The following is a 55,531-nucleotide window of genomic DNA, read 5'->3' on the forward strand; positions in this document are numbered from 1 at the left end:
GAACACGGAAGTTAAGCTCTCTAGCGCCGATGGTAGTTGGGACCTTGTCCCTGTGAGAGTAGGACGTCGCCAAGCAACTAAACACGAGTCAAATGACTCGTGTTTTTTCGTGTTTTTTTTTATAATCCATAGTAATTAAAAATGTATTTAAATAATTATTATTTTGATTAAATACAGGAAAATGTGGCTAGGATAGTAAATAAGCAAAAGAGTTGCAAATTTTATTAATACGTATATAATTAAAGTCAAAGATAGTCAAAGTCAATAAAGGTGGCGGATAAATGAGAAATATATCTGATATCATTGAGCAATATCTAAAGCAAGTTATTGACTTAAGTAATAATAATGTGATTGAAATCAAAAGAAATGAGATTGCGGATCGATTCGAGTGCGTACCATCTCAAATCAATTATGTAATCAATACCCGTTTTACGTTAGAAAGAGGATTTGTAGTAGAAAGTAAACGTGGTGGAGGAGGTTACATTCGCATTATAAAAGTCAAACTGCATGATGATATAGACATTATTGATCAAATGCTTCATATGATTGATCATAGCGTTGCGCAAGGAAATGCAGAGAGTATGATTATACGTTTAATAGAAGAGGGAATCATAACGAATCGTGAAGCTAAACTTATGTTAAGCGTACTAGATCGTTCTGTATTATCAATGGATGTTCCTTCTCAAGATGAACTTAGGGCTCGAATATTATGCGCAATGTTAAGAACACTGAAATATAAATAAATACAGCTTTTGTAAAAGAATAATAACTAAGAGATAAAGCAGTTAAATATTGTAGAAGTTTTGAAAAAAACAACACGCACTTTTATGTAAACGAATAAAGGAAAGTGAACAGTCTAGTAATGTATGAAAAGTACTATGAGATAGATCATTCCTGTTATAAAGGTGGGGATAGTGATGACTTGTCAAAACTGTAATATAAGACCAGCAACTTTACATTATACAAAAGTAATTAACGAAAAGAAGGCGGAAGTTCATCTTTGTGAGCAATGTGCAGAACAAAGTGGCTATACGTCTTTCTTTCAATCATCGCAGTCTAACTTTTCATTCCATGATTTATTTGCTGGGTTATTACACGGTGAATCAACAATGTTTGAAGAAGGAAAAAGCGGATTTTCGAACACAAATATATTAAGATGTCCAGATTGTAAAATGACATATGAGCAACTTACAAAGGTAGGACGCTTTGGATGTGCTTCTTGTTACGATACATTTAAGGAACATTTAAAGCCGTTATTAAAACGTCTTCACGGCGGGCATACAGATCATTGCGGAAAAATTCCGGAGCGTATAGAAGGAAATATTCACTTAAAGAAAGAATTAGATGAACTAAAACTCATTCTGAAACAATACGTACAGAAAGAGGAATTTGAGAAAGCTGCTGAAGTAAGGGATAAAATTAGAAACCTTGAAAATCAGCTTAGTGAGCATAGAGAGGGGGAATAGTTCTATGTCACTGGACAAAATTATGAATGAAGCGATTAGTCCATGGATGAAGGGGGATGGCCCTGATTCTGATATTGTTTTAAGTAGTCGAATTCGTTTGGCTCGTAATTTTAAAAAATATCAATTCTCTACTATGCAAAATGAAGAAGAAGCTAAACTGATTCAAGAATTATTTAAAAAGGAATTTATAAATAAAACGGTAGAACCTTTTGGAGAGTTTGAGCTATTACAAATGAATGAATTGACGCCTCTTCAAAGGAGAGTATTAGTTGAAAAGCATTTAATTAGTCCCAACCTTGCAGGAACAGAATATGGAGCATGTCTATTGTCAGAAAGCGAACATATTAGTGTTATGCTGAATGAAGAAGACCATATTCGGATTCAGTGCTTATTTTCAGGATTGCAGTTATCAGAGGCTCTTCAAAGTGCCAATCAAATAGATAATTGGATTGAGAAAGAGGTTGAATATGCTTTTGATGAATCACTTGGATATATTACAAGCTGCCCTACTAATGTTGGTACAGGATTGAGGGCTTCCGTAATGATTCATTTACCGGGACTCGTTTTAACGAAAAGAATTAGCCGTATTATACAAGTAATTCAAAAATTAGGGTTAGTAGTAAGAGGAATATACGGTGAAGGTAGCGAAGCGTTAGGTAATATATTTCAAGTGTCAAACCAAATGACGCTAGGAAAATCTGAAGAAGATATTATTGCAGATTTAAAGAGTGTCATTCAACAAATCATACAGCAAGAAAAGATGGCTAGAGAATTAATTGTACAAAATTCAAGTATTGAGCTTGAAGATAAAGTTTATCGCTCTTATGGCATACTAGCCAACAGTCGTTTAATTCAATCTGCGGAAGCAGCCAATTGCTTATCAGATTTACGACTTGGTATTGATTTAGGATATATAAAAGGTATATCGAGAAATATTTTGACTGAGCTAATGGTCCTTACACAACCAGGCATTTTACAACAATATGCAGGAGGACCTTTAGGACCAGAAGAAAGAGATTATCGAAGAGCAACCTTAATCCGTGAGCGATTACGTATTGAAAAAAACTAAGCGCAAGTAGGAGGCGATTTCTATGATGTTTGGAAGATTTACAGAAAGAGCACAGAAAGTATTAGCTTTATCTCAAGAGGAAGCGATTCGTATTGGGCATAACAATATTGGAACAGAACATATTTTACTTGGGCTTGTACGCGAAGGTGAAGGAATTGCAGCAAAAGCGTTGATTGCTCTTGGATTAAGCCCGGAGAAAGTTCAAAAAGAGGTAGAAGCGTTAATTGGGCGCGGAACAGAAGCTTCTCAAACTGTACATTATACACCGCGTGCTAAAAAGGTTATTGAGTTGTCTATGGATGAAGCTCGCAAATTAGGCCATTCTTATGTTGGAACAGAACATATCTTACTTGGTTTAATCCGCGAAGGTGAAGGGGTAGCAGCACGTGTTTTAAATAATTTAGGTGTTAGCTTAAATAAGGCAAGACAACAAGTATTGCAACTTCTTGGAAGTAATGAAGCAAGTTCAGGTCATCAAGGTGGTTCTTCAACAAATGCAAATACACCAACACTTGATAGCTTAGCACGTGATTTAACAGTTGTTGCACGTGAAAATCGTTTAGATCCTGTTATTGGACGTGGTAAAGAAATTCAACGTGTAATTGAAGTTTTAAGTCGTAGAACAAAAAACAACCCTGTATTAATTGGGGAGCCTGGTGTAGGTAAAACGGCAATTGCAGAAGGATTAGCACAACAAATTGTAAATAATGAAGTTCCTGAAACTTTAAGAGATAAGCGTGTTATGACACTAGATATGGGTACGGTGGTAGCCGGAACGAAATACCGTGGTGAATTTGAAGACCGTTTGAAGAAAGTAATGGATGAAATCCGCCAAGCAGGAAATATCATTCTATTTATTGATGAACTTCATACATTAATTGGTGCAGGTGGCGCAGAAGGTGCTATTGACGCATCGAATATTTTAAAACCATCTTTAGCTCGTGGTGAATTACAATGTATTGGGGCGACAACGTTAGATGAATACCGCAAATATATTGAAAAAGACGCAGCTTTAGAGAGACGTTTCCAACCAATTCACGTTGATGAGCCAAGTTTAGATGAATCAACTCAAATTTTGAAAGGTTTACGCGATCGTTATGAGGCACATCACCGCGTATCTATTACGGATGATGCAATTGATGCAGCTGTAAAGCTTTCAGATCGTTATATTACAGATCGTTTCTTACCAGATAAAGCAATTGATTTAATTGATGAAGCTGCTTCAAAGGTTCGCTTACGCTCTTATACAACACCACCAAATCTAAAAGAGCTTGAAGTGAAGCTTGAGGAAATTAGAAAAGAGAAAGATGCAGCTGTACAAAGTCAAGAATTTGAAAAAGCTGCTTCGCTACGTGATATGGAACAACGCTTACGTGAGAAGTTAGAAGATACGAAGCGTCAATGGAAAGAGCAACAAGGAAAAGAAAACTCAGAAGTGACAGTAGAAGATATTGCAAATGTCGTTTCTACGTGGACTCGTATCCCGGTTTCTAAACTTGCACAAACAGAGACTGATAAATTATTAAACTTAGAATCGATTCTTCACGATCGTGTTATTGGTCAAGATGAAGCGGTAGTAGCTGTAGCGAAAGCTGTTCGTCGTGCTAGAGCAGGCTTGAAAGATCCGAAACGTCCGATTGGTTCATTTATTTTCTTAGGACCAACAGGTGTAGGTAAAACGGAGCTAGCAAGAGCGTTGGCAGAATCTATGTTCGGTGATGAGGATGCAATGATTCGCATCGATATGTCTGAGTACATGGAGAAGCATTCTACTTCTCGTTTAGTTGGATCTCCTCCAGGATATGTTGGATATGAAGAAGGTGGACAATTAACAGAAAAGGTTCGCCGTAAGCCATATTCAGTTGTCTTATTAGATGAAGTAGAGAAAGCTCATCCTGATGTGTTTAACATTTTACTACAAGTATTAGAAGATGGTCGCTTAACAGATTCTAAAGGGCGTACAGTTGATTTCCGTAATACAATTGTTATTATGACATCTAACGTTGGTGCAGAAGCATTAAAACGTAATAAGCATCTTGGATTTAACGTACAAGATGAGAGCCGCGATTATTCAGATATGAAAGGTAAAGTAATGGATGAACTGAAAAAGGCATTCCGTCCAGAATTCTTAAACCGTATTGATGAAATTATCGTGTTCCATATGCTTGAGAAAAAACATATTCAAGAGATTGTAACACTTATGGTAAATCAGTTAGTAAATCGCTTAAAAGAGCAAGAAATTGAATTGCATTTAACAGAAGGAGCGATTTCGGCTATTGCTGATAAAGGGTTTGACCGAGAGTACGGTGCTCGTCCGCTTCGTAGAGCAATTCAGAAACATGTAGAAGATAGACTATCGGAAGAACTTTTAAAAGGTGCTATTGAGAAAGGACAAAAAGTTATCTTTGATGTTGAAGGAGAATCATTTGTCATTCATAGTGCTGAAAAGGTAAAATAAGTATAGACAAACTAAGAGGGCTACGAGATAGCCCTCTTTCTTGTACGACAAGGATAAATTGTTATAGATGAAAGTGAAGTGAGATATAAAACAATATGGCTAAAAAGAAAACAAAATTCACATGTCAAGAGTGTGGGTATCAGTCACCAAAATATATGGGGAAATGCCCTGGATGTGGTCAATGGAATACGCTTGTTGAAGAGATGGAACCAGTTGTATCATCAAGGCGCCTTAATTATGCCAATGCAATTCAAACAGAAGTAACAAAACCAAGACGTCTAACAGAAGTGGAAACAAAGTCTGAGGCGCGTATTGAAACAAAATTTCAAGAATTTAACCGTGTACTTGGTGGCGGGATTGTAGATGGATCCTTAGTACTGATTGGTGGAGACCCCGGGATTGGAAAATCAACGTTACTGTTACAAATATCATCGCAATTAGCAGATTCTTCATATGATGTCCTATATATATCGGGTGAAGAATCAGCAAAACAGATTAAACTGCGTGCGGATCGTTTACATGTAAATGGTAGTAATCTATTTGTTGTATCAGAGACGGATTTACAGCGAATTGCAACACATATTGAAGAGGTGAACCCAGCCTTTGTTGTTATTGATTCTATTCAAACAATACATCTACCTGAAGTAACATCAGCGCCGGGAAGTGTGGCACAAGTTCGTGAATGTACAGCGGAATTAATGAAACTTGCAAAAACGAAAGGGATCCCTATTTTTATCGTTGGACATGTGACAAAAGAGGGAGCGATTGCAGGACCTCGTATGTTAGAACATATGGTCGATGCAGTTCTTTACTTTGAAGGAGACCGTCATCATACATACCGCATTTTGCGAGCAGTAAAGAATCGTTTTGGTTCTACGAATGAAATGGGTATTTTTGAAATGAAAGAGCTTGGCCTTGCAGAAGTATTAAACCCTTCTGAAATTTTTCTTGAGGAAAGACCAGTTGGGGTTGCAGGATCAACAGTGGTTGCCTCAATGGAAGGAACAAGACCAGTTTTAGTAGAAATACAAGCATTAATCTCCCCTACTAGTTTTGGAAACCCTCGAAGAATGGCAACGGGAATTGATCATAACCGTGTATCGCTTATTATGGCAGTGCTAGAAAAAAGAACAGGCTTATTATTGCAAAATCAGGATGCATATTTAAAAGTAGCAGGTGGTTTGAAGTTAGATGAACCAGCAATTGATTTAGCTGTCGCTTTAAGTATAGCTTCAAGTTTTAGAGATAAATCTACGGCACCAACCGATGCAGTAATAGGAGAAGTAGGATTAACTGGAGAAATAAGAAGAGTATCAAGAATTGAACAACGTGTACAAGAAGCAGCTAAATTAGGATTTCAACGCGCTATTATTCCTAGAAAAAATTTGGGAGGATGGACAATTCCAGATGGGATTGAGGTAGTTGGTGTATCTAATTTAGGAGAAGCGCTTCGTTTGACATTAGGAGGCTAGGCTATGGAAGAAAACAAGCAACGTGTCAAAAGTATGATTAATATTTTACAACTTGTGGCCCCGGGAACACCACTGCGCGAAGGGATAGATAATGTACTTCGCGCACAAACAGGGGGATTAATTGTTCTTGGATATAATGAGCAGATTAAAAGTATTGTTGATGGAGGTTTTCATATTAATTGTGCATTTTCTCCGGCTAGTTTATACGAATTAGCAAAAATGGATGGGGCACTTATTTTAAATGAAACTGGAAGTAAAATTTTGATTGCGAACGCACAGTTAGTTCCAGAGTCATCTATCGACTCTATTGAGACAGGTATGCGCCACCGAACAGCGGAGCGTGTAGCAAAGCAGACTGGTAGCCTTGTTGTGGCTATTTCACAAAGACGTAACGTAATTACACTATACCAAGGGAATTTACGTTATACACTAAAAGATATAGGTGTTATTTTAACAAAGGCAAACCAGGCTATTCAGACGTTAGAAAAATATAAGGCTGTATGGAATGATGGGATTACGAATTTGGGCATTCTAGAATTTGAAGAGGTTGTTACAATGTCCGAGGTGGTTCATGTTTTACATAGTGTTGAAATGGTACTACGTATTAAAAATGAAATATTGAGCTATATTCATGAATTGGGAACAGAAGGTAGGTTAATTCGTTTACAACTTACGGAACTACTAGCCGACTTAGAAGCAGAGGCAGCGCTATTAATTAAAGATTACTATCAAGAAAAAACACAAGACCATCATCAAATTTTGAAAAAGTTACAAGAGCTTGCGAATACACAACTTCTAGAGGATAGTGATTTAGTTAAATTGCTCGGATATCCGGGACAAACGAGCTTAGAAGAAAGTGTGACGCCGAGAGGATACCGAATCACAAGCAAAATTTCGCGTGTTCCACCACTTATCATTGAAAATTTAATTAATCGATTTAAAACCTTGCAGGGTGTTTGTCGTGCAACTATTAATGAATTAGATGATGTGGAAGGAATTGGAGAAGTCAGGGCGAAGAAAATACGAGAAGGCCTAAAAAGAATTCAAGAGCATCTCTATATGAGTAGACACAATTAAGAATATTACATTGATTCCATAATATAACGACACTAGAACATTTTTGGTATATGATATGATATATTGGTAAATAAAACTATTTATAAAAAAACACGTCCGCTTTTGCATTCGGCGTTTTGATTAGCGAAACAATGGTTAATAATGAGTAGGAGGTGGTTGGATGTTAAAACGGATTGTACAGCTCTTCTTTTTAGTAATCGGGGGAGCGTTAGGGATTTACTTAATCCCAAAAGTTATTAATGTATTAGACATCGGTGCCGTTCCTTTATTGGAAGGATCGTATGTTCGTGCAATTATTGGTGCAATTATTTTATTTTTAACAACATTTTGGCTTGTAGATTATATTGTTCAACTTATTAAGCATATTGAAGAGGCTCTTGTAAAGGCGCCTGTAGCAGATGTTTTATTTGGTACATTAGGGTTAATCTCTGGGCTTATTGTTGCGTATTTAATTTTAATACCAATTCGTGAATTTACAATTCCAGTTATTAGTACAGTGTTGCAAGTGTTCTTTACTCTTTTACTAGGATATTTAGGATTCCAAGTAGGGTTTAAAAAGAGGAATGAATTGCTAGGATTATTTACATTACCACAACGTGGGAAGAAGAAAAATAATAATAGTGAGAATGAAGAACCAGAAAATGAGGTAGAAGAATCTTTAGCGCATTGGAAAATTCTTGATACAAGTGTAATTATCGATGGACGTATTGCTGATATTTGCCAAACAAAGTTTTTAGAAGGAACAATTGTCATTCCACAATTCGTGTTAGAAGAACTTCAGCACATTGCCGATTCTTCTGATGCTTTAAAACGTAATCGTGGTCGCAGAGGATTAGATATTTTAAATCGTATTCAAAAAGAGATGCCGATTCCGGTAGAAATTTATGAAGGCGATTTCGACGATATTCAAGAAGTGGATAGCAAACTTGTAAAGTTAGCGAAAATCACTGGTGGAACGGTAGTAACGAATGACTTCAACTTAAACAAGGTCTCTGAATTACAAGGGGTAACGGTGTTAAACATTAACGATTTAGCTAATGCAATTAAACCTGTTGTACTCCCAGGTGAAGAACTAAGTGTTTATGTTGTAAAAGATGGAAAAGAACAAAATCAAGGTGTGGCATATTTAGATGATGGCACAATGATTGTAGTAGAAGATGGTAGAGAATATGTGGGCTCACAACTCGATGTACTCGTTACGAGTGTGTTACAAACATCGGCGGGGCGTATGATTTTTGCCAAACGTAAATTATTAGAAAAAGCATTATAAGTAGAGGATTATTAATATGTATACATTAATTATTCCAGCAGCGGGTCAAGGAAAGCGGATGGGTGCTGGCAAAAATAAGTTGTTCTTACTTATTAATGAAGTACCGATTATTGTGCATACGTTACGTGCTTTTGAAAAGGATAAAGCATGTAAAAATATTATTATGGCAATTAATGAAGAAGAGCGCCCGTATTTTGAAGAGTTAATGCAGAAGTATCCGGTTAAAAAGCCAGTGCAATTTATTCAAGGTGGAGCTGAAAGACAAGATAGTGTATATAACGCGATTCAGCATACGAGTGATGTTGAGTATGTTCTTGTACATGACGGTGCGCGCCCGTTTGTAACGAATAAAGTGATTCAAGATGTATTAACTGCAGCAGAAAAATATGGAGCTTCCATTTGTGCGGTGCCAGTGAAAGATACTGTTAAGAAAGTAGAGCAGGGTGTTGTTGTAGAAACAGTAGAAAGATCTCAGCTGAAAGCTGTACAAACACCGCAAGGGTTCTCTGTTTCTCTTTTGTTAGAAGCTCATAGAAGTGCGAAACAGAGTTGTTTTCTTGGTACAGATGATGCAAGTCTGGTAGAACGTATCGGGAAGCAAGTAGGTGTAGTAGAGGGGAGTTACTATAATATTAAGGTGACGACTCCAGAGGATTTACTAATTGCTGAAAGTTTTCTTCACGTTCAAAAGAAATGATAGCAATGATTATAGCGAAGAAAAGCTCGGCAACAGCCGGGCTTTTCTTTATAAAGATAGCGATATAATATAGAATCATAAAGCTCAGTAGTTTAGCTTGAGGAGGATGTAAAAAATGTTTCGAATTGGACAAGGTTTTGATGTACATGAATTCGCAGAGGGTAGACCGTTAATTATTGGTGGGGTTACAATTCCTCATGAGAAAGGATTAATCGGTCACTCCGATGCAGATGTATTGTTACATACAATCGCGGACGCTTGTTTAGGTGCAATTGCAGCAGGAGATATCGGAAAACATTTCCCTGATACAGACCCTGCCTTTAAAGATGCTGATTCAGCTGTATTGTTGCAAAAGGTTTGGGAATTTGTGCGTGAACAAGGTTATGAATTAGGAAATTTAGATTGTACAATTATTGCTCAAAAGCCAAAAATGGCACCACATATTGAAAGTATGCGTAAACGCATTAGTGAACTATTAGAAACGTCTATTGATAATATCAATGTAAAGGCAACAACAACAGAAAAATTAGGATTTACAGGTAGAGAAGAAGGAATTGCTTCTCAAGCAGTTGTTTTATTACAGAAAAAATAATGGTTTTTAATTCGTAAGATGGATAATCACATTTTTTTGGTGTACAATTATAGAATGTGTTGACATTAAGAATGGAAGGTGTACCAATTATGGAAAAGCAAGTGAGAGTGCGCTATGCGCCAAGTCCAACAGGACACTTACATATCGGAAATGCGCGTACGGCATTATTTAATTATTTATTTGCTCGTCATCAAGATGGTAAGTTTATTATTCGTATTGAAGATACTGATGTAAAACGTAATGTTGCTGGTGGAGAAGAAAGCCAATTAAAATACTTGAAATGGCTCGGTATGGACTGGGATGAAGGTGTTGATGTTGGTGGTGAATTTGGACCATATCGTCAAACAGAGCGTTTAGATATTTATAAAAAGTTATATGAAGATTTATTAGAGCGTGGTTTAGCTTACAAATGTTATATGACAGAAGAAGAACTAGAAGCAGAACGCGAAGGGCAAATTGCTCGTGGTGAAACACCTCGTTACGCAGGTAACCACCGTGATTTAACTGAAGCGCAAGTGAAAGAATTTGAAGCTGAGGGACGTATTCCAAGTATTCGTTTCCGTGTACCAGCTGACCGTGATTACACATTTAAAGATATTGTAAAAGATGAAGTTGCATTCCATTCAAATGATTTCGGTGATTTCGTTATTGTGAAAAAAGATGGGATTCCAACTTATAACTTTGCAGTAGCAGTAGATGATCACTTAATGGAAATTACACACGTGCTTCGTGGTGATGACCATATTTCAAACACGCCAAAACAAATGATGATTTATGAAGCTTTCGGTTGGGATATTCCACAATTCGGTCATATGACTTTAATTGTAAATGAAAGCCGTAAAAAATTAAGTAAGCGTGATGAATCTATTATTCAATTTATTGAGCAATATAAAGAGCTTGGATATCTTCCAGAAGCAATCTTTAACTTTATTGCATTACTAGGTTGGTCGCCAGTAGGAGAAGAAGAAATCTTCTCTCAAGAAGAGTTTATCAAAATGTTCGATGCAGCTCGTTTATCAAAATCACCTGCATTATTTGATTCTCAAAAACTAAAATGGATGAACAACCAATATATGAAAAAGCAAGATTTAGATACGGTGGTAGAATTAAGCTTACCGCATTTAGTGAAGGCTGGACGTATAGGTGAAACTTTAAGTGAACAAGAACAAGCTTGGATTCGTGATGTAATTGCGTTATATCATGAACAAATGAGCTTTGGAGCTGAAATTGTAGAGCTTTCTGAAATGTTCTTCAAAGATCATGTTGATTATGAAGAAGAAGGACAAGAAGTATTAAAAGGTGAACAAGTACCAGAAGTACTTCGTGCATTTGCTGGTCAAGTAGAAGCACTAGAAGCTATGGAACCGGCAGCAATTAAGGCTGCTATTAAAGCAGTTCAAAAGGAAACAGGTCATAAAGGTAAAAACTTATTTATGCCAATCCGTGTTGCAACTACTGGTCAAACACACGGCCCAGAGCTTCCTAATGCTATTGCACTTCTTGGAAAAGAAAAAGTTTTAAATCGTCTTCAAAAAGTAATTGGTTAACATTTTCTAGGTTTAGAAATATAATAAGTATACTTAAAACCTAATAAGGAAAAGCGACGAGAAGGAGAAGTAGAAAATCAGGCTTTTTACAGAGAGAACCACCTTAGGCTGGAAGTGGTTTATAAGCGGGTTTTTGAAATGCCCCTTCGAGTCTTCTGCTGAACAGCAAATGGTTTTGCGAAACGTCTTAGGACGTAAAGTAAGCAGAAGCGGTGTACACCGTTATCAGAGATGAGTTTGAGGCTTTTTTAGCCTAAACAGAGTGGAACCGCGCTTATAAGGCGTCTCTGTCAATATGACAGAGGCGTCTTTTTTTATACCGTAAAACTGGGTGTGAGTATAAGCTTTATCCACGTGTATAAAGATTTAGGGGGATAAGTAGGGAGTTAGTTCACTCGAAAAAGCAGCCCATAAAGGGGAGGGAACGTCGATGTTTAAGAGGCTTCGGGAAGATATTGAAGTCGTTTTTGAACAGGATCCAGCGGCAAGAAGTTATTTCGAAGTCATTTTGACTTACTCTGGATTACATGCAGTTTGGGCCCATCGAATTGCACATGCTTTTTATAAAAAGAATTTCTTCTTTATTGCACGTTGGATCTCACAAGTTAGTCGTTTCTTTACTGGCATTGAGATTCATCCAGGAGCAACAATTGGTCGTCGTTTTTTCATTGACCATGGAATGGGGGTTGTAATTGGAGAAACGTGCGAAATTGGTGACAATGTAACGATCTATCAAGGAGTTACATTAGGTGGTACGGGTAAAGAAAAGGGAAAGAGGCACCCTACAATCCAGGATAATGTATTAATTGCAACGGGTGCTAAAGTACTAGGTTCTATTACAGTTGGAGAGAATTCTAAAATTGGAGCAGGTTCTGTCGTATTAAAAGAAGTCCCTGCACATTCTACAGTTGTAGGTATACCTGGCCGAGTCGTTATTCAAAATGGAGTAAAGATCGGTCAAGAATTAAATCATTCCGACCTTCCAGACCCAATTTTTGATAAATTAAAGGTCATGGAAGTAGAACTTGATAAATTGAAAAAACAACTTGAAGTAAAGGTAGAAAGGAAGGATAAAAATGACTATTCACATTTATAATACGTTAACACGTCAAAAGGAAGAGTTTATTCCATTAGAAGAAAATAAGGTGAAGATGTATGTATGCGGACCTACAGTTTATAACTATATTCACATCGGGAACGCAAGACCACCTATGGTATTTGATACAGTGCGCCGTTATTTAGAATATAAAGGGTACGATGTGCAGTATGTATCTAACTTTACTGACGTAGATGATAAATTAATTAAAGCAGCAAATGAGTTAGGCGAAGATGTGCCGACAATTGCGGACCGTTTCGTGGAAGCGTACTTTGAAGATGTAACAGCATTAGGTTGCAAACATGCAACAGTTCATCCGCGTGTAACAGAAAATATGGATATTATTATTGAATTTATTCAAGAACTTGTGAATAAAGGATATGCATATGAATCAGAAGGGGATGTGTACTTTAGAACGAAGGAATTCGAAGGGTACGGTAAGTTATCACATCAACCGATCGCGGACTTACGTCACGGTGCGCGTATTGAAGTAGGAGAAAAGAAACAAGACCCTCTTGATTTTGCACTATGGAAAGCTGCGAAAGAAGGAGAAATCTTCTGGGAAAGCCCTTGGGGTCAAGGTCGTCCAGGCTGGCATATCGAATGCTCGGCAATGGCGCGTAAATACTTAGGGGACACAATTGATATTCACGCCGGTGGTCAAGACTTGGCATTTCCTCATCATGAGAATGAAATTGCGCAGTCTGAGGCGCTAACAGGAAAAACATTTGCACGTTATTGGATGCACAATGGATATATTAATATTAATAATGAGAAAATGTCTAAGTCACTTGGGAACTTCATTTTAGTTCACGATATCATTAAGCAATATGATCCGCAGTTAATTAGATTCTTTATGCTATCAGTACATTATCGTCACCCAATTAATTTCAGTGAAGAGTTATTACAAAGCACAAATAACGGACTGGAAAGAATTAAAACAGCTTACGGTAATTTGAAACACCGTATGGAAAGTAGTACGGATTTAACAGATCATAATGAGAAATGGTTAGCTGATCTGGAAAAATTCCAAACTGCATTTGAAGAAGCGATGAATGATGATTTCAATACTGCTAATGCAATCACTGAGTTATATAATGTAGCAAATCATGCAAATCAATATTTACTGGAAGAACATACGTCTACAGTGGTAATTCAAGCATACGTAAAACAACTTGAAACATTATTTGATATTTTAGGGTTAGAATTAGCACAAGAAGAGTTACTAGATGAAGAAATTGAGGCGCTTATTCAAAAACGTATTGAAGCTCGTAAAAATCGTGATTTTGCATTATCAGATCAAATTCGCGATGATTTAAAAGATCGTAATATTATTTTAGAAGATACCGCTCAAGGTACAAGATGGAAAAGAGGATAAGAATGATTGATGCAAAGCAATTAAACAGCTTAGCGTTAGCATATATGGGTGATGCGGTATATGAACAATATATCCGCTATCACCTACTTCAAAAAGGGAAGGTTCGTCCTAATCAGTTGCATCGATTAGGGACAAGCTTTGTTTCGGCAAAAGCACAGGCGAAAGTTGTTTATCATTTATTAGAGACAGCATTTTTAACTGAGGAAGAAGAGGCAGTACTAAGAAGAGGGCGTAATGCAAATTCAGGTACTGTTCCGAAAAATACAGATGTACAAACATATCGACATAGTACAGCCTTTGAAGCGTTAATTGGCTATCATCACTTATTAAATAATCGTGAAAGATTAGACGAAATTGTATATAAGGCAATTGCTGTTCTAGAAGAAAAGGAAGGGGGCACATCATCATGAGTAGTGAATATATTATCGGACGTAACCCTGTAATTGAAGCGTTACGATCAGGGAGAGATATTAATAAAATTTGGATCGCAGAAGGTGCTGCCAAAGGACAAGTACAAATTGTACTAGCACTAGCGAAAGAAAATAAAATTATTTTGCAACATGCACCAAAAAAGAAGTTAGATCAATTAGTTGAGGGGAACCATCAAGGTGTAATTGCTCAAGTGGCCGCATATCAATATGCGGAGCTAGAAGATCTATTTAAAGTAGCAGAGAAGCGTAACGAAGATCCGTTCTTCTTAATTCTAGATGAAATTGAAGACCCGCATAACCTAGGTTCTATTATGCGTACTGCGGACGCAACAGGGGCTCATGGAATTATAATTCCGAAAAGAAGAGCTGTGGGACTTACTGCATCAGTTGCGAAAGCATCTACTGGGGCAATTGAATATATTCCTGTTGCACGCGTAACGAATTTATCTCGTACAATCGATGAATTAAAAGAACGTGGACTTTGGATTGCTGGTACAGATGCAAAAGGGAAAACGGATTATCGTAATTTAGATGGTAAAATGCCAATTGGATTAGTAATTGGAAGTGAAGGAAAAGGTATGAGTCGTATTATTGGTGAAAAATGTGATTTCTTAATTACTTTACCGATGGTTGGTAAAGTTACATCCTTAAATGCTTCAGTGGCCGCAAGTTTGTTAATGTATGAGGTATATCGTAAACGTAACGAAATTGGTAAATAAAAAATGAACGATATTTTAATCGTTGACGGTTACAACATTATTGGAGCTTGGGGAGACTTGAAGAAACTACGGGATGTAGATTTGCAGTCATCAAGAGATGCACTGATTGATAAGATGGCGGATTACCAAGGTTACACAGGGACAAAGGTAATGATAGTTTTTGATGCGTATACAGTCCACGGTATTGAAAAAAAGATGAAACAATCGCGTGTGGAAGTTATATTCACGAGGAAGAATCAAACGGCAGATGAAAAGATAGAGCAACTTGCGATTGAACTTAGAAATATAAATACGCAAATATATGTTGCAACTTCTGATTATACGGAACAATGGGTTATATTTGCTCAAGGTGCGCTCCGGAAATCTGCGCGGGAATTAGAGTTGGAAGTACAAGCGATGGAGCAACAAGTAAGAAGGCGTACACAAGACACAAAAGAAAAGCAACCCGCCATGCGAAAGATATTTAGTAAAGATATTACAGAAAAGTTAGAAAAATTAAGAAGAGGAGAGCGTTGAAGCATTGACGCTCTTTGTCTTTTTACTGTATAATATTGCTAAATAAATAGCGGTCGGAGGGATCAAAGTGGAAGCAGGCTTCGTAAGTGTAGGCGACGTTACATTTCGTGATTTAGAAGATGAGGCAATCGTTGAGTTAGTTCGAAAAGGTAATACTGACGCTCTAGAATATTTGATTCACAAATATAAGAACTTTGTTCGCGCGAAATCGAGATCTTATTTCTTAGTGGGTGCCGATCGAGAAGATATTGTTCAAGAAGGTATGATTGGATTGTTTAAAGCGATTCGTGATTATAAGGAGGACAAGCTGTCTTCATTCAAAGCATTTGCTGAACTGTGTATCACTCGACAAATTATTACCGCTATTAAAACAGCAACCAGGCAAAAGCATATTCCGTTAAATTCATATGTGTCTTTAGATAAACCGATTTATGACGAGGAATCTGATCGGACATTATTAGATGTTATTTCGGAAGCGAAGGTAACTGATCCTGAAGAAATGATTATAAGTCAGGAAGAATATACAGACATAGAATCTAAAATATCTGAATTATTAAGCGATTTAGAAAGAAAAGTGCTTTCTTTATATCTAGACGGCCGTTCTTATCAAGAGATTTCGGAACAGTTAAATAGACATGTGAAATCTATTGATAACGCTTTACAGAGGGTGAAGCGGAAATTGGAACGATATATGGAAATGCGAGAGAGTACCACTTTAAATTCATAACAAGTACTACAGGTGTAAAAATCACCTGTTTTCTTTTTGTAGGGAGTACAAAAGGCATGACATTGACATTGTCTTTTATTGTATGATACATTTTTAGGGACATAATGTTACAAGGTTGGTGTAACTAATGAGGAAAAAAGTTGTACTCTCATGTGAAGAGTGTAAAAATCGAAACTACTCTACGATGAAAGATACGAGCTCAGTAGAGCGACTTGAAATAAAGAAATTTTGTAAAACATGCAATCAGCATACAGTTCACAAGGAAACAAAATAAATAATTGAAATAATACACTGGAGGTCCCGTAGATGCGTTTAACGAACTTTTTCGGCGATGTAGGTCGCGAAATGAAAAAAGTAAGTTGGCCTAAAAAAGATGAATTACTCCGTTCAACAGCGACTGTTATCGCTACAGTTGTCTTCTTTGCGATTTTCTTCGCAGTTGTTGATATGGGCATTTCTTCTTTAATTCGGTTAATTCTTGGTTAATTCTTGAATAAGAAGCACTTATCCATGATATAATGTTATTTATAAGAACTGTGTAAAAGCCCGGTGAACGGGTTTTTTCATTTGCGCAAAAAAATGTACGTCAGGGAGGGAAGGACGCTCGTCCTAAATGAATGGAAAAAAGTTGGTATGTTGTCCATACTTATTCTGGATATGAAAATAAAGTAAAAGCAAACCTAGAGAAACGTGTAGAATCAATGGGTATGCAAGATAAAATTTTCCGTGTTGTTGTCCCGGAAGAAGTAGAAGTAGAAATGAAAAATGGTAAAGAAAAATTAATGAAAAGAAAAGTGTTCCCAGGTTATGTATTAGTAGAATTAATCATGACTGATGACTCTTGGTATGTTGTACGTAACACACCAGGTGTAACTGGATTCGTTGGTTCTTCTGGTTCTGGATCTAAACCATCACCTCTATTAGAAGAGGAAGTTGTTACCATTATGAAACATATGGGAATGGACAACGAGGTGGTTGATTTCGACTTTGAACTTCATGAGACAGTACGTGTAAATGAGGGGCCATTCGCAGATTATACAGGTGCTATCGAAGAAATTGATGTGGAGAAGAAGAAGGTTAGCGTGCTTGTGGACATGTTTGGTCGCGAGACTCCAGTTGAACTTGACTTCCATCAAATTGAAAAATTATAAAATGAAACTTGAAATGAATTGTAAAAAGTGATAATATCTTTTAAGTCAGTACGTCTTCGTTATCGGAGACGTTTTTTGAAAGATTTTATCCTTAGAGATAAAATATGACGTGGGAGGGCAAATCACTGTCCAATTGACCACATCACGGACTTAAGGAGGTGTGTCTCGTGGCTAAAAAGGTAATTAAAATGGTAAAGCTTCAAATTCCTGCAGGTAAAGCTAACCCAGCTCCACCAGTTGGTCCAGCATTAGGACAAGCAGGTGTTAACATCATGGGCTTCTGTAAAGAGTTTAACGCTCGTACAGCAGATCAAGCTGGTCTTATCATCCCTGTTGAAATTACGGTATTTGAGGACCGTTCATTCACTTTCATTACTAAAACTCCTCCTGCTGCTGTTCTTCTTAAGAAAGTAGCTGGTATTGAGTCTGGTTCTGGTGAACCAAACCGTAATAAAGTGGCAACTGTTAAGCGTGATAAAGTACGCGAAATCGCTGAAACTAAAATGCCTGACCTAAACGCTGCTAGCGTAGAAGCTGCAATGCGTATGGTTGAAGGTACTGCACGCAGTATGGGCATCGTTATCGAAGACTAATTCGATTTGTTTTTTAAAAAAAGGTTGCGGGTCTGGAATTCCAATTCGCAACCTTTATTATCGTAAATGATTATCGTTTTTAAATAAATGGGTGGCGCGCATCCTCAGGTTATACCTGAAAATAAGCGTAAACGTGGGAGGTTATTCCGCTAAAACCACATTCGAGGAGGAAATAAAAATGGCTAAAAGAGGTAAAAAGTACGTAGAAGCTGCAAAGCTTGTTGATCGTGCAGCTGCTTACTCTGCAACAGAAGCAGTAGAATTAGTAAAGAAAACAAACACAGCTAAATTTGATGCAACTGTAGAAGCTGCATTCCGTTTAGGTGTTGACCCTAAGAAAGCTGACCAACAAATCCGTGGTGCAGTTGTTCTTCCACACGGTACTGGTAAAGTACAACGTGTATTAGTATTCGCTAAAGGTGAAAAAGCTAAAGAAGCTGAAGCTGCTGGAGCTGACTTCGTAGGCGATGCTGATTACATCGGTAAAATCCAACAAGGTTGGTTCGATTTCGATGTAGTAGTAGCAACTCCTGACATGATGGGTGAAGTTGGTAAACTTGGTCGCGTATTAGGACCTAAAGGTTTAATGCCAAACCCTAAAACTGGAACAGTTACTTTCGATGTAACTAAAGCTGTTAACGAAATCAAAGCTGGTAAAGTTGAATACCGCGTTGATAAAGCTGGTAACATCCACGTTCCAATCGGTAAAGTATCTTTCGAAGATGCTAAATTAGTAGAAAACTTCAGAACAATCGCTGACACTTTACAAAAAGTTAAGCCAGCTGCTGCAAAAGGTACTTACATGAAGAACGTAACAGTTGCTTCTACAATGGGACCTGGCGTACGTGTAGACGTTTCTACATTAGCGTAAATTTTGGAAGTTGACTTCATAAAGAAGTTTTAATATAATCATTTATGTTGTGAATTTAATTAGTGTACCGTAGACAGTAGGTGTCAATAGACTTAATTTCCTACCTAGGTGTTAATATACGAAGCGGAATTTTTTTCTGTGACTATATGCCTCCATGTCTACAAGTTGGGCATGGAGGTTTTTAGTGCACTTTCGGTACATCTTCTATATAATCTACAGGAGGTGTAATAACATGAGCAAAGTAATCGAAACTAAACAACAAGTTGTAACTGAAATCGCGGACAAACTTCGCGCTAGTAAATCTACAATCGTTGTTGACTACCGTGGTTTAACAGTTTCTGAAGCAACAGAATTACGTAAGCAATTACGTGAAGCTGGCGTTGAGTTCAAAGTTTACAAAAACTCTCTAACTCGTCGTGCTGCAGAATCTGCTGAAATGGCTGAGTTAAATGAATTCTTAACAGGACCAAACGCAATCGCGTTCAGTAACGAGGATGTAGTTGCTCCTGCGAAAGTATTAAACGACTTCGCTAAAGATCATGAAGCTTTAGAAATTAAAGCGGGCGTAATCGAAGGTAAACTTGTAACACTTGATGAGGTTAAAGCTATCGCTACTCTTCCATCACGTGAAGGCTTACTTTCTATGCTTCTTAGCGTTCTTCAAGCTCCAATCCGTAACCTTGCACTTGCTACTAAAGCAGTTGCAGACCAAAAGGAAGAGCAAGGCGCTTAATTTTTTAAAAGATAATTACGTATTATCGATAAAACAATACAAACCTATTTAAGGGAGGATATTTACAATGACTAAAGAACAAATCATTGAAGCAGTTAAATCTATGACTGTATTAGAACTTAACGACTTAGTAAAAGCTATCGAGGAAGAATTCGGCGTAACTGCTGCTGCTCCTGTAGCTGTTGCTGGTGGCGCTGGAGAAGCTGCTGCTGAGAAAACTGAATTTGATGTGGAACTAACTAGCGCTGGTGCACAAAAAATCAAAGTTATCAAAGTTGTTCGTGAAATCACTGGTCTTGGCTTAAAAGAAGCTAAAGAATTAGTTGACAACACTCCAAAAGTAATCAAAGAAGCTGCTGCTAAAGAAGAAGCTGAAGAAATCAAAGCTAAACTTGAAGAAGTTGGCGCTGCTGTAGAAGTTAAGTAATTAACTTTTGATGCTTTAAAAAAAGCTCGCTCTCATGCGAGCTTTTTTTTTAACTGTAAAGAAAAGAGGTGGCCATATGGCAGACCATTATTTTTCTAACGACCCTTCTAGTAAAAGTGATCGTAAGCGATGGGAATTTACGCTTCGTGGATCTCAATTTACTTTCTTATCTGACCGTGGGGTGTTCTCGAAAAACGAAGTGGACTTTGGTTCTCGTCTTTTAATTGAAGCGTTTCAAGTGCCAGATATTAAAGGTGACATATTAGACGTAGGTTGTGGATATGGACCAATTGGTTTATCGTTGGCGAAAGAGTTTCAAGACCGTAAAGTTCACATGGTGGATGTGAATGAAAGGGCACTTGAGCTTGCAAAAGAAAATGCCGCTAACAATAGAATTGGAAATGTGCACATTTTTCAAAGTAGCGTCTATGAAAATGTAGATGGTATGTATGCTGCTATTCTATCTAATCCTCCAATTCGTGCAGGTAAAGATATCGTGCATGAGATTTTAGAAAAAGCTGTAGAACATTTAGTTCCAGGTGGAGAGTTGTGGATTGTTATTCAAAAGAAACAAGGTGCACCATCTGCGCTGAAGAAACTAGAAGAAGTGTTTTCTGAAGTCGAAGTTGTAGAAAAGAAAAAAGGATATTATATCATAAAATCAAAAAAACGTTGACGGTTATTTTTGGCTATGTTAACATTATACAATGCCAATATATGATTTTCTGCGTTGAGAAAGATGTATATTTTTGTTTCTCTTGGAAAAGATAGTAAAATCAGCAGATTATGAAACAGAATGATGGTTTTCTTATAGAAGCCATTTTTCTTTTTTGAACAGGTAGAAAGACTCAACGTATTTATCTTTAAGAGAAAAAAGACTACGCTAAATAGCAGTAGTTGTATTTATTTGTGATTTTGCACAAATTTTTTTGTGCATTTATAATACTCATGATTTGAGGGGTGAAGCAGTTGACAGGTCAACTAGTTCAATACGGACGCCACCGCCAACGAAGAAGTTATGCCCGTATTAGTGAAGTATTAGAGTTACCAAATCTTATCGAAATTCAAACCTCTTCTTATCAGTGGTTTCTTGATGAGGGTTTGCGAGAAATGTTCCAAGACATTTCTCCGATTGAAGACTTTACGGGAAATCTATCGCTTGAATTTATCGACTACAGCTTAGGTGAACCTAAATACTCTGTAGACGAATGCAAAGAGCGTGATGTGACGTATGCAGCACCACTTCGTGTAAAAGTGCGTCTAATCAACAAGGAAACTGGTGAAGTAAAAGAACAAGATGTGTTCATGGGAGATTTCCCACTCATGACAGAGACTGGAACATTCGTAATTAACGGTGCAGAACGTGTTATCGTTTCCCAGTTAGTTCGCTCTCCAAGCGTATACTATAGTGGCAAAGTGGATAAAAACGGAAAACGTGGTTTTACTGCTACTGTAATTCCAAACCGCGGAGCTTGGTTAGAGTATGAGACAGATGCTAAGGATGTTGTATATGTGCGTATTGACCGTACGCGTAAACTTCCTGTAACTGTTTTGTTACGCGCATTAGGGTTTGGCTCTGATCAAGAAATCACCGAGCTTTTAGGTGATAACGAATACTTAAGCAACACATTAGAAAAAGACAACACAGATAGCACAGAAAAAGCATTGCTTGAAATTTATGAGCGCCTACGTCCTGGTGAACCACCAACAGTAGAAAATGCTAAGAGCTTACTTGTGTCTCGTTTCTTTGATCCAAAGCGCTACGATTTAGCAAATGTAGGTCGCTACAAGATCAACAAAAAGTTACACATTAAAAACAGATTGTTTAATCAACGTTTAGCTGAAACATTAGTGGATCCAGAAACTGGTGAAATTTTAGCGGCAGAAGGAACAATCTTAGATCGTCGTACACTTGATCGCATTTTACCTTACTTAGAGAAAAACATTGGATTCAAAACAGCGAAACCAATGGGTGGAGTGGTAGAAGGCGATGTTGAGCTGCAATCTATTAAGATTTATGCTCCTGAGTCAGAAGGCGAGCGCGTAATTAACGTAATTGGTAATGCAAATATTACTCGCGATGTAAAACACATCACACCAGGTGATATCCTTGCTTCTATCAGTTACTTCTTCAACCTACTATATAAAGTAGGGGATACAGATGATATCGACCACTTAGGAAACCGTCGTCTGCGTTCTGTTGGAGAACTATTACAAAATCAATTCCGCATCGGTCTTTCTCGTATGGAACGTGTTGTTCGTGAGAGAATGTCGATCCAAGATACAAATGCAATTACACCACAGGCATTAATTAATATTCGTCCTGTTATTGCATCTATTAAAGAGTTCTTCGGAAGTTCTCAGTTATCTCAGTTCATGGACCAAACAAATCCGTTAGCAGAGTTAACTCACAAACGAAGATTATCTGCATTAGGACCTGGTGGTTTAACGCGTGAGCGCGCAGGCTTTGAAGTACGTGACGTTCACTACTCTCACTATGGTCGTATGTGTCCGATTGAAACACCAGAGGGACCAAACATCGGTTTGATTAACTCATTATCTTCGTTCGCGAAAGTAAATGAGTTTGGTTTCATTGAAACACCATACCGTCGTGTTGACCCAGAAACTGGTCTTGTAACAGGGCATGTTGATTATTTAACAGCAGATGAAGAAGATAATTATGTTGTAGCCCAAGCGAATATGAAATTATCTGAAGAAGGAGAATTCCTTGATGAAGATATCGTAGCTCGTTTCCGTGGTGAAAACATTGTCACAAATAAAGAACGCATCGACTACATGGATGTATCACCAAAACAAGTAGTGTCGGCAGCGACAGCTTGTATTCCGTTCTTAGAAAACGATGACTCTAACCGCGCACTTATGGGAGCGAACATGCAACGTCAGGCGGTTCCGTTAATGAATCCGGAATCTCCGATTGTAGGTACAGGTATGGAGTACGTATCAGCAAAAGACTCAGGTGCTGCAGTAATCTGTAAACACCCTGGTATTGTTGAACGAGTAGAAGCACGTGAAGTTTGGGTACGTCGATATGTAGAAGTTGACGGTCAAACAGTAAAAGGCGACTTAGATCGCTACAAAATGCAAAAATTCATTCGTTCTAACCAAGGAACTTGCTACAACCAACGTCCAATCGTAAGTGTTGGAAATGAAGTTGTAAAAGGTGAAATCCTTGCGGATGGTCCTTCTATGGAATTAGGTGAACTAGCACTTGGACGTAACGTGCTTGTTGGTTTCATGACTTGGGACGGTTATAACTACGAGGATGCGATCATTATGAGTGAGCGCCTTGTAAAAGATGATGTGTACACTTCTATTCATATTGAAGAATATGAGTCAGAAGCTCGTGATACGAAGCTTGGACCAGAAGAAATTACACGTGACATTCCAAACGTTGGGGAAGATGCATTACGCAACCTTGACGAGCGCGGTATCATTCGCGTTGGTGCGGAAGTAAAAGATGGAGATTTACTTGTTGGTAAAGTAACACCTAAAGGTGTAACAGAATTAACAGCTGAAGAACGTCTATTACATGCTATCTTTGGAGAAAAAGCGCGTGAAGTACGTGATACATCACTACGTGTACCACACGGTGGTGGCGGTATTATCTTAGACGTAAAAGTATTCAACCGTGAAGATGGCGACGAATTGCCACCAGGCGTGAATCAACTTGTGCGTGCATATATCGTTCAAAAACGTAAAATTTCTGAAGGTGACAAGATGGCCGGACGTCACGGTAACAAAGGTGTTATCTCTCGTATTTTACCAGAAGAAGATATGCCTTACTTACCAGACGGTACGCCAATCGATATCATGTTAAACCCATTAGGGGTACCATCTCGTATGAATATCGGTCAGGTATTAGAGCTTCATCTTGGTATGGCAGCAAGATACCTTGGCATTCACATTGCAACACCAGTATTCGATGGTGCTCGTGAGGAAGATGTTTGGGGCACAATTGAAGAAGCTGGTATGGCAAATGACGCGAAAACAATCCTGTATGACGGACGTACTGGTGAACCATTCGATAACCGTGTATCTGTTGGTGTCATGTATATGATCAAACTTGCGCACATGGTTGACGATAAACTTCATGCTCGTTCTACTGGACCATACTCACTTGTAACGCAGCAGCCTCTTGGAGGTAAAGCTCAGTTCGGTGGACAGCGTTTCGGTGAGATGGAGGTTTGGGCACTTGAAGCTTATGGTGCTGCTTATACTCTTCAAGAAATCTTAACAGTGAAGTCTGATGATGTTGTTGGACGTGTTAAGACGTATGAAGCAATTGTTAAAGGCGAAAATGTTCCAGAACCAGGCGTTCCTGAATCATTCAAAGTATTGATTAAAGAGCTGCAAAGTTTAGGTATGGACGTTAAAATGATGTCTAGCGACGATACAGAAATTGAAATGCGTGATACGGAAGATGACGATGATCATCAATCAGCAGACAAATTGAATGTCGAAGTTGAGACAACTAAGGAATAATTGGGATAACCTGTAGACTAAAAGGGAGGTAGGCCCCTTGATAGATGTAAATAACTTTGAATATATGAAGATTGGACTTGCTTCACCTGACAAGATTCGTTCTTGGTCATACGGTGAAGTTAAGAAACCAGAAACAATTAACTATCGTACGTTAAAGCCTGAAAAAGATGGCTTGTTCTGTGAGCGTATTTTCGGACCACAAAAGGACTGGGAATGTCATTGCGGAAAATACAAACGTGTACGTTATAAAGGTGTAGTTTGTGATCGATGTGGCGTTGAAGTAACGCGTGCGAAAGTGCGTCGTGAACGTATGGGTCATATCGAATTAGCTGCTCCTGTATCTCATATTTGGTATTTCAAAGGTATCCCGAGCCGCATGGGACTTGTCTTAGACATGTCCCCTCGCGCGCTTGAAGAAGTAATTTATTTCGCTTCTTATGTTGTAACAGAAAGTGGAGATACACCACTTGATAAGAAGCAATTACTTTCTGAAAAAGAATACCGTGCATATCGTGATCGATATGGTAGCACATTCCAAGCTGCTATGGGTGCAGAAGCGATTAAAAAGCTATTACAAGACATCGATTTAGATAAAGAAGTAGACTTCTTAAAAGAAGAATTAAAAACAGCACAAGGACAACGCCGTACTCGTGCTATTAAACGTCTAGAAGTATTAGAAGCATTCCGTAACTCTGGAAATGAGCCATCTTGGATGATCTTAGATGTTCTACCAGTAATCCCACCAGAACTACGCCCAATGGTACAGTTAGATGGTGGACGTTTTGCTACTTCTGACTTAAACGACTTATACCGTCGTGTAATTAACCGTAACAACCGTTTAAAACGTCTATTGGACTTAGGTGCACCAAGCATTATCGTTCAGAACGAAAAACGTATGTTACAAGAAGCTGTAGACGCATTAATCGATAATGGTCGTCGTGGCCGTCCAGTTACTGGACCAGGTAACCGTCCATTAAAATCACTATCTCACATGCTTAAAGGTAAACAAGGACGCTTCCGTCAAAACTTATTAGGTAAACGTGTTGACTACTCTGGTCGTTCTGTAATCGTTGTAGGACCGAACTTAAAGATGTACCAATGTGGATTACCAAAAGAGATGGCGCTTGAACTGTTCAAACCTTTCGTAATGAAAGAGTTAGTTGAAAAAGGATTAGCACACAACATTAAGAGTGCGAAACGTAAAATCGAGCGTGTACAACCTGAAGTTTGGGACGTTTTAGAATCTGTGATTAAAGAACATCCAGTACTTCTAAACCGCGCACCAACACTTCACCGTCTTGGTATTCAGGCGTTTGAACCTACATTAGTAGAAGGTCGCGCAATCCGTCTTCACCCACTTGTATGTACTGCATACAACGCGGACTTTGACGGTGACCAAATGGCCGTTCACGTACCTTTATCATCAGAAGCACAAGCAGAAGCTCGTCTTCTTATGTTAGCGGCACAAAACATCTTGAACCCGAAAGACGGTAAACCAGTTGTTACTCCATCTCAGGATATGGTATTAGGTAACTACTACTTAACACTTGAGCGTGAAGGTGCAATCGGTGAAGGTATGGTCTTCAAAGATGCGAACGAGGCATTACTTGCATACCAAAATGGATATGTACATCTTCATACACGTGTTGCAGTAGCTGCAAGCGCAGTAAACAACGCAACATTTACTGAAGAGCAAAAGAGTATGCTTCTATTAACAACAGTTGGTAAATTAATATTTAACGAAATCTTACCAGAGTCGTTCCCTTATATTAATGAACCAACAAATTCAAACCTTGAAAAAGAAACACCAGCGAAATATTTCGTTGAAAAAGGTGCGAACATTAAAGAGATTATTGCTAGTCGCGAAGAAGTGGCGCCATTCAGCAAGAAAATCCTTGGTAACATCATTGCGGAAGTGTTTAAACGTTTCAAAATTACAGAAACGTCTCGCATGCTTGACCGTATGAAAAACTTAGGATTCAAGTACTCTACAAAAGCTGGTATTACAGTTGGGGTATCTGACATTCTTGTATTAGGTGAAAAAGATGAAATTCTCCACGAAGCACAAGCAAAAGTAGATAATGTAATTAAACAATTCCGTCGCGGTTTAATCACGGAAGAAGAACGTTACGATCGCGTTATCTCTATTTGGAGTAATGCAAAAGATGTTATCCAAGGAAAACTGATGAAATCCTTGAATAAACGCAACCCAATCTTCATGATGAGTGATTCCGGTGCCCGTGGTAACGCATCGAACTTTACTCAGCTTGCTGGTATGCGTGGTCTGATGGCCAATCCATCTGGTCGTATCATCGAACTTCCAATCAAATCAAGTTTCCGTGAAGGTTTAACAGTACTTGAGTACTTCATCTCTACGCATGGTGCGCGTAAAGGTCTTGCCGATACAGCACTGAAAACTGCCGATTCTGGCTACTTAACACGTCGTCTTGTTGACGTTGCACAAGATGTAATCGTTCGTGAAGATGATTGTGGAACAGATCGTGGTTTATTAATTGGTGCGATTAAAGAGGGTAATGAAGTTATCGAGTCATTATATGATCGTCTTGTTGGACGTTTTGCAAGAAAAACTGTAAAACATCCTGAAACAGGTGAAGTATTAGTTGCTGAAAATCAATTAATTACTGAAGATATCGCTCATATCGTTGAAAATTCGGGTGTTGAAACTGTAAACATTCGTTCAGCGTTCACGTGTAACACTCGCCACGGTGTATGTAAGAAGTGTTACGGTCGTAACTTAGCAACTGGAACAGACGTAGAGGTAGGGGAAGCGGTAGGTATTATCGCAGCTCAATCTATCGGTGAGCCAGGTACACAGTTAACGATGCGTACGTTCCATACAGGTGGGGTTGCCGGAGATGATATCACTCAAGGTTTACCTCGTATCCAAGAGATCTTCGAAGCTCGTAATCCGAAAGGTCAGGCAGTTATCAGTGAAATCGACGGTGTTATCGCAGCGATCAACGATGTTAAAGATCGCCAAGAAGTAGTTGTACAGGGTGAAGTTGAAACTCGTACGTATGCTATTCCTTACGGTGCTCGTCTGAAAGTAATTCCAGGACAGCAAATTAGCCACGGTAAAGAGTTAACAGAAGGTTCTATTGATCCGAAAGAATTACTAAAAGTAACGGACATTACGGCAGTTCAAGAATACTTATTACGTGAAGTTCAAAAAGTATACCGTATGCAAGGGGTAGAAATTGGTGACAAACACGTAGAAGTAATGGTACGCCAAATGTTACGCAAAGTTCGTGTAAGTGATGCAGGTGAAACAGATGTATTACCAGGAACATTACTAGATATCCATCAGTTTACTGATGCAAATGCGAAGGTGTTACTACAAGGTAAACAACCAGCAACAGCTAGACCTGTTCTACTTGGTATTACAAAAGCTTCACTTGAAACAGATTCATTCTTATCTGCAGCATCGTTCCAAGAAACAACTCGTGTCTTAACTGATGCAGCAATTAAGGGTAAACGTGATGAGCTTCTAGGATTGAAAGAAAATGTTATTATCGGTAAACTTGTTCCTGCTGGAACAGGTATGAATCGTTATCGCAAAGTGGATCTTGTTAAAACAACACAAGATGACATGAATGTAGAAAACGATGAAGTTTATGTGGAACAGTAAAATTTTCCGTCGTAAATTTTGTATAAAAACAGTTAATCCTAGTTGACATTGTATGAGTCAAAATGTTACTATAAGCAAGGTTGCTCCTGAACGATGCTTTGGAGGATATTTATATGTCTTATCAAAAAGTGTCAAATGCTGAAAATGTGGTCGTTGGTCATAAACGTACATTGGAAGCAATCAAAAATGGTATAGTTAAAGAAGTTGTCATTGCAGAAGATGCTGATATGCGGTTAACCCATGTTATCATTCGTACTGCATTGCAACATAACATACCCATAACAAAAGTTGAATCAGTTCGTAAACTTGGAAAAGTTGCGGGGATTCAAGTGGGAGCTTCAGCAATAGGAATAATAAGTTAAAACTGTTTTTGTGAGGAGAGAGCATTTGCTCTCCCTTGCAAAAACTTTGTTTTCAACTAATAATGAACCACCTGGATATGTGGTCATACAAACATGCGAAGGGAGGATAATCAAATGCCTACTATTAACCAATTAGTGAGAAATGGTCGTACTGATAAAGTATGGAAATCTAAATCACCTGCGTTAAACAAAGGTTTTAACTCTTTAAAGAAAAAATCAACTGATATCTCTGCACCTCAAAAACGTGGTGTATGTACTCGTGTTGGTACAATGACTCCAAAGAAACCAAACTCAGCGTTACGTAAATATGCTCGTGTTCGTTTAACAAATGGTATTGAGGTAACAGCATACATCCCAGGTATCGGTCACAACTTACAAGAGCACAGCGTAGTATTAATTCGCGGTGGTCGTGTAAAAGACTTACCAGGGGTACGTTACCACATCGTTCGTGGTGCGCTTGATACAGCTGGTGTTGACAAGCGTATGCAAGGCCGTTCTAAATACGGTACTAAAAAGCCAAAAGCGGCTAAGAAATAATAACTTTTTAATGAAAGGAGGAACTCAATATGCCTCGTAAAGGACCTGTTGCAAAACGTGACGTGTTACCAGATCCAATGTACAATTCAAAGCTAGTAACACGCCTTATCAACAAAATGATGGTTGACGGTAAAAAAGGTAAATCTCAAACAATTCTTTATAATGCGTTCGATATCGTAAGCGAACGTACTGGTAAAGAGCCAATGGAAGTATTCGAGCAAGCTCTTAAGAACATTATGCCTGTTCTTGAAGTACGCGCTCGTCGTGTTGGTGGTGCTAACTACCAAGTTCCAGTTGAGGTTCGTCCAGAACGCCGTACAACTTTAGGTCTTCGTTGGTTAGTAAACTACGCTCGTCTTCGTGGTGAAAAAACTATGGAAGAGCGTCTTGCTAACGAAATCTTAGATGCAGCTAACAACGCTGGTGCATCTGTTAAGAAACGTGAAGACACTCATAAAATGGCAGAAGCTAACAAAGCATTTGCTCATTACCGTTGGTAGGATACAACGTAAAATAAATGTAAGCATAGACCGCTTTATTTGTCGCTTATGGAAGTGTGGAGAGGGAGAATGCCTCTCCCTTTCAATGGCGCTCGTTTTACATAATGAGAGTACTGGACATACTGACATATGTAACAATATAAAGTGGCTTTTTTGCTACTTAAAATAAAAAATCCAATCCATATATGGAAGGAGCAAGACACCAAATGGGAAGAGAGTTCTCTTTAGAAAACACTCGTAATATTGGTATCATGGCTCACATCGATGCTGGTAAAACAACAGCTACTGAGCGTATTCTGTACTACACAGGACGTATTCATAAAATCGGTGAAACTCACGAAGGTGCATCTCAGATGGACTGGATGGAGCAAGAGCAAGAGCGTGGTATCACAATTACTTCTGCTGCAACTACAGCACAATGGAAAGGTCACCGTGTAAACATCATTGACACTCCAGGTCACGTAGACTTCACAGTAGAAGTAGAACGTTCTTTACGCGTACTTGATGGCGCGGTAGCAGTACTTGATGCACAATCTGGTGTTGAACCACAAACAGAAACTGTTTGGCGTCAGGCTACTACTTATGGCGTACCTCGTATCGTATTCGTTAACAAAATGGATAAGATTGGTGCGGACTTCTTATACTCTGTAGGAACAATCCACGATCGTTTACAAGCAAACGCACATCCAATTCAGTTACCAATCGGTGCTGAAGATGAGTTCAATGGTATCATTGACCTTGTTGAAGAATGTGCTTACATGTACGGTAACGATTTAGGAACAGACATTCAACGTGTTGAGATTCCTGAAGAGCACAAAGAACTAGCTGAAGAATACCGTGGAAAACTTATCGAAGCGGTAGCTGAGCTAGATGAAGAAATGATGATGAAGTACCTAGAAGGTGAAGAAATCACTGTAGAAGAGCTTAAAGCTGGTATCCGTAAGGCTACAACTTCTGTAGAATTCTTCCCAGTAATCTGTGGTTCTGCATTCAAAAACAAAGGTGTTCAAATTCTGTTAGACGCAGTTATCGACTACCTACCATCTCCATTAGACGTACCTGCTATTAAAGGTATCGTTCCTGATACAGATGAAGAAGTAGAACGTAAGTCTAGCGATGAAGAGCCTTTCTCAGCATTAGCATTCAAAATCATGACTGACCCTTATGTTGGTAAGTTAACGTTCTTCCGTGTGTACTCTGGTGTGTTAAACTCTGGATCATACGTGAAAAACTCAACTAAAGGTAAGCGTGAGCGTGTAGGTCGTATCCTACAAATGCACGCTAACAGCCGTGAAGAGATCTCAACAGTTTACGCTGGTGACATCGCTGCTGCTGTAGGTTTAAAAGATACTACTACTGGTGATACTCTTTGTGACGAGAAGAGCCTTGTTATCCTTGAGTCTATGGAATTCCCAGAGCCAGTTATCTCTGTAGCTATCGAACCAAAATCTAAAGCTGACCAAGATAAAATGGGTACAGCATTAGCTAAGCTTTCTGAAGAAGATCCAACATTCCGTGCTCACACTGACCAAGAAACTGGCCAAACAATCATCGCTGGTATGGGTGAACTTCACCTTGATATCATCGTTGACCGTATGCGCCGTGAGTTCAAAGTTGAAGCAAACGTTGGTGCTCCTCAGGTAGCATACCGTGAGACTTTCCGCTCTGCTGCGAAAGTTGAAGGTAAGTTCGCTCGTCAATCTGGTGGACGTGGACAATTCGGACACGTTTGGATTGAGTTTGAACCTAACGAAGAAGGTAAAGGATTCGAATTCGAAAACAAGATCGTCGGTGGTGTTGTTCCACGTGAATACATCCCAGCTGTAGGCGCAGGTCTTGAAGATGCACTTAAAAATGGTGTACTTGCTGGATATCCAGTAGTAGACATTAAAGCTGCATTAGTTGACGGATCTTACCATGATGTCGATTCATCTGAGATGGCGTTCAAAATCGCTGCATCTATGGCACTTAAAGCTGCGGTTTCTAAATGTAACCCAGTAATCCTTGAGCCAATGATGAAAGTTGAAGTTGTAATTCCTGAAGAGTACATGGGTGACATTATGGGTGACGTAACATCTCGTCGTGGACGTGTAGAAGGTATGGAAGCTCGCGGTAACGCTCAAGTTGTTCGCGCTATGGTTCCACTTTCTGAAATGTTCGGTTATGCAACGTCATTACGTTCTAACACTCAAGGACGCGGAACATTCTCTATGGTGTTTGACCACTATGAAGAAGTACCAAAGTCTGTTTCTGAAGAAATTATCAAAAAAAATAAAGGTGAATAATTGATTTTTATCGATTGTTCAAGTATAACTACTTATGTAAGCTTAGAAAGTGGGACGCAAGTTTCGCCTTCTAGACTAAATATAAAATAACCTATATAAACTAAGGAGGAATTTAGAATGGCTAAAGCTAAATTCGAACGTTCTAAACCCCATGTTAACATCGGTACAATCGGCCACGTTGACCATGGTAAAACTACATTAACTGCTGCGATCACTACAGTTCTTGCAAAAGCTGGTGGTGCTGAAGCACGCGGATACGATCAAATCGATGCTGCTCCAGAAGAAAGAGAGCGCGGTATCACAATCTCAACTGCACACGTTGAGTACGAAACTGAAACTCGTCACTATGCACACGTTGACTGCCCAGGTCACGCTGACTATGTTAAAAACATGATCACTGGTGCTGCTCAAATGGACGGCGGTATCTTAGTAGTATCTGCTGCTGATGGCCCAATGCCTCAAACTCGTGAGCACATCCTTCTTTCTCGTCAAGTAGGTGTACCTTACATCGTTGTATTCTTAAACAAATGCGACATGGTAGACGACGAAGAATTATTAGAATTAGTAGAAATGGAAGTTCGCGACCTATTATCTGAATACGGATTCCCAGGCGACGACATTCCTGTAATCAAAGGTTCTGCTCTTAAAGCTCTTCAAGGAGAAGCTGATTGGGAAGCAAAAATCATTGAATTAATGGCTGAAGTTGATGCTTACATCCCAACTCCAGAACGTGAAACTGACAAACCATTCTTAATGCCTGTAGAGGATGTATTCTCTATCACAGGTCGTGGTACAGTTGCTACTGGTCGTGTTGAGCGCGGTATCGTTAAAGTTGGTGACGTTGTAGAAATCATCGGTCTTGCTGAAGAAAATGCTTCTACAACTGTAACTGGTGTAGAAATGTTCCGTAAACTTCTTGACCAAGCTCAAGCTGGTGACAACATCGGTGCTTTACTTCGTGGGGTTGCTCGTGAAGACATCCAACGTGGACAAGTACTTGCAAAAAGCGGTTCTGTAAAAGCTCACGCTAAATTCAAAGCTGAAGTTTTCGTATTATCTAAAGAAGAAGGTGGACGTCACACTCCATTCTTCGCTAACTACCGTCCACAGTTCTACTTCCGTACAACTGACGTAACTGGTATCATCCAATTACCAGAAGGTACTGAAATGGTAATGCCTGGTGACAACGTAGAAATGACTATCGAACTTATCGCTCCAATCGCTATCGAAGAGGGAACTAAATTCTCTATTCGTGAAGGTGGACGTACAGTAGGTTACGGCGTAGTTGCTACTATCGTTGAGTAATCTTAACTGATATAAAAAACCCCGAGGGATTTTCCCTTGGGGTTTTTGTTTGCATTTATATAATGAACAAAATGATTGTTTCATATTTTGACGAGTTTCTTCTATAGTAATGTAAAATCATCAAAACCGAAATCCAGAAACTGTAAAATGAATTCTGCTAGATGAAAACTTGAAATTCTTTAAAGTGCCATGTATAATAGCAAAAGTAGAGAAAAGCAGATGCAAACAAAAAGATGCTTGCATCTAGACGAATAACATTGTATAATAGACAATGTTGGTCTTTGACTGCGATGAAGTGGAAGGTTGCTGACACACCCGGCCGCTTTGCCATGGCATGGTGTGAGGAAATTTCCATGGAGAAGGTCTATTTTAGAAATAGGCGAACGAAGGAGGGAAAATAATGGCAAAAGAAAAAATTCGTATCCGTTTAAAAGCTTACGATCACCGTATTCTTGATCAGTCAGCTGAGAAAATTGTAGAAACAGCTAAGCGTTCTGGGGCAACAGTTTCTGGTCCGATCCCATTACCAACTGAAAAAACTGTTTACACAATTCTTCGTGCTGTTCATAAGTACAAAGATTCTCGTGAGCAATTCGAAATGCGCACGCACAAACGTCTAATCGACATCGTGAGTCCTACTCCACAAACAGTAGATTCATTAATGCGTTTAGACTTACCATCTGGTGTAGATATCGAAATCAAACTATAATTTATATAACTTAAAAATGTAGGAGGTGTAACTCATGACCAAAGGAATCTTAGGAAGAAAGATCGGTATGACTCAAGTATTTGCTGAGAACGGTGAGTTAATCCCAGTAACAGTTATCGCTGTTAATCCAAACGTTGTTCTTCAAAAGAAAACAACTGAAACTGATGGCTACAACGCAATTCAGTTAGGATTTGAAGATAAGCGTGAAAAGTTAACTAACAAACCTGAACAAGGCCACACTGCTAAAGCATCTACAACTCCTAAGCGCTTCATTCGCGAAATCCGCGATGCAGACGTGGACGGATTAGAGGTTGGTCAAGAGGTAAAAGTTGACGTATTCGCTGCAGGTGAAATCGTTGATGTAACAGGAATTTCTAAAGGTAAAGGTTTCCAAGGTGTTATCAAACGCCACGGACAATCTCGCGGACCTATGTCTCATGGTTCTCGCTATCACCGTCGTCCAGGTTCAATGGGCCCAGTTGCTCCGAACCGTGTATTCAAAGGCAAAAAACTTGCTGGACGTATGGGTGGAGACCAAGTTACTATCCAAAACTTAGAAATCGTTCAAGTTGACACTGAGCGCAACTTATTACTAGTAAAAGGTAACGTTCCAGGTGCTAAGAAATCTCTTGTAGTTGTTCAAGGCGCTGTGAAGGTTAGCAAATAATTCACAATAGGAAGGAGGAATTCCAATGCCAAAAGTTACTGTATATAACCAAACTGGTTCACAGGTTGGTGAAATCGAATTAGCTGAAGCTATTTTCGGTATCGAACCAAATGAAGCTGTACTTTTCGAAGCTGTAATGATGCAACGTGCATCTTTACGTCAAGGTACACACAAAGTAAAAACTCGCTCTGAAGTTCGCGGTGGTGGTCGTAAACCATGGCGTCAAAAAGGAACTGGACGTGCTCGTCAAGGGTCTATCCGCTCTCCTCAATGGCGTGGTGGTGGTACGGTATTCGGACCTACACCAAGAAGCTATGCGTACAAACTTCCTAAGAAAGTTCGTCGTTTAGCAATCAAATCTGCATTAGCTACTAAAGTAGTTGAGAACAACATTGTAGTTCTTGAAGACCTAGTGTTAAATGCACCAAAAACAAAAGATATGCTAGCAGTACTTAAAGGATTAACTGTTGAGAAGAAAGCTCTTATCGTAACTGCTGATGCAAACGAATCTGTAGAGTTATCTGCTCGCAATATCCCTGGAGTAACAGTAATCACTGCTGATGGCGTAAACGTTTTAGACGTGCTTCATCATGATAAGCTAATCATGACAAAAGCGGCAGTGGAAAAAGTAGAGGAGGTGCTTGCATAATGAGAGATCCTCGTGATATCATTAAGCGCCCAGTTATCACTGAACGTTCTATGGAAATGATGGCTGAAAAAAAATACACGTTCGATGTGGACGTTAAATCTAATAAAACAGAAGTTAAAGATGCTCTAGAAGCGATCTTTGGTGTTAAAGTAGAAAAAGTGAACATCATGAACTACAAGCCGAAAGCAAAACGCGTTGGTCGTCACGCTGGTTTTACTAGCCGTCGTCGTAAAGCAATCGTTAAGCTAACTGCTGACAGCAAAGAAATCGAAATCTTCCAAGGCGTTTAATTCTTACTAAAGAAGGAGGGAAATTGAGATGGGAATTAAAAAGTATAATCCAACTACTAACGGTCGTCGTAACATGACTACGAATGATTTCGCTGAAATCACGACTGACAGACCCGAAAAGTCTTTACTTGCTCCTTTAAGCAAAAAGGCTGGTCGTAATAACCAAGGTAAAATCACTGTACGTCATCAAGGTGGCGGACATAAGCGTCAATACCGTATCATCGACTTCAAACGTAACAAAGATGGAATTCCAGGACGCGTTGCTACGATCGAATATGATCCAAACCGCTCTGCGAATATCGCATTAATTAACTACGTTGACGGTGAAAAACGTTACATTCTTGCTCCTAAGAACTTAGAAGTAGGTATGGAAATTATGTCTGGCGCTGAAGCTGACATTAAAATCGGTAACGCATTACCATTAATCAACATTCCAGTAGGTACTGTTGTTCATAACATCGAGCTTAAACCAGGTCGTGGTGGACAATTAGTTCGTTCTGCTGGTACATCTGCACAAGTACTTGGTAAAGAAGGTAAATACGTTCTTGTACGTTTAACTTCTGGTGAAGTGCGTCTTGTATTATCTGCTTGTCGTGCAACTGTAGGTCAAGTTGGTAACGAGTCACACGAACTTATCAAGATCGGTAAAGCTGGTCGCTCTCGCTGGTTAGGTAAGCGCCCAACTGTTCGTGGTTCTGTAATGAACCCAGTTGATCACCCACACGGTGGTGGTGAAGGACGTTCACCAATCGGACGTAAGTCTCCAATGTCTCCATGGGGTAAACCAACTCTTGGATTCAAAACTCGTAAGAAAAACAAAGCGTCTGACAAATTCATCGTTCGTCGTCGTAAAAAATAATGGGATTGTAGTACGGTTCACTTTAAGAACCGTACGGCAATCACGAAGGGAGGCACCAAAATGGCTCGTAGCTTGAAAAAAGGACCATTTGTCGATGATCATTTAATGAGTAAAATTGCAAAGCTAAATGAAACTGAGCAAAAGCAAGTTGTTAAAACTTGGTCTCGTCGTTCAACGATCTTCCCTCAGTTCATCGGTCACACAATCGCTGTATATGACGGTCGTAAACATGTACCTGTATATGTTACTGAAGACATGGTAGGCCACAAGTTAGGTGAATTCGCACCAACTCGTACGTATAAAGGTCATGATGCTGACGATAAGAAAACTAGAAGATAATGAGAGGAGGCACTTCAATGCAAGCTAAAGCAGTAGCGAGAACAGTTCGTATTGCTCCTCGTAAAGTTCGTTTAGTTGTAGACTTAATCCGAGGTAAGCAAGTGGGTGAAGCGATTGCTATCCTTAACCACACACCAAAAACTGCTTCTCCAGTTGTAGAAAAAGTTTTAAAATCTGCAATCGCAAATGCAGAGCACAATTATGAAATGGACATTAACAACTTAGTTGTTGAGAAAGTTTTCGTTGACGAAGGTCCAACGTTAAAACGTTTCCGTCCACGTGCAATGGGTCGTGCAAGCCAAATTAACAAACGCACAAGCCACATCACAGTTGTGGTATCAGAAAAGAAGGAGGGATAATCGATGGGTCAAAAGGTTAATCCAATTGGTCTTCGTGTCGGCGTTATCCGTGACTGGGAATCTCGTTGGTTCGCTGAGAAAGATTACGCTACATTATTACATGAAGACATCAAAATCCGTGAGTACATTAATGTACGCTTAAAAGATTCTGCTGTTGCTAAAGTAGAAATCGAACGTGCAGCAAATCGTGTAAATGTTACAATTCACACTGCAAAACCTGGTATGGTAATTGGTAAAGGTGGTACTGAAGTTGAAGCACTTCGTAAAGCTCTTAACCAATTAACAGGCAAGCGTGTACACATCAACATTTTAGAAGTTAAGAGAGCTGATCTTAACGCTAAATTAGTAGGCGAAAACATCGCTCGTCAATTAGAAAACCGTGTATCATTCCGTCGTGCACAAAAGCAAGTTATTCAACGTGCTATGCGTGCAGGTGCTAAAGGTATTAAAACACAGGTTTCTGGTCGTCTTGGCGGAGCTGATATCGCTCGTGCAGAATCTTACAGTGAAGGAACTGTTCCACTTCATACACTTCGCGCTGATATTGACTATGCAGCAGTTGAAGCTGATACAACATACGGTAAATTAGGCGTAAAAGTATGGATCTACCGTGGAGAAGTCCTTCCTACAAAAAAGAAAGCTTCTGAGGAAGGAGGAAAATAATATGTTAATGCCAAAACGCGTAAAATATCGTAGAGAGCATCGTGGTAAAATGCGTGGTCGTGCTAAAGGTGGAACTGAAGTAGCTTTCGGTGAATTCGGTTTACAAGCACAAGCTGCTTCATGGATTACAAACCGTCAAATCGAAGCTGCTCGTCGTGCAATGACTCGTTACATGAAACGTGGCGGTAAAGTATGGATTAAAATTTTCCCTTCTAAACCTTACACTGCAAAACCTCTAGAAGTACGTATGGGTTCCGGTAAAGGGGCACCAGAAGGCTGGGTAGCAGTAGTAAAACCTGGGAAAATTATGTTCGAAATCGCGGGTGTATCTGAAGAGGTAGCACGCGAAGCATTACGTCTTGCAGCTCACAAGTTACCTGTGAAATGTAAATTCGTAAAACGTGAAGAAAATGGTGGTGAATCTAATGAAAACTAATGATATTCGTGAATTAACCACTGCCGAAATCGAAACAAAAGTTAAAGCTTTAAAGGAAGAGTTGTTTAATCTTCGCTTCCAACTTGCTACAGGACAATTAGAGAATCCAACTCGCATTCGTGAAGTGCGTAAGGCAATTGCTCGTATGAAAACTGTAGTTCGTGAAAGAGAGATCGGAATTAATCGATAAATTGAGGGGAGGTTTGCATAGTGAGCGAACGTAACCAACGCAAAGTTTATACTGGTCGTGTAGTGTCTGACAAAATGGACAAAACGATTACAGTTTTAGTTGAAACTTACAAAACTCATTCCTTGTACGGAAAACGTGTTAAGTATTCTAAGAAGTACAAAGCCCATGATGAGCAAAACCAAGCGAAACTTGGCGATATCGTAAAAATCATGGAAACTCGCCCGCTTTCTGCTACTAAGCGTTTCCGTTTAGTTGAAATCGTTGAAGAAGCGGTTATTATCTAAATAGACGAATCGGAATTTTTAGTCCGAAGGGAGGTTTCATAACATGATCCAACAAGAATCTCGTTTGAAAGTTGCTGACAACTCTGGTGCACGTGAACTTTTAACAATTAAAGTATTAGGCGGCTCTGGTCGTAAATATGCTAACATTGGTGACATTATCGTTGCTACGGTAAAACAAGCAACACCAGGTGGCGTTGTTAAAAAAGGTGACGTTGTTAAAGCAGTAGTAGTACGTACGAAGAGCGGTGCTCGTCGTCCGGATGGTTCTTACATCAAATTTGATGAAAACGCAGCGGTTATCATTAAAGACGATAAGAGCCCACGTGGTACTCGTATCTTCGGACCAGTAGCTCGTGAATTACGTGATAGCAACTTCATGAAGATCGTTTCTTTAGCTCCAGAAGTTCTATAATTTAAGGTATTGCCTTGCTAAGGAGGTGCAGAATTAAGATGCATGTAAAAAAAGGTGATAAAGTACAGGTAATCACTGGTAAAGACAAAGGAAAACAAGGCGTTATCCTTGTGGCTTTCCCAAAGCAAAACCGTGTTATCGTTGAGGGTGTTAACATCGTTAAGAAGCACTCTAAGCCATCTCAATTAAATCCACAAGGTGGAATTATTACTAAAGAGGCACCTATTCACGTTTCTAACGTTATGATTTTAGATCCGAAAACAGGTGAACCTACTCGCGTAGGCTTCAAGGTAGAAGATGGTAAAAAAGTTCGTATTGCAAAAAAATCTGGTGAATTATTAGATAAATAATTTTCTTAAGAAAGGAGGTCACTTCATTGAATCGCCTTAAAGAGAAGTTCCAAAAGGAAATTACTCCTGCTCTAATGAGCAAGTTTAACTATAAATCTGTAATGCAGGTACCAAAAATCGAAAAGATCGTAATCAACACTGGTGTTGGTGACGCGGTATCTAACTCAAAAGCTTTAGACAACGCAGTAGAAGAATTAACACAAATCGCAGGTCAAAAACCTGTTGTAACTCGTGCTAAAAAATCAATCGCTGGTTTCCGTCTTCGTGAAGGTATGCCAATCGGTGCGAAAGTAACTTTACGCGGCGAGCAAATGTATGAGTTCTTCGATAAATTAGTATCAGTTTCTTTACCACGTGTACGTGATTTCCGTGGTGTTTCTAAGAAATCATTCGATGGTCGTGGAAACTATACATTAGGTGTTAAAGAGCAACTTATTTTCCCTGAGATTGATTATGATAAAGTAAGCAAAGTCCGCGGTATGGACATCGTAATCGTTACTACAGCGAACACTGATGAAGAAGCTCGTGAACTTTTAACACAATTCGGTATGCCATTCCAAAAATAATGGAAGCCAACGCTAAGTAGAGGAGGCGAAAACGTGGCTAAAAAATCTATGATTGCGAAACAAAAGCGTACTCCTAAGTTTAAAGTACAAGAGTATACACGTTGCGAACGCTGCGGTCGTCCGCATTCTGTATACCGCAAATTTAAACTTTGCCGTATTTGTTTCCGTGAACTTGCATATAAAGGTCAAATTCCTGGTGTTAAAAAAGCTAGTTGGTAAAACCCACAAATGGGAAGGAGGTAAAACACATGGTGATGACAGATCCAATTGCAGACATGCTTACTCGCATCCGTAATGCGAACATGGTACGTCATGAGAAATTAGAGGTTCCTGCTTCTAAAATCAAAAAAGAGATCGCTGAACTTTTAAAACGTGAAGGTTTCATTCGTGATGTAGAATACATCGAGGATAACAAACAAGGTATCCTTCGTATTTTCCTGAAATATGGTGCAAACAACGAACGTGTAATCACTGGATTAAAACGTATCAGTAAACCTGGCTTACGCGTTTACGCTAAAGCTGACGAAGTACCACGTGTACTTAACGGATTAGGTATCGCTCTTGTTTCTACATCTAAGGGAGTAATGACAGACAAAGACGCTCGTCAATTACAAACTGGTGGAGAAGTAGTAGCATACGTTTGGTAATATATATTTAAAACGAACGGAGGTGTGACCACATGTCTCGTATTGGTAAAAAGATTCTTGAAATCCCTGCAGGTGTTACTATTACAGTTGCAGAAGACAATACTGTAACAGTAAAAGGCCCTAAAGGTGAATTAACTCGTACTTTCAATGCTGATATGCTTATCAAAATTGAAGAGAATACATTAACAGTTGAGCGTCCATCTGAACAGAAGGAACACCGTGCATTACACGGTACAACTCGTGCTTTAATTGGAAACATGGTTGAAGGTGTAACTGAAGGTTTCGCACGCGGACTTGAATTAGTCGGTGTTGGTTACCGTGCTCAAAAACAAGGTGATAAACTTGTATTAAGCGTAGGTTATTCTCATCCAGTAGAAATGACTCCGGAAGCAGGTCTTGAAGTTGAAGTACCTGCACCAACTAAGATCGTAATCAAAGGTATCGACAAGCAACGTGTTGGCGAATTCGCTGCTAACATCCGTGCTGTACGTGCTCCTGAGCCTTACAAAGGTAAAGGTATTCGTTACGAAGGCGAAGTTGTTCGTCGTAAAGAAGGTAAAACTGCTAAGTAAACCCGTTAGGTGAGAGAAAGGAGTGACAAGAATGATCACTAAAGCTGATAAAAATGCGACTCGTAAGAAAAGACATGCGCGTGTACGTGCTAAACTTACTGGTACTGCAGAACGTCCACGTTTAAACGTGTTCCGTTCTAACCAACATATTTACGCTCAAGTTATTGATGATGTAAATGGTGTAACGTTAGTAAGTGCATCTACTCTTGATAAAGACCTTGCTCTTAACGGTACTAGCAATATTGAAGCTGCTACGAAAGTTGGAGAATCAGTTGCTAAGCGTGCTGTAGAGAAAGGCGTTAAAGAAGTAGTATTTGATCGCGGTGGTTACTTATACCATGGCCGTGTTAAAGCTCTAGCTGAAGCTGCTCGTGAGGCTGGATTACAATTTTAATGGTCAAAGGAGGGAAAATTGATGCATCGCATTGACCCAAGTAAATTAGAACTTGAAGAACGTGTAGTTACGATAAATCGTGTCGCGAAAGTTGTTAAGGGTGGTCGTCGTTTCCGCTTTGCTGCACTAGTTGTAGTTGGCGATAAAAACGGTCATGTTGGATTCGGTACTGGTAAAGCACAAGAGGTACCAGACGCAATCCGCAAAGCTATCGAAGACGCTAAGAAAAACTTAATCGCTGTACCATTAGTTGGTACAACAATTCCACACACAATCAACGGTCATTTTGGAGCTGGTGAAGTATTCTTAAAGCCTGCTGCTGAGGGTACTGGTGTTATTGCTGGTGGACCTGTTCGTGCGGTCCTTGAATTAGCAGGTGTACAAGATATTCTTTCGAAATCTCTTGGTTCTAACACACCAATCAACATGATTCGCGCTACTGTGAACGGATTAAGCGAACTTAAGCGCGCTGAAGATGTTGCAAAATTACGCGGTAAATCTGTAGAAGAGCTACTAGGTTAAGGAGGGAAAACAAATGGCGAAAAAGTTAGAAATTACCCTCACTCGTAGTGTAATTGGTCGTCCACAAGATCAACGTGCGACGGTAGAAGCTTTAGGTCTTAAAAAGTTGAATTCAACTGTAGTTAAGGAAGAAACTCCTGCTATTCTTGGTATGATCAACAAAGTTTCTCACCTTGTAACTGTAAAAGAAGCTTAAGGATAACTCATTAATATAAGGAGGTGCCTGGGAATGAAACTTCATGAATTAAAACCTGCAGAAGGTTCTCGTAAAGTACGTAACCGTGTCGGTCGTGGTATCGGTTCTGGTAACGGTAAAACTGCTGGTAAAGGTCATAAAGGACAAAACGCACGTTCTGGCGGCGGTGTTCGTCTTGGCTTCGAAGGTGGTCAAACTCCATTATTCCGTCGTTTACCAAAACGCGGCTTCACAAACATTAACCGTAAAGAGTTTGCTATTGTAAACTTATCAACGTTAAATCGTTTTGAAGATGGTACAGAAGTAACACCTGAATTATTGCTGGAAACTGGCGTTATCAGCAAATTAAACGACGGTGTTAAAATTCTTGCAAGCGGCGCAGTAGAGAAAAAACTAACTGTTAAAGCGCACAAGTTCTCTTCAAGTGCTAAAGAAGCAATTGAAGCAGCTGGCGGATCAGTTGAGGTGATCTAATGTTTCGTACAATCTCCAACTTTATGCGCGTTGCTGAGATAAGACGTAAAATATTATTCACTTTAGCGATGTTAATCGTATTCAGGATTGGCACGTTTATCCCCGTGCCATTTACAAATGGAGACGTACTGAAGGCACAAGATCAATTAAATGCTTTAGGTATTCTAAATACATTTGGCGGTGGAGCCTTGAAAAACTTCTCCATCTTTGCGATGGGAATCATGCCGTATATTACAGCATCCATCATCGTGCAATTATTGCAGATGGATGTTGTTCCTAAATTTTCGGAATGGGCGAAGCAAGGTGAAATGGGCCGTCGTAAATTAACGCAATTCACGCGTTATTTTACAATTGTTCTTGCGTTTATTCAGGGGTTTGGTATGTCAATCGGTTTTAACGGTATGGTAGGTGGACAATTAATTTTGAATCCTGGTTGGAGCACTTATTTATACATTGCTACGGTACTGACTGCTGGTACTGCATTTTTAATGTGGTTAGGTGAACAGATTACAGCTAAAGGTGTAGGTAATGGTATTTCCATCCTAATCTTTGGTGGTATTGCCGCAGCGATCCCAAGTGTTATATCTCAAGTGTATCAGCAACAGTTTCAAAATATCGGAGATCAATTGTTCATGAGTATCGTTAAAGTTGCATTGATCTTACTAGCTGTGTTAGCAGTTATTGTGGGTGTTATTTTCATTCAACAGGCTGTTAGAAAGATCCCAATTCAATATGCGAAGCGTGTAACAGGAGGAAATGGTGGTTATGCTGGAGCACAAAACACACATTTACCGCTTAAGGTAAATAGTGCTGGTGTTATTCCAGTAATTTTTGCTGTTTCATTCTTAATTACGCCTCCGACTATTGCACAGTTCTTCCCGAAACATGATGTATCGCAGTGGATTATTGCAAACTTTAACTATTCTCACCCAGTGGGAATGATCATATATGTTGCGCTCATTGTAGCCTTCACATATTTCTATGCGTTTGTTCAGGTTAATCCAGAGCAAATGTCAGAGAATCTAAACAAACAAGGTGGATATGTTCCAGGTATTCGTCCGGGTAAGAATACAGAACAATATCTAACAAAAATCTTGTATCGTTTGACCTTTGTAGGATCAATTTTCCTAGCAGCGATTGCAATCTTACCAGTTATCTTTACGAAGCTGGGAAATCTTCCTCCATCTGCACAGATCGGTGGAACGAGTATGTTAATCGTTGTCGGCGTTGCTTTAGAAACAATGAAGCAACTAGAAAGCCAACTGGTAAAACGCCATTACAAAGGGTTTATCAAGCAGTGAGTAAGTGGGAAGTATTGTCTTCCCTACATGCTCATGTACTCTGAGGGGGAACAAGGATGAACTTAATTTTAATGGGGCTTCCTGGTGCTGGTAAAGGTACACAAGCCGAACAGATTGTTGCCAAGTATAACATCCCTCACATCTCAACAGGAGATATGTTCCGTGCAGCTATGAAGGCTGAAACTGAAATGGGTTTACAAGCAAAATCTTTTATTGATAAAGGTGCACTTGTTCCAGATGAAGTTACAATCGGAATCGTTCGTGAACGTTTAAGCCAAGAAGACTGCGTAAGAGGCTTCTTATTAGATGGTTTCCCACGAACTGTTGCACAAGCATCAGCTCTTGAAGAGATTATGAAAGATCTTGGCAAAAAAATCGACTATGTTTTAAACATTAATGTGGATTCAGGGTTGTTATTAAAGCGCCTTACAGGCCGTCGCATTTGTAAAGAGTGCGGTGCGACTTACCACTTAGAATTCAATCCGCCAGCAAAAGCTGACGTGTGCGATAAATGTGGTGGCGAATTATATCAACGCTCTGATGACAATGAAGAAACTGTAGCAAATCGCTTAGATGTAAATATTAAGCAAACTAAACCTTTGCTTGATTTCTACGAGGAGCTTGGTTACTTACAAAGCATTAATGGTGAGCAAGATATCAATAAAGTATTTGCTGATATCGATGTTCTCATCGGAGGCTTAGCGTAATGATAATCTGCAAAACTCCTCGCGAGATAGAAATCATGCGAGAAGCTGGCAGGATCGTTGCTTTAACTCATCAAGAGTTAAAACAGCACATTACTCCAGGAATTACAACGAAAGAGCTCGATCAAATAGCGGAAAAGACGATTCAAAAATATGGTGCTACGCCATCTTTTAAAGGATACAACGGATTTCCGGGGAGCATATGTGCTTCTGTAAATGAAGAGCTTGTACACGGAATTCCAGGGAAGCGCAAGCTCAAAGAGGGCGATATCATCAGTATCGATATTGGTGCGAAATACAATGGGTACCATGGAGATTCTGCATGGACGTATCCAGTTGGAAACATTTCTGAATCTGTTCAAAAGCTACTTGATGTCACAGAAAAATCGTTGTATCTTGGTCTAGAACAAGTAAAACCAGGCGAGAGATTATCAAATATCTCACATGCGGTTCAAACCCATGCTGAAGAGAATGGATTCTCGATCGTTAGGGAGTATGTTGGTCACGGAATCGGGCAAGACTTACATGAGGACCCTCAAATCCCGCACTATGGTCCACCAAATAGAGGCCCTAGATTAAAGCCGGGAATGGTCATCTGTGTTGAGCCGATGGTGAATCAAGGAAGACGATATGTAAAAACACTATCTGATGACTGGACAGTGGTAACGGTAGATGGTAAATGGTGTGCCCATTTTGAGCACACGATTGCTCTTACAGAAGCAGGATACGAAATCCTTACCACTTTATAAGTAGCTGGCTCTCCGGGATTTCAGAGCAGTGTAAAATGTTACTGATTTGAAGAAGGGAGAACTATTGAATGGCTAAAGATGATGTAATTGAAGTCGAAGGTACCGTTCTTGAAACGTTGCCAAATGCTATGTTCAAAGTAGAATTAGAGAATGGGCATGTCGTATTGGCTCACGTTTCTGGTAAAATCCGTATGAACTTCATTCGTATTTTACCAGGAGACAAAGTTACGGTAGAATTATCTCCGTACGATTTAAATCGTGGTCGTATTACGTACCGTTTTAAATAATATAGCACTCCGTAATCTTTAAGGAGGTTCGAGACATGAAAGTAAGACCGTCAGTTAAACCAATCTGCGAAAAATGTAAAGTTATTCGTAGACGTGGAAAAGTAATGGTTATTTGTGAAAACCCTAAACATAAACAAAAACAAGGTTAATCAGAAGGAGGTGCATTCGGAATGGCACGTATCGCAGGTGTAGATATTCCTCGTGACAAACGCGTTGTTATTTCTTTAACTTACGTATTCGGCATTGGTCGCACAACTGCTGAAAAAATTCTTGCTGAAGCTGGTGTTTCTGAAGAAACACGAGTTCGTGATTTAACGGAAGACGAATTAGGACGTATCCGTGATATCATCGATCGTATTAAAGTTGAGGGAGACCTTCGTCGTGAAGTATCTCTTAACATCAAACGTCTAATGGAGATCGGTTCTTACCGTGGTCTTCGTCACCGTCGTGGTTTACCAGTTCGTGGTCAAAACTCTAAAAACAATGCTCGTACACGTAAAGGTCCACGTCGTACAGTAGCAAATAAAAAGAAATAATAAGTAAAGGAGGTTGAACTAACAATGGCACGTAAAACAAACACTCGTAAAAAACGTGTGAAAAAGAATATTGAAGCTGGTGTAGCTCATATTCGTTCTACTTTCAATAACACAATCGTAACACTTACAGATACTCACGGTAACGCGCTTTCTTGGTCTAGTGCTGGTGCACTTGGTTTCCGTGGATCTCGTAAATCTACTCCATTCGCTGCGCAAATGGCTGCTGAAACTGCTGCTAAAGCTGCAATGGAGCACGGTTTAAAAACTTTAGAGGTTACTGTTAAAGGTCCTGGTGCTGGTCGTGAAGCTGCAATTCGTGCTCTTCAAGCTGCAGGTCTAGAAGTAACAGCAATTAGAGATGTTACTCCAGTTCCTCATAATGGATGTCGTCCACCAAAACGTCGTCGTGTGTAATTTTTCTGTATAGAATTTTCCCTTTTGTCTATAATGGATATGATGCATTATCGAGAAATTTCGTACAGAAACATCGCTTGTTGTGCACAATCGGGAACTGCCTAAGGGGGACTTTCGGTTAGACAGGGGTTATACCTTTGTTTAACCGGGGTTTCGACGTTTTGAAGGAGGGTTTAGTTAATGATTGAAATCGAAAAGCCGAAAATCGAAACGGTTGAACTTAACGAAGATGCTAAATATGGTAAATTCGTAATTGAACCGCTTGAGCGTGGATATGGTACTACGTTGGGTAACTCCTTACGTCGTATTCTTTTATCTTCACTCCCTGGTGCCGCTGTTACTGCTATCCAAATCGATGGCGTATTACATGAATTTTCAACAGTTGAGGGCGTAGTAGAAGACGTTACAACGATCATCTTAAACTTGAAAAAGTTAGCTCTTAAAATTTACTCTGAAGAAGAGAAGACGTTGGAAATTGATGTGCAGGGCGAAGGTATTGTCACAGCTGCTGATATTACTCACGATAGTGATGTAGAAATCTTAAATCCAGATTTACACATTGCAACGTTAGCAAAAGATGCGCATTTCCGCGTGCGTTTAACTGCAAAGCGTGGCCGTGGGTATACGCCAGCTGATGCAAATAAAAGCGAAGATCAACCAATAGGAGTAATTCCTATTGATTCTATTTATACTCCAGTATCACGTGTGACTTACCAAGTGGAAAAGACACGTGTCGGACAAGTGGCTAATTATGATAAGCTTACGCTTGATGTATGGACGGATGGAAGCATCGGGCCAAAAGAAGCTATCTCTTTAGGTGCCAAAATCTTAACTGAGCATTTAAATATCTTTGTTGGTTTAACTGATGAAGCACAAAATGCTGAGATTATGGTCGAGAAGGAAGAAGATCAAAAAGAGAAAGTTCTTGAGATGACTATCGAAGAACTAGACCTTTCTGTTCGTTCTTATAATTGCCTAAAACGTGCAGGAATTAATACTGTACAAGAGCTTGCGAACAAAACAGAAGAAGATATGATGAAAGTTCGTAACTTAGGACGTAAATCCTTAGAAGAAGTTAAACATAAACTTGAGGAATTAGGTTTAGGTTTACGTAAAGACGACTGAGGATTTAAACCCATCAACAAAGGAGGGAACTACGAATGGCATACAGAAAATTAGGCCGTACAAGTGCGCAACGTAAAGCTATGTTACGTGACTTAGCTACTGATTTAATTATCAACGAGCGCATCCAAACGACAGAAACTCGTGCAAAAGAACTTCGTTCTGTAGTGGAAAAAATGATCACTTTAGGTAAACGCGGAGATCTTCATGCTCGTCGTCAAGCAGCAGCTTTCATTCGCAATGAAGTAGCTAACGCTGAGACTGGTCAAGATGCACTTCAAAAACTATTCGCTGATGTAGCTCCACGCTATGCTGAGCGCCAAGGCGGATACACTCGTATTGCAAAAATTGGTCCACGTCGCGGAGACGCAGCACCAATGGTAATTATCGAGTTAGTATAATGATAATTAAAAGGGCAGGACAGTTCTTTTCAAGAAACTGGTCATGGCCCTTTTTTTTAAATATAAAAATAGGCTTACTTGGCGAAGGAAAGGGTGCCTTGTATTGAAAAAAGAGAAACTTCGGACAGAAAATATATCATTTCAATATCCTGGTGCAGCCACTTATGCATTAAAAGATGTTTCATTCTCCTTATATGAAGGTGAATGGGTATCTGTTATTGGACAAAACGGTTCTGGGAAGTCTACACTTGCAAAATTATTGAATGGTTTGTTTTTGCCGGAAGCAGGGACAATTACAGTAAATGATACAATGGTTTTGTCAGAGGAAACGGTATGGGATGTTCGAAAACAAATTGGGATGGTATTTCAAAATCCAGATAATCAATTTGTTGGAACAACAGTGCAAGATGACGTTGTCTTTGGTTTAGAGAATATCGGAATGCCAAGAGAGCAAATGGTAGAAAGATTAGATCAGGCCTTACGACTAGTCCGTATGGAAGATTTTCTTAATGATGAGCCACATTCGTTATCTGGTGGGCAAAAGCAGCGAGTAGCAATAGCAGGCGTTTTAGCACTTCAGCCATCTATTTTGATATTAGATGAAGCAACGTCAATGCTAGACCCTCAAGGGAGACGTGAAGTGGTAGAAACGGTTAGACAACTTGTTAATGGAAAAGGTATTACCGTGTTATCAATTACGCATGATTTAGAAGAAGCGGCACAGTCAGACCGTGTCATTATTTTAAATAAGGGAGAGATATTAGAGGAAGGGACTCCAGAACAAATTTTCAAGTCCTCTCATATGCTCCAAGAAATTGGATTAGATGTACCATTTTCAGTGAAAATAGCAGAATTATTAAAAAGAAATGAAATTCTCTTGCAAAATACGCATCTTACAATGGAAAGCTTGGTGAACGAACTTTGGAGATTACATTCCAAAAAGTAGAACATCGTTATCAACATAAAACTCCATTTGAAAGACGCGCACTTTATGATGTAGACGTGTCGTTTCCAAGTGGGGGCTATTATGCCATTATCGGTCATACTGGTTCAGGTAAGTCGACGATGATTCAACATTTAAATGGTTTATTGCAGCCGACAAATGGCACAGTTCAAATTGGTGAACATTTCATTTCGGCAGGAAAGAAAGAAAAAAAGCTAAAGCCACTACGTAAAAAGGTAGGGGTTGTCTTTCAATTCCCAGAACATCAGTTGTTTGAAGAGACTGTAGAGAAAGATATTTGCTTCGGACCTACTAATTTTGGTGTATCTGTAGAAGAAGCGAAGCAAAAGGCAAGAGAGGCAATTGAACTTGTAGGGTTAGAACCAGAACTGTTATTACGTTCACCATTTGAGTTAAGTGGTGGGCAAATGAGGCGTGTTGCGATAGCAGGCGTATTAGCGATGGAACCCGAAGTGCTTGTATTAGATGAACCTACAGCAGGACTAGATCCAAAAGGGCAAAATGAACTTATGGAGATGTTTTATAAGCTACATAAGGAGAAAGGCCTTACAGTTATCCTTGTAACGCATAATATGGAGGATGCTGCTAAATATGCCGAGCAGATTGTAGTCATGCATAAAGGAACGGTCTTTTTGCAAGGAAGTGCAGAGGAAGTATTTTCACATGCTGATGAACTAGAGAAAATTGGCGTGGACCTTCCTATGTCTTTAAAGTATAAACGTGCAATTGAAGAGAAGTTTGGCATTTCAATCCCAAAGGCTACCTTATCTTTAGAGGATCTTACTCATGAAGTTGTGCAGGTGTTACGAAAAGGTGGTCATGAATCATGCAGCAGTTGATTATTGGAAGATATATTCCAGGGAATTCTCTTATTCATCAACTTGATCCACGTACGAAGCTGCTGATTGTCTTTTTATATGTATTTGTTGTTTTCTTAGCAAATAATGCGATTTCATATGGATTTTTATTTTTATATGCACTCATTGCTTTATTTTTTGCAAAAGTGCCGATTCGTTATGTACTTTCGGGCTTAAAACCAATTCTATGGATTTTTCTTTTTACATTTTTCCTGCATATTTTAACAAATAAAGAAGGGGAAGTACTATTCCAGCTTGGTTGGTTTTCGATACATGAAAAAGGATTAGAGCAAGGAATATACATTTCTATACGATTCTTCGTTATTATTTTAATGACGACATTATTAACGTTAACGACGACACCTATTGAGATTACAGATGGTTTGGAGACGTTATTAAAGCCGTTGAAGCGTATAAAAGTTCCTGTTCATGAAATCGCATTAATGATGTCAATTTCTCTTCGTTTTATCCCGACATTAATGGATGAAACGAGTAAAATAATGAAGGCACAATCGTCACGTGGTATTGATTTTGCAGGGGGACCGATAAAAGATAGGATGAAAGCTATCATTTCACTACTCGTTCCTCTATTCATCAGTGCTTTTAAGCGTGCAGAGGACTTAGCAATTGCTATGGAAGCCCGTGGATATCAAAGTGGCGAAGGACGTACTAAATTCAGGCAACTACGCTGGAAAACAAGCGATACAGTAACAATTATAAGCTTACTTTGTTTAGCTTGTATTTTGGCATGGGTGCGATCGTAATGGAGAATAAAGAAATGGATAGAATAAAATGTACGGTTGCATATGATGGCATGCACTTTTGTGGTTATCAAATTCAACCGCAGCATCGTACTGTTCAACAAGAAATAGAGAAAGCTTTACAGAAATTGCATAAAGGGGAACTTGTCCGTGTTCAGGCATCGGGCAGAACAGATTCTACTGTTCATGCTAAAGGACAAGTGATACACTTTGATACACCGTTGTCTCTTGAAGAGTGGCAATGGAACAATGCATTAAACACAATGTTACCAGATGATATTGTTATCACACAGGTAGAGAAAAAAACAGAAGAATTTCACGCACGTTACGGTGTCGAGAGAAAAGAATATCGTTATCGTGTATTATTATCAAAGACTGCGGATGTATTCCGTAGAAATTACGTATATCAATATCCATATCCGCTCGAAATAAACGCTATAAGAAAAGCGATCCCTTATTTTATTGGAACGCATGATTTCACTTCTTTTTGTTCGGCAAAAACTGACAAAAAAGATAAAGTGAGAACAATTTATGAAATCGAGCTAATTGAGCAGGACGACGAATTAATTTTTCGTTTTGTAGGTAATGGATTTTTATATAATATGGTCAGGATTATTGTTGGTACGTTACTGAGCGTAGGGCAAGGAAAGCTTGATCCGGATAGCATTCCAGAGATTTTAGCGAAACAAAATCGTCAGTTTGCTGGAAAGATGGCTCCTGGTCATGGGCTTTATTTATGGCAGGTAAACTATAACAACTAATCCTGGTGTAACATTTGCTTGACATTAGAAACTCAAAAGTATATCATAACATATGGTATTGTTTCTAAAACCACGATTAGCCCCGGAAGGAAATCGTGTTTAAGATAAACAATAGATTTTTTCTATGGAAAAGATAACGAGGAGGGAAACACATGCGTACGACTTTTATGGCAAAAGCTAACGAAGTTGAGCGTAAATGGTATGTGGTTGATGCTGAAGGTCAAACTTTAGGTCGCCTTGCTAGTGAAGTAGCATCCATTTTACGTGGTAAAAACAAACCTACATTTACACCACACGTTGACACGGGTGATCATGTAATTATTATTAACGCTGAGAAAATTCATTTAACAGGTAATAAATTAAACGATAAAATTTACTACCGTCACACTAACCACCCAGGTGGACTTAAACAAAGAACAGCTCTTGAAATGCGTACAAACTACCCTGTACAAATGTTAGAGCTTGCAATTAAAGGCATGCTTCCAAAAGGACGCTTAGGCCGTCAAGTTTCTAAGAAACTAAACGTGTATGCTGGAGCAGAGCATCCACACCAAGCACAAAAACCAGAAGTTTACGAACTTCGCGGATAATCAATTAAAGGAGGGCTTACTTTGGCACAGGTTCAATACTATGGCACTGGACGTCGTAAGAGTTCAGTAGCGCGCGTACGCCTAGTTCCAGGCGAAGGACGCGTTATCATTAACGGTCGTGATTTTGAAAACTATATCCCATTTGCTGCATTACGTGAAGTAGTGAAACAACCTCTAGTTGCAACAGAAACTTTAGGTAACTACGATGTACTTGTAAACGTAAATGGTGGTGGATACACTGGTCAAGCTGGTGCTATTCGTCACGGTATTTCTCGCGCTTTATTAAAAGCTGATCCAGAATACCGTCTAACACTAAAACGTGCAGGTCTATTAACTCGTGACGCACGTATGAAAGAGCGTAAAAAATACGGTCTTAAAGGCGCACGTCGTGCACCTCAGTTCTCAAAACGTTAATTTTTGCGAACTACAAACCCCAACCATTTTGGTTGGGGTTTTTTTATGTTTCATTCCTCTTTTGTAATTTTTGTAGTTTGGAATATTTTAGTGCTATCCTCTCGCGTATGCTTCTTCTTTAGAAGTTTAGACTAATACGTATTAGGGAGGTTTATAAGTACTATGAATGTCATTGTCAGCTTACAAGAAAAACAAAAAGAAAAGCAGTTGAAATATGAGCGGAAGATGCTGCGGGAATTATCATTAAAAACATTACGTTCAAATATTAGAGATGCCTTTCAGATGCAGGAACTTCATCGTCAGTATGAAGATTACTGCATTGAATTAGGGATAGAATCGTATTTATTAGGAGCGAGATATAGTAAATTTGGCTATTATGGCGAATCGTTCTTTGATGTGAAATATAGGGCCTTAGAAGAAGAGCAACAATTAACGGAAACACTATTTCAATTTTTAACGAGCATGACTATGCGGGAAATTAAATTACAAGATGAGGAATTACTTTTTGAATCTTGCCAGCAGTTTATCGGCTTATGGTGGCAGGAAGGATATGAAAAAGGTGAAAGAAGATATCGATTAAAGCTTCATTAAGACAAGCATAAACTTTCCTCTTGTCCCATATAAGTAATTAGAGGGACTAGCTGGAGGAGGAAAGGTATGAAGAGAATTCGAATTATCTCTTTTGCACTCGCTGCGGTTATTTTGTTTTTTTTAGTCAAACAAGAATTTCAAATTACAAAATCGTGGCGAGCTTGGAATTTACCCTTATCAGGGAAAGTAATCGTATTAGATGCTGGGCATGGTGGACCAGACGGAGGGGCTGTTGGTGGCAAGGATATTGTAGAAAAAGATATTACGCTTGAGATCACAAAGAAGGTGCAAGATTATTTACAAGAGCAAGGTGCACTAGTTATTTTAACGCGTGAGGGAGATTATGATTTAGCCCAGAAAGATACAAAGTCATATAGTAGACGTAAAGCAGAAGATTTAAAAAAACGTGTAGAGATTATTAATAAACCCGATGTAGACTTTTTTGCAAGTATCCATTTAAATGCTTTAACTAGTAGTGGATCGAAGGGCGCACAAACGTTCTATTACCGCTCTTCAATTGAAAATGAACGTGCTGCGAAATTTATACAAGCTGAGTTGAGAACGAGTTTAGAGAATACAAATCGTTCTGCTAAAACAATTTCTCATGTGTATTTATTAAAGTATGCGAAAACACCAGGCGCTTTAATTGAAGCTGGCTTTTTATCGAATGTAAATGAAAGGTATATGTTAAATTCGGAGAAATATCAGCAAAAGGTAGCAGCTGCAGTATATCGTGGTATATTACGTTATTTCACGGAAAAAGGAAATCCTCCAGAATAAGGAGGATTTTTTTGCGTTTCTCTCGTTAACGAAGTTTTCCGAAAATATGTTATACTGGAAATGTAAACGCATTTATTTCAAAAGTAAAGAGAGATATATTTAATTAACATTATGTTATTTTTCATACAGGGGGCTGGGCTAATTATGGTAACGAAAGAGCAAGTAGTGGAAGCGTTAGAAGGGATTGTAGATCCGTTTTTACATAAAACGTTAAAAGAAACAGGGGCAATTAAAGAGGTGACAGTCAAGCCTGAGAAGGAACATGTAAGTGTTAAAATTGCAATCGTAAAAACCGGTACAGCGGAACAAATGCAATTGCAATCTGGAATTGTAAAGTTAGTGAAAGAACTAGGAGCAGCAACAGTAGGGCTTCGCTTTGCAGAATTTACAGAAGAGGAATTAGCTCAGTTTGCACCAGAACAAGAAGAAGAGCAAACTGAATCTTTATTGTCACCAAATTCGAAAACGACATTTTTAGCAGTGGCGAGTGGAAAAGGTGGAGTAGGGAAATCAACAGTTTCTGTTAATCTTGCTATTGCTCTAGCTCGTCTAGGGAAAAAAGTTGGTATCATTGATGCCGATATTTATGGTTTTAGCGTACCTGATATGATGGGGATAGAAAAACGCCCTGTAGTAAGAGGAGATAAAATCATTCCAGTGGAGCGTCTAGGTGTAAAGGTAATCTCAATGGGGTTCTTTGTAGAAGATAATGCACCGGTTATTTGGAGAGGACCTATGCTTGGGAAAATGTTAAATCATTTCTTTACAGAAGTAGAATGGGGCGATTTAGATTATTTAGTTTTAGATTTACCACCAGGTACAGGTGATGTTGCGCTAGACTTACATTCGATGCTACCAGCTTGTAAAGAGATTATTGTCACAACACCGCATCCAACAGCGGCATTTGTAGCAGCACGTGCTGGAGCAATGGCTTTACGTACAGAACATAGTATTCTTGGTGTTGTTGAGAATATGGCTTATTTTAAAAGTAAAACAACTGGCGAAAAAGAATATGTGTTTGGAAGAGGTGGAGGAGATAAACTAGCTACAGAACTTCAAACAGAAGTACTTGGCCGAATCCCGCTTCAACAACCTGATTGGAATAAAGAAGATTTTGCGCCGTCAGTATATGAAGATACGCATACGACAGGTCTTATTTATCGCACAATAGCTGAAACGGTAATTGATAAAACAACTGTTGCGCAAAAATAAAATAATAATGAGTGGATGATACATATATTGTCCACTCATTATTATCGTTATTATTTTTACTGCTGTTCCTTTTTACCT

70 protein-coding genes and 2 other annotated features are annotated in these 55,531 nt (G+C 39.1%); all 70 genes read left to right on the plus strand.

The genetic code is table 11. The features are described from left to right. The first annotated feature begins 281 nt into the window (after positions 1–281). Positions 282–743 carry a transcriptional regulator CtsR gene (gene ctsR, locus PDQ68_RS22640; protein ID WP_061183208.1) on the plus strand — a complete coding sequence of 154 codons (462 nt, stop codon included), beginning with the start codon at positions 282–284 and terminating at the stop codon, positions 741–743. 174 nt (positions 744–917) lie between these two features. Further along, the gene (locus tag PDQ68_RS22645; protein WP_000128394.1) at positions 918–1,466 is read left to right on the plus strand and encodes a protein-arginine kinase activator protein McsA; all 549 of its coding nucleotides are present in this window, start codon (positions 918–920) and stop codon (positions 1,464–1,466) included. 4 nt (positions 1,467–1,470) lie between these two features. Continuing rightward, complete coding sequence (locus tag PDQ68_RS22650) at positions 1,471–2,535, plus strand: protein-arginine kinase McsB (protein ID WP_016716245.1); 1,065 nt, start codon at positions 1,471–1,473, stop codon at positions 2,533–2,535. A 22-nt stretch (positions 2,536–2,557) separates the two neighbouring features. Beyond that, positions 2,558–4,993, plus strand: a complete 2,436-nt coding sequence (gene clpC, locus PDQ68_RS22655) for an ATP-dependent protease ATP-binding subunit ClpC (protein WP_000971179.1) — start codon at positions 2,558–2,560, stop codon at positions 4,991–4,993. A gap of 95 nt (positions 4,994–5,088) precedes the next feature. Beyond that, on the plus strand, positions 5,089–6,465 hold the full coding sequence (gene radA / locus PDQ68_RS22660) for a DNA repair protein RadA (protein WP_001085212.1): 1,377 nt from the start codon (positions 5,089–5,091) through the stop codon (positions 6,463–6,465). A gap of 3 nt (positions 6,466–6,468) precedes the next feature. After that, a complete protein-coding gene (gene disA / locus PDQ68_RS22665; protein ID WP_000392168.1) occupies positions 6,469–7,542 on the plus strand; it encodes a DNA integrity scanning diadenylate cyclase DisA in 1,074 nt (357 codons plus the stop codon). A gap of 160 nt (positions 7,543–7,702) precedes the next feature. Continuing rightward, entirely contained in the window at positions 7,703–8,812 is a 1,110-nt protein-coding gene (locus PDQ68_RS22670; RefSeq protein ID WP_000919684.1) for a PIN/TRAM domain-containing protein, read from the plus strand. 16 nt (positions 8,813–8,828) lie between these two features. Then, entirely contained in the window at positions 8,829–9,509 is a 681-nt protein-coding gene (gene ispD, locus PDQ68_RS22675) for a 2-C-methyl-D-erythritol 4-phosphate cytidylyltransferase (RefSeq protein ID WP_000288294.1), read from the plus strand. A 115-nt stretch (positions 9,510–9,624) separates the two neighbouring features. Next, complete coding sequence (ispF, locus tag PDQ68_RS22680; protein WP_000488396.1) at positions 9,625–10,101, plus strand: 2-C-methyl-D-erythritol 2,4-cyclodiphosphate synthase; 477 nt, start codon at positions 9,625–9,627, stop codon at positions 10,099–10,101. 89 nt (positions 10,102–10,190) lie between these two features. Then, positions 10,191–11,648 carry a glutamate--tRNA ligase gene (gltX, locus tag PDQ68_RS22685; RefSeq protein WP_000415154.1) on the plus strand — a complete coding sequence of 486 codons (1,458 nt, stop codon included), beginning with the start codon at positions 10,191–10,193 and terminating at the stop codon, positions 11,646–11,648. 47 nt (positions 11,649–11,695) lie between these two features. Next, positions 11,696–11,940: a binding site (T-box leader), on the plus strand. 138 nt (positions 11,941–12,078) lie between these two features. After that, positions 12,079–12,744, plus strand: a complete 666-nt coding sequence (cysE, locus tag PDQ68_RS22690) for a serine O-acetyltransferase (protein ID WP_000476500.1) — start codon at positions 12,079–12,081, stop codon at positions 12,742–12,744. Further along, complete coding sequence (gene cysS, locus PDQ68_RS22695) at positions 12,725–14,122, plus strand: cysteine--tRNA ligase (RefSeq protein ID WP_000152256.1); 1,398 nt, start codon at positions 12,725–12,727, stop codon at positions 14,120–14,122. Before cysE ends, cysS begins: the two co-directional genes overlap by 20 nt. A gap of 2 nt (positions 14,123–14,124) precedes the next feature. After that, on the plus strand, positions 14,125–14,532 hold the full coding sequence (locus tag PDQ68_RS22700; protein WP_000564261.1) for a Mini-ribonuclease 3: 408 nt from the start codon (positions 14,125–14,127) through the stop codon (positions 14,530–14,532). Continuing rightward, the gene (gene rlmB / locus PDQ68_RS22705; protein WP_000093759.1) at positions 14,529–15,272 is read left to right on the plus strand and encodes a 23S rRNA (guanosine(2251)-2'-O)-methyltransferase RlmB; all 744 of its coding nucleotides are present in this window, start codon (positions 14,529–14,531) and stop codon (positions 15,270–15,272) included. The genes PDQ68_RS22700 and rlmB overlap by 4 nt, the downstream gene beginning before the upstream one ends. Before the next feature lie 3 nt (positions 15,273–15,275). Next, positions 15,276–15,788, plus strand: a complete 513-nt coding sequence (locus PDQ68_RS22710) for an NYN domain-containing protein (RefSeq protein WP_000997883.1) — start codon at positions 15,276–15,278, stop codon at positions 15,786–15,788. Between the two features lie 67 nt (positions 15,789–15,855). Next, on the plus strand, positions 15,856–16,515 hold the full coding sequence (locus tag PDQ68_RS22715; protein ID WP_000387198.1) for an RNA polymerase factor sigma-70: 660 nt from the start codon (positions 15,856–15,858) through the stop codon (positions 16,513–16,515). A 127-nt stretch (positions 16,516–16,642) separates the two neighbouring features. Beyond that, a complete protein-coding gene (gene rpmG, locus PDQ68_RS22720; RefSeq protein WP_002070160.1) occupies positions 16,643–16,789 on the plus strand; it encodes a 50S ribosomal protein L33 in 147 nt (48 codons plus the stop codon). Positions 16,790–16,821: 32 nt separating this feature from the next. Then, positions 16,822–17,001, plus strand: a complete 180-nt coding sequence (secE, locus tag PDQ68_RS22725) for a preprotein translocase subunit SecE (RefSeq protein WP_001241321.1) — start codon at positions 16,822–16,824, stop codon at positions 16,999–17,001. A gap of 131 nt (positions 17,002–17,132) precedes the next feature. Further along, entirely contained in the window at positions 17,133–17,666 is a 534-nt protein-coding gene (gene nusG / locus PDQ68_RS22730) for a transcription termination/antitermination protein NusG (RefSeq protein WP_000415794.1), read from the plus strand. Between the two features lie 167 nt (positions 17,667–17,833). Beyond that, entirely contained in the window at positions 17,834–18,259 is a 426-nt protein-coding gene (gene rplK, locus PDQ68_RS22735) for a 50S ribosomal protein L11 (protein ID WP_001085872.1), read from the plus strand. Between the two features lie 178 nt (positions 18,260–18,437). Beyond that, on the plus strand, positions 18,438–19,130 hold the full coding sequence (gene rplA, locus PDQ68_RS22740) for a 50S ribosomal protein L1 (protein WP_002020168.1): 693 nt from the start codon (positions 18,438–18,440) through the stop codon (positions 19,128–19,130). Positions 19,131–19,179: 49 nt separating this feature from the next. After that, positions 19,180–19,323, plus strand: a sequence feature (ribosomal protein L10 leader region). Between the two features lie 39 nt (positions 19,324–19,362). Continuing rightward, positions 19,363–19,863 carry a 50S ribosomal protein L10 gene (gene rplJ / locus PDQ68_RS22745; RefSeq protein ID WP_000048716.1) on the plus strand — a complete coding sequence of 167 codons (501 nt, stop codon included), beginning with the start codon at positions 19,363–19,365 and terminating at the stop codon, positions 19,861–19,863. A gap of 67 nt (positions 19,864–19,930) precedes the next feature. After that, entirely contained in the window at positions 19,931–20,290 is a 360-nt protein-coding gene (gene rplL, locus PDQ68_RS22750; RefSeq protein ID WP_000159736.1) for a 50S ribosomal protein L7/L12, read from the plus strand. 76 nt (positions 20,291–20,366) lie between these two features. Beyond that, positions 20,367–20,966 (plus strand): class I SAM-dependent methyltransferase, encoded by a 600-nt coding sequence (locus PDQ68_RS22755; protein ID WP_000763282.1) that lies wholly within the window; start codon positions 20,367–20,369, stop codon positions 20,964–20,966. Between the two features lie 293 nt (positions 20,967–21,259). Beyond that, positions 21,260–24,793, plus strand: coding sequence for a DNA-directed RNA polymerase subunit beta (rpoB, locus tag PDQ68_RS22760; protein ID WP_000147554.1), 3,534 nt, complete (start codon positions 21,260–21,262; stop codon positions 24,791–24,793). 37 nt (positions 24,794–24,830) lie between these two features. After that, on the plus strand, positions 24,831–28,442 hold the full coding sequence (rpoC, locus tag PDQ68_RS22765) for a DNA-directed RNA polymerase subunit beta' (RefSeq protein WP_000567938.1): 3,612 nt from the start codon (positions 24,831–24,833) through the stop codon (positions 28,440–28,442). Between the two features lie 113 nt (positions 28,443–28,555). After that, positions 28,556–28,804 (plus strand): 50S ribosomal protein L7ae-like protein, encoded by a 249-nt coding sequence (locus PDQ68_RS22770; protein WP_000121830.1) that lies wholly within the window; start codon positions 28,556–28,558, stop codon positions 28,802–28,804. A 114-nt stretch (positions 28,805–28,918) separates the two neighbouring features. Next, a complete protein-coding gene (gene rpsL / locus PDQ68_RS22775; RefSeq protein ID WP_001142340.1) occupies positions 28,919–29,341 on the plus strand; it encodes a 30S ribosomal protein S12 in 423 nt (140 codons plus the stop codon). Positions 29,342–29,370: 29 nt separating this feature from the next. Further along, positions 29,371–29,841, plus strand: a complete 471-nt coding sequence (rpsG, locus tag PDQ68_RS22780) for a 30S ribosomal protein S7 (protein ID WP_001137493.1) — start codon at positions 29,371–29,373, stop codon at positions 29,839–29,841. Positions 29,842–30,047: 206 nt separating this feature from the next. Continuing rightward, the gene (fusA, locus tag PDQ68_RS22785; RefSeq protein WP_000532231.1) at positions 30,048–32,126 is read left to right on the plus strand and encodes an elongation factor G; all 2,079 of its coding nucleotides are present in this window, start codon (positions 30,048–30,050) and stop codon (positions 32,124–32,126) included. A 117-nt stretch (positions 32,127–32,243) separates the two neighbouring features. Then, positions 32,244–33,431 (plus strand): elongation factor Tu, encoded by a 1,188-nt coding sequence (gene tuf, locus PDQ68_RS22790; RefSeq protein WP_001029615.1) that lies wholly within the window; start codon positions 32,244–32,246, stop codon positions 33,429–33,431. Between the two features lie 400 nt (positions 33,432–33,831). After that, entirely contained in the window at positions 33,832–34,140 is a 309-nt protein-coding gene (rpsJ, locus tag PDQ68_RS22795; RefSeq protein ID WP_001040596.1) for a 30S ribosomal protein S10, read from the plus strand. A 34-nt stretch (positions 34,141–34,174) separates the two neighbouring features. Next, entirely contained in the window at positions 34,175–34,807 is a 633-nt protein-coding gene (rplC, locus tag PDQ68_RS22800) for a 50S ribosomal protein L3 (protein WP_061183206.1), read from the plus strand. Positions 34,808–34,832: 25 nt separating this feature from the next. Next, positions 34,833–35,456: a 50S ribosomal protein L4 gene (gene rplD, locus PDQ68_RS22805; RefSeq protein WP_001127258.1), complete on the plus strand. Its 624-nt coding sequence runs from the start codon at positions 34,833–34,835 to the stop codon at positions 35,454–35,456. After that, a complete protein-coding gene (gene rplW, locus PDQ68_RS22810; RefSeq protein WP_001205558.1) occupies positions 35,456–35,746 on the plus strand; it encodes a 50S ribosomal protein L23 in 291 nt (96 codons plus the stop codon). Before rplD ends, rplW begins: the two co-directional genes overlap by 1 nt. Before the next feature lie 28 nt (positions 35,747–35,774). Then, positions 35,775–36,605 carry a 50S ribosomal protein L2 gene (gene rplB / locus PDQ68_RS22815; protein ID WP_000511580.1) on the plus strand — a complete coding sequence of 277 codons (831 nt, stop codon included), beginning with the start codon at positions 35,775–35,777 and terminating at the stop codon, positions 36,603–36,605. Positions 36,606–36,665: 60 nt separating this feature from the next. Beyond that, positions 36,666–36,944, plus strand: a complete 279-nt coding sequence (rpsS, locus tag PDQ68_RS22820; protein ID WP_000124453.1) for a 30S ribosomal protein S19 — start codon at positions 36,666–36,668, stop codon at positions 36,942–36,944. A 17-nt stretch (positions 36,945–36,961) separates the two neighbouring features. After that, entirely contained in the window at positions 36,962–37,303 is a 342-nt protein-coding gene (rplV, locus tag PDQ68_RS22825; RefSeq protein ID WP_001148024.1) for a 50S ribosomal protein L22, read from the plus strand. A 3-nt stretch (positions 37,304–37,306) separates the two neighbouring features. Next, positions 37,307–37,966, plus strand: a complete 660-nt coding sequence (rpsC, locus tag PDQ68_RS22830) for a 30S ribosomal protein S3 (protein WP_000529956.1) — start codon at positions 37,307–37,309, stop codon at positions 37,964–37,966. A gap of 1 nt (position 37,967) precedes the next feature. Next, positions 37,968–38,402 (plus strand): 50S ribosomal protein L16, encoded by a 435-nt coding sequence (gene rplP, locus PDQ68_RS22835; protein ID WP_000928971.1) that lies wholly within the window; start codon positions 37,968–37,970, stop codon positions 38,400–38,402. Next, positions 38,392–38,592, plus strand: a complete 201-nt coding sequence (rpmC, locus tag PDQ68_RS22840) for a 50S ribosomal protein L29 (protein ID WP_000855718.1) — start codon at positions 38,392–38,394, stop codon at positions 38,590–38,592. The genes rplP and rpmC overlap by 11 nt, the downstream gene beginning before the upstream one ends. Before the next feature lie 20 nt (positions 38,593–38,612). After that, on the plus strand, positions 38,613–38,876 hold the full coding sequence (gene rpsQ / locus PDQ68_RS22845) for a 30S ribosomal protein S17 (protein WP_000004106.1): 264 nt from the start codon (positions 38,613–38,615) through the stop codon (positions 38,874–38,876). Between the two features lie 43 nt (positions 38,877–38,919). Then, on the plus strand, positions 38,920–39,288 hold the full coding sequence (gene rplN, locus PDQ68_RS22850; protein ID WP_000615912.1) for a 50S ribosomal protein L14: 369 nt from the start codon (positions 38,920–38,922) through the stop codon (positions 39,286–39,288). Positions 39,289–39,326: 38 nt separating this feature from the next. Next, positions 39,327–39,638, plus strand: a complete 312-nt coding sequence (rplX, locus tag PDQ68_RS22855; RefSeq protein WP_000558200.1) for a 50S ribosomal protein L24 — start codon at positions 39,327–39,329, stop codon at positions 39,636–39,638. Between the two features lie 26 nt (positions 39,639–39,664). After that, positions 39,665–40,204, plus strand: coding sequence for a 50S ribosomal protein L5 (rplE, locus tag PDQ68_RS22860; RefSeq protein ID WP_001080827.1), 540 nt, complete (start codon positions 39,665–39,667; stop codon positions 40,202–40,204). Positions 40,205–40,237: 33 nt separating this feature from the next. Continuing rightward, positions 40,238–40,423 (plus strand): 30S ribosomal protein S14, encoded by a 186-nt coding sequence (gene rpsN, locus PDQ68_RS22865; RefSeq protein WP_001085700.1) that lies wholly within the window; start codon positions 40,238–40,240, stop codon positions 40,421–40,423. Between the two features lie 29 nt (positions 40,424–40,452). Next, entirely contained in the window at positions 40,453–40,851 is a 399-nt protein-coding gene (rpsH, locus tag PDQ68_RS22870) for a 30S ribosomal protein S8 (protein WP_000245511.1), read from the plus strand. Positions 40,852–40,883: 32 nt separating this feature from the next. Beyond that, positions 40,884–41,423 (plus strand): 50S ribosomal protein L6, encoded by a 540-nt coding sequence (rplF, locus tag PDQ68_RS22875; protein ID WP_000086558.1) that lies wholly within the window; start codon positions 40,884–40,886, stop codon positions 41,421–41,423. A 31-nt stretch (positions 41,424–41,454) separates the two neighbouring features. Then, positions 41,455–41,817: a 50S ribosomal protein L18 gene (gene rplR / locus PDQ68_RS22880; protein WP_000628816.1), complete on the plus strand. Its 363-nt coding sequence runs from the start codon at positions 41,455–41,457 to the stop codon at positions 41,815–41,817. Positions 41,818–41,838: 21 nt separating this feature from the next. Next, positions 41,839–42,339, plus strand: coding sequence for a 30S ribosomal protein S5 (gene rpsE, locus PDQ68_RS22885; RefSeq protein ID WP_000554646.1), 501 nt, complete (start codon positions 41,839–41,841; stop codon positions 42,337–42,339). 13 nt (positions 42,340–42,352) lie between these two features. After that, on the plus strand, positions 42,353–42,535 hold the full coding sequence (gene rpmD, locus PDQ68_RS22890) for a 50S ribosomal protein L30 (protein ID WP_001085234.1): 183 nt from the start codon (positions 42,353–42,355) through the stop codon (positions 42,533–42,535). Between the two features lie 33 nt (positions 42,536–42,568). Continuing rightward, positions 42,569–43,009: a 50S ribosomal protein L15 gene (rplO, locus tag PDQ68_RS22895; RefSeq protein ID WP_000766080.1), complete on the plus strand. Its 441-nt coding sequence runs from the start codon at positions 42,569–42,571 to the stop codon at positions 43,007–43,009. Beyond that, entirely contained in the window at positions 43,009–44,310 is a 1,302-nt protein-coding gene (secY, locus tag PDQ68_RS22900) for a preprotein translocase subunit SecY (RefSeq protein ID WP_000490114.1), read from the plus strand. Before rplO ends, secY begins: the two co-directional genes overlap by 1 nt. Positions 44,311–44,366: 56 nt before the next feature. Next, positions 44,367–45,017, plus strand: a complete 651-nt coding sequence (locus PDQ68_RS22905; RefSeq protein WP_001048996.1) for an adenylate kinase — start codon at positions 44,367–44,369, stop codon at positions 45,015–45,017. Beyond that, a complete protein-coding gene (gene map / locus PDQ68_RS22910) occupies positions 45,017–45,763 on the plus strand; it encodes a type I methionyl aminopeptidase (protein ID WP_000582539.1) in 747 nt (248 codons plus the stop codon). The genes PDQ68_RS22905 and map overlap by 1 nt, the downstream gene beginning before the upstream one ends. A gap of 68 nt (positions 45,764–45,831) precedes the next feature. Then, positions 45,832–46,050, plus strand: a complete 219-nt coding sequence (infA, locus tag PDQ68_RS22915; RefSeq protein WP_001029884.1) for a translation initiation factor IF-1 — start codon at positions 45,832–45,834, stop codon at positions 46,048–46,050. Positions 46,051–46,085: 35 nt separating this feature from the next. After that, positions 46,086–46,199 (plus strand): 50S ribosomal protein L36, encoded by a 114-nt coding sequence (gene rpmJ / locus PDQ68_RS22920; protein ID WP_000868344.1) that lies wholly within the window; start codon positions 46,086–46,088, stop codon positions 46,197–46,199. A 21-nt stretch (positions 46,200–46,220) separates the two neighbouring features. Beyond that, positions 46,221–46,586: a 30S ribosomal protein S13 gene (gene rpsM / locus PDQ68_RS22925; protein WP_000090789.1), complete on the plus strand. Its 366-nt coding sequence runs from the start codon at positions 46,221–46,223 to the stop codon at positions 46,584–46,586. A gap of 24 nt (positions 46,587–46,610) precedes the next feature. Further along, complete coding sequence (rpsK, locus tag PDQ68_RS22930) at positions 46,611–47,000, plus strand: 30S ribosomal protein S11 (RefSeq protein ID WP_000101799.1); 390 nt, start codon at positions 46,611–46,613, stop codon at positions 46,998–47,000. A 180-nt stretch (positions 47,001–47,180) separates the two neighbouring features. Next, positions 47,181–48,125 (plus strand): DNA-directed RNA polymerase subunit alpha, encoded by a 945-nt coding sequence (locus PDQ68_RS22935; protein ID WP_000569643.1) that lies wholly within the window; start codon positions 47,181–47,183, stop codon positions 48,123–48,125. Positions 48,126–48,160: 35 nt separating this feature from the next. Then, positions 48,161–48,523 carry a 50S ribosomal protein L17 gene (gene rplQ / locus PDQ68_RS22940; protein WP_000331490.1) on the plus strand — a complete coding sequence of 121 codons (363 nt, stop codon included), beginning with the start codon at positions 48,161–48,163 and terminating at the stop codon, positions 48,521–48,523. 103 nt (positions 48,524–48,626) lie between these two features. Next, positions 48,627–49,469, plus strand: a complete 843-nt coding sequence (locus PDQ68_RS22945) for an energy-coupling factor ABC transporter ATP-binding protein (protein ID WP_061183205.1) — start codon at positions 48,627–48,629, stop codon at positions 49,467–49,469. Further along, positions 49,445–50,326: an energy-coupling factor ABC transporter ATP-binding protein gene (locus tag PDQ68_RS22950; RefSeq protein ID WP_061183204.1), complete on the plus strand. Its 882-nt coding sequence runs from the start codon at positions 49,445–49,447 to the stop codon at positions 50,324–50,326. Before PDQ68_RS22945 ends, PDQ68_RS22950 begins: the two co-directional genes overlap by 25 nt. Continuing rightward, entirely contained in the window at positions 50,314–51,108 is a 795-nt protein-coding gene (locus PDQ68_RS22955) for an energy-coupling factor transporter transmembrane component T family protein (RefSeq protein ID WP_001186536.1), read from the plus strand. The genes PDQ68_RS22950 and PDQ68_RS22955 overlap by 13 nt, the downstream gene beginning before the upstream one ends. Before the next feature lie 14 nt (positions 51,109–51,122). Then, positions 51,123–51,866 (plus strand): tRNA pseudouridine(38-40) synthase TruA, encoded by a 744-nt coding sequence (gene truA / locus PDQ68_RS22960; RefSeq protein WP_011039908.1) that lies wholly within the window; start codon positions 51,123–51,125, stop codon positions 51,864–51,866. Between the two features lie 152 nt (positions 51,867–52,018). Continuing rightward, complete coding sequence (rplM, locus tag PDQ68_RS22965) at positions 52,019–52,456, plus strand: 50S ribosomal protein L13 (protein ID WP_001260793.1); 438 nt, start codon at positions 52,019–52,021, stop codon at positions 52,454–52,456. 21 nt (positions 52,457–52,477) lie between these two features. Then, a complete protein-coding gene (gene rpsI, locus PDQ68_RS22970) occupies positions 52,478–52,870 on the plus strand; it encodes a 30S ribosomal protein S9 (RefSeq protein WP_000079986.1) in 393 nt (130 codons plus the stop codon). A gap of 162 nt (positions 52,871–53,032) precedes the next feature. Then, positions 53,033–53,461 (plus strand): YbaK family protein, encoded by a 429-nt coding sequence (locus PDQ68_RS22975; RefSeq protein WP_001101006.1) that lies wholly within the window; start codon positions 53,033–53,035, stop codon positions 53,459–53,461. 66 nt (positions 53,462–53,527) lie between these two features. After that, a complete protein-coding gene (gene cwlD, locus PDQ68_RS22980) occupies positions 53,528–54,241 on the plus strand; it encodes an N-acetylmuramoyl-L-alanine amidase CwlD (RefSeq protein WP_000822436.1) in 714 nt (237 codons plus the stop codon). Between the two features lie 144 nt (positions 54,242–54,385). Further along, entirely contained in the window at positions 54,386–55,453 is a 1,068-nt protein-coding gene (locus PDQ68_RS22985; protein WP_061183203.1) for an Mrp/NBP35 family ATP-binding protein, read from the plus strand. Positions 55,454–55,531 lie beyond the last annotated feature (78 nt).

Source organism: Bacillus cereus group sp. Bc010 (genome assembly GCF_027716745.1).
Classification (GTDB): Bacteria; Bacillota; Bacilli; order Bacillales; family Bacillaceae_G; genus Bacillus_A; species Bacillus_A pacificus.

Excerpts from the sequence above, each read along its gene's own strand:
- ctsR (WP_061183208.1), top strand. The coding sequence starts at position 282 with ATGAGAAATATATCTGATATCATTGAGCAATATCTAAAGCAAGTTATT.
- PDQ68_RS22645 (WP_000128394.1), top strand. The coding sequence starts at position 918 with ATGACTTGTCAAAACTGTAATATAAGACCAGCAACTTTACATTATACA.
- PDQ68_RS22650 (WP_016716245.1), top strand. The coding sequence starts at position 1,471 with ATGTCACTGGACAAAATTATGAATGAAGCGATTAGTCCATGGATGAAG.
- clpC (WP_000971179.1), top strand. The coding sequence starts at position 2,558 with ATGATGTTTGGAAGATTTACAGAAAGAGCACAGAAAGTATTAGCTTTA.
- radA (WP_001085212.1), top strand. The coding sequence starts at position 5,089 with ATGGCTAAAAAGAAAACAAAATTCACATGTCAAGAGTGTGGGTATCAG.
- disA (WP_000392168.1), top strand. The coding sequence starts at position 6,469 with ATGGAAGAAAACAAGCAACGTGTCAAAAGTATGATTAATATTTTACAA.
- PDQ68_RS22670 (WP_000919684.1), top strand. The coding sequence starts at position 7,703 with ATGTTAAAACGGATTGTACAGCTCTTCTTTTTAGTAATCGGGGGAGCG.
- ispD (WP_000288294.1), top strand. The coding sequence starts at position 8,829 with ATGTATACATTAATTATTCCAGCAGCGGGTCAAGGAAAGCGGATGGGT.
- ispF (WP_000488396.1), top strand. The coding sequence starts at position 9,625 with ATGTTTCGAATTGGACAAGGTTTTGATGTACATGAATTCGCAGAGGGT.
- gltX (WP_000415154.1), top strand. The coding sequence starts at position 10,191 with ATGGAAAAGCAAGTGAGAGTGCGCTATGCGCCAAGTCCAACAGGACAC.
- cysE (WP_000476500.1), top strand. The coding sequence starts at position 12,079 with ATGTTTAAGAGGCTTCGGGAAGATATTGAAGTCGTTTTTGAACAGGAT.
- cysS (WP_000152256.1), top strand. The coding sequence starts at position 12,725 with ATGACTATTCACATTTATAATACGTTAACACGTCAAAAGGAAGAGTTT.
- PDQ68_RS22700 (WP_000564261.1), top strand. The coding sequence starts at position 14,125 with ATGATTGATGCAAAGCAATTAAACAGCTTAGCGTTAGCATATATGGGT.
- rlmB (WP_000093759.1), top strand. The coding sequence starts at position 14,529 with ATGAGTAGTGAATATATTATCGGACGTAACCCTGTAATTGAAGCGTTA.
- PDQ68_RS22710 (WP_000997883.1), top strand. The coding sequence starts at position 15,276 with ATGAACGATATTTTAATCGTTGACGGTTACAACATTATTGGAGCTTGG.
- rpmG (WP_002070160.1), top strand. The coding sequence starts at position 16,643 with ATGAGGAAAAAAGTTGTACTCTCATGTGAAGAGTGTAAAAATCGAAAC.
- secE (WP_001241321.1), top strand. The coding sequence starts at position 16,822 with ATGCGTTTAACGAACTTTTTCGGCGATGTAGGTCGCGAAATGAAAAAA.
- nusG (WP_000415794.1), top strand. The coding sequence starts at position 17,133 with ATGGAAAAAAGTTGGTATGTTGTCCATACTTATTCTGGATATGAAAAT.
- rplA (WP_002020168.1), top strand. The coding sequence starts at position 18,438 with ATGGCTAAAAGAGGTAAAAAGTACGTAGAAGCTGCAAAGCTTGTTGAT.
- rplJ (WP_000048716.1), top strand. The coding sequence starts at position 19,363 with ATGAGCAAAGTAATCGAAACTAAACAACAAGTTGTAACTGAAATCGCG.
- rplL (WP_000159736.1), top strand. The coding sequence starts at position 19,931 with ATGACTAAAGAACAAATCATTGAAGCAGTTAAATCTATGACTGTATTA.
- PDQ68_RS22755 (WP_000763282.1), top strand. The coding sequence starts at position 20,367 with ATGGCAGACCATTATTTTTCTAACGACCCTTCTAGTAAAAGTGATCGT.
- PDQ68_RS22770 (WP_000121830.1), top strand. The coding sequence starts at position 28,556 with ATGTCTTATCAAAAAGTGTCAAATGCTGAAAATGTGGTCGTTGGTCAT.
- rpsL (WP_001142340.1), top strand. The coding sequence starts at position 28,919 with ATGCCTACTATTAACCAATTAGTGAGAAATGGTCGTACTGATAAAGTA.
- rpsG (WP_001137493.1), top strand. The coding sequence starts at position 29,371 with ATGCCTCGTAAAGGACCTGTTGCAAAACGTGACGTGTTACCAGATCCA.
- fusA (WP_000532231.1), top strand. The coding sequence starts at position 30,048 with ATGGGAAGAGAGTTCTCTTTAGAAAACACTCGTAATATTGGTATCATG.
- tuf (WP_001029615.1), top strand. The coding sequence starts at position 32,244 with ATGGCTAAAGCTAAATTCGAACGTTCTAAACCCCATGTTAACATCGGT.
- rpsJ (WP_001040596.1), top strand. The coding sequence starts at position 33,832 with ATGGCAAAAGAAAAAATTCGTATCCGTTTAAAAGCTTACGATCACCGT.
- rplC (WP_061183206.1), top strand. The coding sequence starts at position 34,175 with ATGACCAAAGGAATCTTAGGAAGAAAGATCGGTATGACTCAAGTATTT.
- rplD (WP_001127258.1), top strand. The coding sequence starts at position 34,833 with ATGCCAAAAGTTACTGTATATAACCAAACTGGTTCACAGGTTGGTGAA.
- rplW (WP_001205558.1), top strand. The coding sequence starts at position 35,456 with ATGAGAGATCCTCGTGATATCATTAAGCGCCCAGTTATCACTGAACGT.
- rplB (WP_000511580.1), top strand. The coding sequence starts at position 35,775 with ATGGGAATTAAAAAGTATAATCCAACTACTAACGGTCGTCGTAACATG.
- rpsS (WP_000124453.1), top strand. The coding sequence starts at position 36,666 with ATGGCTCGTAGCTTGAAAAAAGGACCATTTGTCGATGATCATTTAATG.
- rplV (WP_001148024.1), top strand. The coding sequence starts at position 36,962 with ATGCAAGCTAAAGCAGTAGCGAGAACAGTTCGTATTGCTCCTCGTAAA.
- rpsC (WP_000529956.1), top strand. The coding sequence starts at position 37,307 with ATGGGTCAAAAGGTTAATCCAATTGGTCTTCGTGTCGGCGTTATCCGT.
- rplP (WP_000928971.1), top strand. The coding sequence starts at position 37,968 with ATGTTAATGCCAAAACGCGTAAAATATCGTAGAGAGCATCGTGGTAAA.
- rpmC (WP_000855718.1), top strand. The coding sequence starts at position 38,392 with ATGAAAACTAATGATATTCGTGAATTAACCACTGCCGAAATCGAAACA.
- rplN (WP_000615912.1), top strand. The coding sequence starts at position 38,920 with ATGATCCAACAAGAATCTCGTTTGAAAGTTGCTGACAACTCTGGTGCA.
- rplX (WP_000558200.1), top strand. The coding sequence starts at position 39,327 with ATGCATGTAAAAAAAGGTGATAAAGTACAGGTAATCACTGGTAAAGAC.
- rpsH (WP_000245511.1), top strand. The coding sequence starts at position 40,453 with ATGGTGATGACAGATCCAATTGCAGACATGCTTACTCGCATCCGTAAT.
- rplF (WP_000086558.1), top strand. The coding sequence starts at position 40,884 with ATGTCTCGTATTGGTAAAAAGATTCTTGAAATCCCTGCAGGTGTTACT.
- rplR (WP_000628816.1), top strand. The coding sequence starts at position 41,455 with ATGATCACTAAAGCTGATAAAAATGCGACTCGTAAGAAAAGACATGCG.
- rpsE (WP_000554646.1), top strand. The coding sequence starts at position 41,839 with ATGCATCGCATTGACCCAAGTAAATTAGAACTTGAAGAACGTGTAGTT.
- rpmD (WP_001085234.1), top strand. The coding sequence starts at position 42,353 with ATGGCGAAAAAGTTAGAAATTACCCTCACTCGTAGTGTAATTGGTCGT.
- rplO (WP_000766080.1), top strand. The coding sequence starts at position 42,569 with ATGAAACTTCATGAATTAAAACCTGCAGAAGGTTCTCGTAAAGTACGT.
- secY (WP_000490114.1), top strand. The coding sequence starts at position 43,009 with ATGTTTCGTACAATCTCCAACTTTATGCGCGTTGCTGAGATAAGACGT.
- PDQ68_RS22905 (WP_001048996.1), top strand. The coding sequence starts at position 44,367 with ATGAACTTAATTTTAATGGGGCTTCCTGGTGCTGGTAAAGGTACACAA.
- map (WP_000582539.1), top strand. The coding sequence starts at position 45,017 with ATGATAATCTGCAAAACTCCTCGCGAGATAGAAATCATGCGAGAAGCT.
- infA (WP_001029884.1), top strand. The coding sequence starts at position 45,832 with ATGGCTAAAGATGATGTAATTGAAGTCGAAGGTACCGTTCTTGAAACG.
- rpmJ (WP_000868344.1), top strand. The coding sequence starts at position 46,086 with ATGAAAGTAAGACCGTCAGTTAAACCAATCTGCGAAAAATGTAAAGTT.
- rpsM (WP_000090789.1), top strand. The coding sequence starts at position 46,221 with ATGGCACGTATCGCAGGTGTAGATATTCCTCGTGACAAACGCGTTGTT.
- rpsK (WP_000101799.1), top strand. The coding sequence starts at position 46,611 with ATGGCACGTAAAACAAACACTCGTAAAAAACGTGTGAAAAAGAATATT.
- PDQ68_RS22935 (WP_000569643.1), top strand. The coding sequence starts at position 47,181 with ATGATTGAAATCGAAAAGCCGAAAATCGAAACGGTTGAACTTAACGAA.
- rplQ (WP_000331490.1), top strand. The coding sequence starts at position 48,161 with ATGGCATACAGAAAATTAGGCCGTACAAGTGCGCAACGTAAAGCTATG.
- PDQ68_RS22955 (WP_001186536.1), top strand. The coding sequence starts at position 50,314 with ATGCAGCAGTTGATTATTGGAAGATATATTCCAGGGAATTCTCTTATT.
- truA (WP_011039908.1), top strand. The coding sequence starts at position 51,123 with ATGGATAGAATAAAATGTACGGTTGCATATGATGGCATGCACTTTTGT.
- rplM (WP_001260793.1), top strand. The coding sequence starts at position 52,019 with ATGCGTACGACTTTTATGGCAAAAGCTAACGAAGTTGAGCGTAAATGG.
- PDQ68_RS22975 (WP_001101006.1), top strand. The coding sequence starts at position 53,033 with ATGAATGTCATTGTCAGCTTACAAGAAAAACAAAAAGAAAAGCAGTTG.
- cwlD (WP_000822436.1), top strand. The coding sequence starts at position 53,528 with ATGAAGAGAATTCGAATTATCTCTTTTGCACTCGCTGCGGTTATTTTG.
- PDQ68_RS22985 (WP_061183203.1), top strand. The coding sequence starts at position 54,386 with ATGGTAACGAAAGAGCAAGTAGTGGAAGCGTTAGAAGGGATTGTAGAT.